Annotated in this window: 53 protein-coding genes (2 of these 53 cut by a window edge); 21 read left to right on the top strand and 32 right to left on the bottom strand. The window is 68.5% G+C overall.

The window, feature by feature from the left end; genetic code table 11:
• Positions 1 to 2,193: the 3' portion of a fumarate reductase/succinate dehydrogenase flavoprotein subunit gene (locus ACWC0C_RS24020; RefSeq protein ID WP_450865768.1), read on the top strand. 573 nt of this gene lie to the left of the window's left edge; only the last 2,193 of its 2,766 coding nucleotides appear in the window; the start codon falls outside the window, past its left edge; its stop codon occupies positions 2,191 to 2,193.
• A 40-nt stretch (positions 2,194 to 2,233) separates the two neighbouring features.
• On the opposite strand, the gene recQ is transcribed toward ACWC0C_RS24020, so the two are convergent.
• Positions 2,234 to 4,216 (bottom strand): DNA helicase RecQ, encoded by a 1,983-nt coding sequence (gene recQ / locus ACWC0C_RS24015; protein ID WP_450865766.1) that lies wholly within the window; start codon positions 4,214 to 4,216, stop codon positions 2,234 to 2,236.
• A gap of 210 nt (positions 4,217 to 4,426) precedes the next feature.
• Here recQ and ACWC0C_RS24010 point away from each other — a divergent pair, with 210 nt between their 5' ends.
• Positions 4,427 to 5,029 (top strand): Uma2 family endonuclease, encoded by a 603-nt coding sequence (locus tag ACWC0C_RS24010; protein ID WP_449196367.1) that lies wholly within the window; start codon positions 4,427 to 4,429, stop codon positions 5,027 to 5,029.
• Positions 5,030 to 5,099: 70 nt separating this feature from the next.
• On the opposite strand, the gene nuoN is transcribed toward ACWC0C_RS24010, so the two are convergent.
• Genes nuoN through ACWC0C_RS23940 form a run of 14 tightly spaced genes read right to left on the bottom strand, consistent with a single transcriptional unit; the run spans position 5,100 to position 21,108 of the window.
• Complete coding sequence (gene nuoN, locus ACWC0C_RS24005) at positions 5,100 to 6,749, bottom strand: NADH-quinone oxidoreductase subunit NuoN (protein ID WP_450865764.1); 1,650 nt, start codon at positions 6,747 to 6,749, stop codon at positions 5,100 to 5,102.
• Positions 6,746 to 8,317 carry an NADH-quinone oxidoreductase subunit M gene (locus ACWC0C_RS24000; RefSeq protein ID WP_450865762.1) on the bottom strand — a complete coding sequence of 524 codons (1,572 nt, stop codon included), beginning with the start codon at positions 8,315 to 8,317 and terminating at the stop codon, positions 6,746 to 6,748. Before ACWC0C_RS24000 ends, nuoN begins: the two co-directional genes overlap by 4 nt.
• Positions 8,318 to 8,322: 5 nt before the next feature.
• Positions 8,323 to 10,269 (bottom strand): NADH-quinone oxidoreductase subunit L, encoded by a 1,947-nt coding sequence (gene nuoL, locus ACWC0C_RS23995; protein ID WP_450865760.1) that lies wholly within the window; start codon positions 10,267 to 10,269, stop codon positions 8,323 to 8,325.
• A gap of 15 nt (positions 10,270 to 10,284) precedes the next feature.
• Complete coding sequence (gene nuoK, locus ACWC0C_RS23990; RefSeq protein WP_069779297.1) at positions 10,285 to 10,584, bottom strand: NADH-quinone oxidoreductase subunit NuoK; 300 nt, start codon at positions 10,582 to 10,584, stop codon at positions 10,285 to 10,287.
• Positions 10,581 to 11,423 (bottom strand): NADH-quinone oxidoreductase subunit J, encoded by an 843-nt coding sequence (locus ACWC0C_RS23985; RefSeq protein ID WP_449196371.1) that lies wholly within the window; start codon positions 11,421 to 11,423, stop codon positions 10,581 to 10,583. The genes nuoK and ACWC0C_RS23985 overlap by 4 nt, the downstream gene beginning before the upstream one ends.
• Positions 11,420 to 12,022, bottom strand: a complete 603-nt coding sequence (gene nuoI, locus ACWC0C_RS23980) for an NADH-quinone oxidoreductase subunit NuoI (RefSeq protein WP_449196372.1) — start codon at positions 12,020 to 12,022, stop codon at positions 11,420 to 11,422. The genes ACWC0C_RS23985 and nuoI overlap by 4 nt, the downstream gene beginning before the upstream one ends.
• Entirely contained in the window at positions 12,015 to 13,379 is a 1,365-nt protein-coding gene (nuoH, locus tag ACWC0C_RS23975) for an NADH-quinone oxidoreductase subunit NuoH (RefSeq protein WP_450865757.1), read from the bottom strand. Before nuoH ends, nuoI begins: the two co-directional genes overlap by 8 nt.
• Positions 13,376 to 15,880, bottom strand: coding sequence for an NADH-quinone oxidoreductase subunit G (locus tag ACWC0C_RS23970; RefSeq protein WP_450865755.1), 2,505 nt, complete (start codon positions 15,878 to 15,880; stop codon positions 13,376 to 13,378). The genes nuoH and ACWC0C_RS23970 overlap by 4 nt, the downstream gene beginning before the upstream one ends.
• A complete protein-coding gene (gene nuoF, locus ACWC0C_RS23965) occupies positions 15,877 to 17,226 on the bottom strand; it encodes an NADH-quinone oxidoreductase subunit NuoF (RefSeq protein ID WP_450865753.1) in 1,350 nt (449 codons plus the stop codon). The genes ACWC0C_RS23970 and nuoF overlap by 4 nt, the downstream gene beginning before the upstream one ends.
• A complete protein-coding gene (nuoE, locus tag ACWC0C_RS23960) occupies positions 17,223 to 18,101 on the bottom strand; it encodes an NADH-quinone oxidoreductase subunit NuoE (protein WP_450865751.1) in 879 nt (292 codons plus the stop codon). The genes nuoF and nuoE overlap by 4 nt, the downstream gene beginning before the upstream one ends.
• Entirely contained in the window at positions 18,098 to 19,420 is a 1,323-nt protein-coding gene (locus tag ACWC0C_RS23955; protein ID WP_449196377.1) for an NADH-quinone oxidoreductase subunit D, read from the bottom strand. The genes nuoE and ACWC0C_RS23955 overlap by 4 nt, the downstream gene beginning before the upstream one ends.
• Positions 19,417 to 20,184: an NADH-quinone oxidoreductase subunit C gene (locus ACWC0C_RS23950; RefSeq protein WP_449196378.1), complete on the bottom strand. Its 768-nt coding sequence runs from the start codon at positions 20,182 to 20,184 to the stop codon at positions 19,417 to 19,419. Before ACWC0C_RS23950 ends, ACWC0C_RS23955 begins: the two co-directional genes overlap by 4 nt.
• Positions 20,181 to 20,735, bottom strand: coding sequence for a NuoB/complex I 20 kDa subunit family protein (locus tag ACWC0C_RS23945; RefSeq protein ID WP_069779306.1), 555 nt, complete (start codon positions 20,733 to 20,735; stop codon positions 20,181 to 20,183). Before ACWC0C_RS23945 ends, ACWC0C_RS23950 begins: the two co-directional genes overlap by 4 nt.
• Before the next feature lie 13 nt (positions 20,736 to 20,748).
• Positions 20,749 to 21,108, bottom strand: a complete 360-nt coding sequence (locus ACWC0C_RS23940) for an NADH-quinone oxidoreductase subunit A (RefSeq protein WP_003992243.1) — start codon at positions 21,106 to 21,108, stop codon at positions 20,749 to 20,751.
• Positions 21,109 to 21,853: 745 nt separating this feature from the next.
• Between ACWC0C_RS23940 and ACWC0C_RS23935 the strand changes: the two genes are divergently transcribed.
• Together ACWC0C_RS23935 and def are read left to right on the top strand one after the other, a co-directional pair.
• On the top strand, positions 21,854 to 22,654 hold the full coding sequence (locus tag ACWC0C_RS23935) for a C40 family peptidase (protein WP_449196379.1): 801 nt from the start codon (positions 21,854 to 21,856) through the stop codon (positions 22,652 to 22,654).
• A 151-nt stretch (positions 22,655 to 22,805) separates the two neighbouring features.
• On the top strand, positions 22,806 to 23,432 hold the full coding sequence (gene def / locus ACWC0C_RS23930) for a peptide deformylase (RefSeq protein ID WP_450865748.1): 627 nt from the start codon (positions 22,806 to 22,808) through the stop codon (positions 23,430 to 23,432).
• A 7-nt stretch (positions 23,433 to 23,439) separates the two neighbouring features.
• Here def and ACWC0C_RS23925 read toward each other — a convergent pair whose 3' ends face one another.
• Entirely contained in the window at positions 23,440 to 24,732 is a 1,293-nt protein-coding gene (locus ACWC0C_RS23925) for a geranylgeranyl reductase family protein (RefSeq protein ID WP_450865746.1), read from the bottom strand.
• A 97-nt stretch (positions 24,733 to 24,829) separates the two neighbouring features.
• On the opposite strand from ACWC0C_RS23925, the gene ACWC0C_RS23920 reads away from it, so the two are divergent.
• A complete protein-coding gene (locus ACWC0C_RS23920; RefSeq protein WP_449196382.1) occupies positions 24,830 to 25,348 on the top strand; it encodes a GNAT family N-acetyltransferase in 519 nt (172 codons plus the stop codon).
• Between the two features lie 109 nt (positions 25,349 to 25,457).
• Positions 25,458 to 25,766, top strand: coding sequence for a PASTA domain-containing protein (locus tag ACWC0C_RS23915; RefSeq protein WP_449196383.1), 309 nt, complete (start codon positions 25,458 to 25,460; stop codon positions 25,764 to 25,766).
• Between the two features lie 31 nt (positions 25,767 to 25,797).
• On the opposite strand, the gene ACWC0C_RS23910 is transcribed toward ACWC0C_RS23915, so the two are convergent.
• The 14 genes from ACWC0C_RS23910 to ACWC0C_RS23845 all read right to left on the bottom strand — a co-directional run bounded on the left by ACWC0C_RS23910 (position 25,798) and on the right by ACWC0C_RS23845 (position 38,883).
• Complete coding sequence (locus ACWC0C_RS23910) at positions 25,798 to 26,493, bottom strand: demethylmenaquinone methyltransferase (RefSeq protein WP_450865745.1); 696 nt, start codon at positions 26,491 to 26,493, stop codon at positions 25,798 to 25,800.
• Positions 26,494 to 26,602: 109 nt separating this feature from the next.
• Positions 26,603 to 27,202 (bottom strand): hypothetical protein, encoded by a 600-nt coding sequence (locus ACWC0C_RS23905; protein ID WP_450865743.1) that lies wholly within the window; start codon positions 27,200 to 27,202, stop codon positions 26,603 to 26,605.
• Between the two features lie 7 nt (positions 27,203 to 27,209).
• Positions 27,210 to 28,409 carry a cyclic dehypoxanthinyl futalosine synthase gene (gene mqnC / locus ACWC0C_RS23900; protein ID WP_450865742.1) on the bottom strand — a complete coding sequence of 400 codons (1,200 nt, stop codon included), beginning with the start codon at positions 28,407 to 28,409 and terminating at the stop codon, positions 27,210 to 27,212.
• Between the two features lie 81 nt (positions 28,410 to 28,490).
• The gene (locus tag ACWC0C_RS23895; protein WP_450865740.1) at positions 28,491 to 29,270 is read right to left on the bottom strand and encodes a prepilin peptidase; all 780 of its coding nucleotides are present in this window, start codon (positions 29,268 to 29,270) and stop codon (positions 28,491 to 28,493) included.
• Complete coding sequence (locus ACWC0C_RS23890) at positions 29,267 to 32,188, bottom strand: BTAD domain-containing putative transcriptional regulator (RefSeq protein ID WP_450865738.1); 2,922 nt, start codon at positions 32,186 to 32,188, stop codon at positions 29,267 to 29,269. Before ACWC0C_RS23890 ends, ACWC0C_RS23895 begins: the two co-directional genes overlap by 4 nt.
• A gap of 124 nt (positions 32,189 to 32,312) precedes the next feature.
• Positions 32,313 to 32,774 carry a TadE/TadG family type IV pilus assembly protein gene (locus ACWC0C_RS23885; protein ID WP_450865736.1) on the bottom strand — a complete coding sequence of 154 codons (462 nt, stop codon included), beginning with the start codon at positions 32,772 to 32,774 and terminating at the stop codon, positions 32,313 to 32,315.
• Complete coding sequence (locus ACWC0C_RS23880; RefSeq protein WP_450865735.1) at positions 32,771 to 33,193, bottom strand: TadE/TadG family type IV pilus assembly protein; 423 nt, start codon at positions 33,191 to 33,193, stop codon at positions 32,771 to 32,773. The genes ACWC0C_RS23885 and ACWC0C_RS23880 overlap by 4 nt, the downstream gene beginning before the upstream one ends.
• The gene (locus ACWC0C_RS23875; protein ID WP_450865733.1) at positions 33,193 to 33,654 is read right to left on the bottom strand and encodes a TadE family protein; all 462 of its coding nucleotides are present in this window, start codon (positions 33,652 to 33,654) and stop codon (positions 33,193 to 33,195) included. The genes ACWC0C_RS23880 and ACWC0C_RS23875 overlap by 1 nt, the downstream gene beginning before the upstream one ends.
• A gap of 21 nt (positions 33,655 to 33,675) precedes the next feature.
• Positions 33,676 to 33,927 carry a hypothetical protein gene (locus ACWC0C_RS23870; protein WP_450865732.1) on the bottom strand — a complete coding sequence of 84 codons (252 nt, stop codon included), beginning with the start codon at positions 33,925 to 33,927 and terminating at the stop codon, positions 33,676 to 33,678.
• Positions 33,928 to 33,997: 70 nt separating this feature from the next.
• Complete coding sequence (locus ACWC0C_RS23865) at positions 33,998 to 34,921, bottom strand: type II secretion system F family protein (protein ID WP_450865730.1); 924 nt, start codon at positions 34,919 to 34,921, stop codon at positions 33,998 to 34,000.
• A complete protein-coding gene (locus ACWC0C_RS23860; protein WP_450865728.1) occupies positions 34,918 to 35,862 on the bottom strand; it encodes a type II secretion system F family protein in 945 nt (314 codons plus the stop codon). Before ACWC0C_RS23860 ends, ACWC0C_RS23865 begins: the two co-directional genes overlap by 4 nt.
• A 2-nt stretch (positions 35,863 to 35,864) precedes the next feature.
• Positions 35,865 to 37,172: a CpaF family protein gene (locus tag ACWC0C_RS23855; RefSeq protein WP_450865726.1), complete on the bottom strand. Its 1,308-nt coding sequence runs from the start codon at positions 37,170 to 37,172 to the stop codon at positions 35,865 to 35,867.
• A complete protein-coding gene (locus tag ACWC0C_RS23850; RefSeq protein ID WP_450865724.1) occupies positions 37,169 to 38,131 on the bottom strand; it encodes a hypothetical protein in 963 nt (320 codons plus the stop codon). The genes ACWC0C_RS23855 and ACWC0C_RS23850 overlap by 4 nt, the downstream gene beginning before the upstream one ends.
• 17 nt (positions 38,132 to 38,148) lie before the next feature.
• Positions 38,149 to 38,883, bottom strand: coding sequence for a hypothetical protein (locus ACWC0C_RS23845; RefSeq protein ID WP_450865722.1), 735 nt, complete (start codon positions 38,881 to 38,883; stop codon positions 38,149 to 38,151).
• A 551-nt stretch (positions 38,884 to 39,434) separates the two neighbouring features.
• Here ACWC0C_RS23845 and ACWC0C_RS23840 point away from each other — a divergent pair.
• From ACWC0C_RS23840 to ACWC0C_RS23815, 6 genes are all read left to right on the top strand, one after another.
• Complete coding sequence (locus tag ACWC0C_RS23840) at positions 39,435 to 40,070, top strand: hypothetical protein (RefSeq protein ID WP_450865721.1); 636 nt, start codon at positions 39,435 to 39,437, stop codon at positions 40,068 to 40,070.
• Between the two features lie 2 nt (positions 40,071 to 40,072).
• A complete protein-coding gene (locus tag ACWC0C_RS23835) occupies positions 40,073 to 41,146 on the top strand; it encodes a hypothetical protein (RefSeq protein ID WP_450865814.1) in 1,074 nt (357 codons plus the stop codon).
• 225 nt (positions 41,147 to 41,371) lie between these two features.
• On the top strand, positions 41,372 to 41,689 hold the full coding sequence (locus ACWC0C_RS23830) for a hypothetical protein (protein ID WP_450865719.1): 318 nt from the start codon (positions 41,372 to 41,374) through the stop codon (positions 41,687 to 41,689).
• A 4-nt stretch (positions 41,690 to 41,693) separates the two neighbouring features.
• Positions 41,694 to 43,205, top strand: a complete 1,512-nt coding sequence (locus tag ACWC0C_RS23825) for a C2 family cysteine protease (protein ID WP_450865718.1) — start codon at positions 41,694 to 41,696, stop codon at positions 43,203 to 43,205.
• Positions 43,202 to 43,915 (top strand): hypothetical protein, encoded by a 714-nt coding sequence (locus ACWC0C_RS23820; protein WP_450865716.1) that lies wholly within the window; start codon positions 43,202 to 43,204, stop codon positions 43,913 to 43,915. Before ACWC0C_RS23825 ends, ACWC0C_RS23820 begins: the two co-directional genes overlap by 4 nt.
• Positions 43,916 to 44,103: 188 nt before the next feature.
• Positions 44,104 to 48,552 carry an FtsK/SpoIIIE domain-containing protein gene (locus ACWC0C_RS23815; protein ID WP_450865714.1) on the top strand — a complete coding sequence of 1,483 codons (4,449 nt, stop codon included), beginning with the start codon at positions 44,104 to 44,106 and terminating at the stop codon, positions 48,550 to 48,552.
• 106 nt (positions 48,553 to 48,658) lie between these two features.
• Here the strand turns inward: ACWC0C_RS23815 and ACWC0C_RS23810 are convergent, their stop codons facing one another.
• Positions 48,659 to 48,931 (bottom strand): WXG100 family type VII secretion target, encoded by a 273-nt coding sequence (locus ACWC0C_RS23810; RefSeq protein WP_450865712.1) that lies wholly within the window; start codon positions 48,929 to 48,931, stop codon positions 48,659 to 48,661.
• Between the two features lie 201 nt (positions 48,932 to 49,132).
• Here ACWC0C_RS23810 and ACWC0C_RS23805 point away from each other — a divergent pair, with 201 nt between their 5' ends.
• The 8 genes from ACWC0C_RS23805 to ACWC0C_RS23770 all read left to right on the top strand — a co-directional run bounded on the left by ACWC0C_RS23805 (position 49,133) and on the right by ACWC0C_RS23770 (position 57,062).
• A complete protein-coding gene (locus ACWC0C_RS23805) occupies positions 49,133 to 49,459 on the top strand; it encodes a hypothetical protein (RefSeq protein WP_450865711.1) in 327 nt (108 codons plus the stop codon).
• 90 nt (positions 49,460 to 49,549) lie between these two features.
• A complete protein-coding gene (locus ACWC0C_RS23800) occupies positions 49,550 to 52,459 on the top strand; it encodes a hypothetical protein (RefSeq protein ID WP_450865710.1) in 2,910 nt (969 codons plus the stop codon).
• A 200-nt stretch (positions 52,460 to 52,659) separates the two neighbouring features.
• Positions 52,660 to 53,637, top strand: a complete 978-nt coding sequence (locus ACWC0C_RS23795) for a hypothetical protein (RefSeq protein WP_450865708.1) — start codon at positions 52,660 to 52,662, stop codon at positions 53,635 to 53,637.
• A 22-nt stretch (positions 53,638 to 53,659) separates the two neighbouring features.
• Positions 53,660 to 54,079, top strand: a complete 420-nt coding sequence (locus ACWC0C_RS23790; protein WP_450865706.1) for a hypothetical protein — start codon at positions 53,660 to 53,662, stop codon at positions 54,077 to 54,079.
• Positions 54,080 to 54,111: 32 nt separating this feature from the next.
• A complete protein-coding gene (locus ACWC0C_RS23785; protein WP_450865704.1) occupies positions 54,112 to 54,549 on the top strand; it encodes a hypothetical protein in 438 nt (145 codons plus the stop codon).
• 72 nt (positions 54,550 to 54,621) lie between these two features.
• Positions 54,622 to 55,161, top strand: coding sequence for a DUF7848 domain-containing protein (locus ACWC0C_RS23780; RefSeq protein WP_450865703.1), 540 nt, complete (start codon positions 54,622 to 54,624; stop codon positions 55,159 to 55,161).
• Between the two features lie 231 nt (positions 55,162 to 55,392).
• On the top strand, positions 55,393 to 56,043 hold the full coding sequence (locus tag ACWC0C_RS23775) for a hypothetical protein (protein ID WP_450865701.1): 651 nt from the start codon (positions 55,393 to 55,395) through the stop codon (positions 56,041 to 56,043).
• On the top strand, positions 56,031 to 57,062 hold the full coding sequence (locus tag ACWC0C_RS23770) for a hypothetical protein (protein ID WP_450865700.1): 1,032 nt from the start codon (positions 56,031 to 56,033) through the stop codon (positions 57,060 to 57,062). Before ACWC0C_RS23775 ends, ACWC0C_RS23770 begins: the two co-directional genes overlap by 13 nt.
• Here ACWC0C_RS23770 and ACWC0C_RS23765 read toward each other — a convergent pair.
• Positions 57,052 to 57,387 (bottom strand): hypothetical protein, encoded by a 336-nt coding sequence (locus tag ACWC0C_RS23765; protein WP_450865698.1) that lies wholly within the window; start codon positions 57,385 to 57,387, stop codon positions 57,052 to 57,054. The genes ACWC0C_RS23770 and ACWC0C_RS23765 overlap by 11 nt on opposite strands.
• A gap of 217 nt (positions 57,388 to 57,604) precedes the next feature.
• Here ACWC0C_RS23765 and ACWC0C_RS23760 point away from each other — a divergent pair, with 217 nt between their 5' ends.
• Positions 57,605 to 57,671, top strand: partial view of a hypothetical protein gene (locus tag ACWC0C_RS23760; protein WP_450865696.1) — the 5' end (the start) only. It continues 590 nt past the right edge of the window; 67 of the gene's 657 nt are visible here — the first part of the coding sequence; its start codon is at positions 57,605 to 57,607; its stop codon lies beyond the right edge, outside the window.

Here is a 57,671-nt window from a genome sequence, read left to right as displayed (position 1 = left end):
ACCCGCACCGGCGCCTTCGTCACCGTCCGCGCGGGCGCGGTCATCCTCGCCACCGGCGCCTGCGGCCGGCTCGGCCTGCCCGCCTCCGGCTACCTCTACGGCACCTACGAGAACCCCACCAACGCCGGTGACGGTTACGCCATGGCCTACCACGCCGGCGCCGAACTGACCGGTATCGAGTGCTTCCAGATCAACCCGCTGATCAAGGACTACAACGGCCCCGCCTGCGCCTACGTCGCCAACCCCTTCGGCGGCTACCAGGTCAACCGGCACGGCGAGCGCTTCGTCGACTCCGACTACTGGTCGGGACAGATGATGGCGGAGTTCGCCGCCGAGGTCGCCAGCGACCGCGGTCCGGTCTACCTCAAGCTCAGCCATCTCCCCGAGGAGTCGGTCTCCGCCCTGGAGTCGATCCTGCACTCCACCGAGCGGCCCACGCGCGGCACCTTCCACGCCGGGCGCGGGCACGACTACCGCACCCACGACGTCGAGATGCACATCTCCGAGATCGGCCTGTGCGGCGGTCACTCCGCCTCCGGCGTCCGCGTCGACGACCATGGCCGTACGACCGTCCCCCGGCTGTACGCCGCCGGGGACCTGGCCTGCGTCCCGCACAACTACATGATCGGCGCGTTCGTCTTCGGGGACCTCGCGGGCGCGGACGCCGCCCAGTACACGGCATACGACGGGGAGCTTCCGGCGGGCCAGGTGCGCGAGGCCCACGAGCTGATCTACCGCCCGCTGCGCAACCCGGACGGCCCGCCGCAGCCCCAGGTCGAATACAAGCTGCGCCGTTTCGTGAACGACTACGTGGCACCGCCGAAGTCCGGTGCGCGGCTCTCCCTCGCCCTGGAGGCCTTCGAGCGGATGCGCGCCGACATCGCCGCCATGGGCGCCCGCACCCCGCACGAGCTGATGCGCTGCGCCGAGGTCACCTTCATCCGGGACTGCGCCGAGATGGCCGCCCGTGCCTCGCTCGCCCGCACCGAGTCCCGCTGGGGCCTCTACCACGACCGTCTCGACCACCCCGGCCGCGACGACGTCTCCTGGTTCCACCATCTCGATCTGCACAAGTCCCCCTCTGGTGCGATGGAGTTCACGGCCCGTCCCGTAGCTCCGTATCTGGTCCCGGTCGAGGAGTTCACGCCGGTCGGCGGTCCCTCCCGCCGGTTGGGCGAGGTCCGTCCCGAGCACGTGGCCACGGCCGGGCCGCGCGAGGTGGCGCCGGTCGCCGCAGGACCGAAGGCCACGCGTGCCACCACCTCCGCCGACCGGGCCGGCGTGGCGGGCACCGCCTCGCCCCGGCTCCTGGAACTGCTGGAGCTTGCCGAGGCCGAACCAGAACTCCCCCTGATCGAGCCCTATTTGGCCGACCCGGACCCTGCCGTCCGCCGCACGGCCGTCTCGGTCCTCACCGAGACCGTGCCGCCCGGCACCGGGCAGGCCCTGGCCGGTGCCCTCGCCGATCCCGACGCCGAGGTCCGCGCGACCGCCGCGGCCTCACTGCGCGAGCTCGTCGAGACGCTGCCGCCCGAACCCGCCCTGGGCACCGCCCTCACCGGCGCCCTCACCGCCGCCGACCCCGTGGTCCGGGCCGCCGCCCTCGATGTGCTGCGCGCCCTGCGGCTCGGCGACACCCGGGTGTTCGCTGCGGCGCTGGACGATCCCGACATCGCCGTCCGCACCGAGGCAGTACGGGCGCTGGTCTCCGTCGACGCGGTCCGGCCGCTGACGGGTGCCGCGGACGATCCGTCCCGGGAGGTCCGGGTCACCGTGGCCAAGGCCCTGGCCTCCGTCGGCGCGGCGCCCCTGACCGCGGGTGACCGCGAGCTGCTGGCCGCCGCGCTGGACCGGCTCACCAAGGACACCGATCCGCTGGTGCGCGGCGCCGCACTCGCCGCGCTGGCCGGCACCGGCTGCCGGGCCCCGCTCGCGGCCCGCGCCGTGGCCGCACTGTCCGATCCGGCCTGGCAGGTGCGCTCCGGCGCCGCCACCGCGCTGTCGGCCGCGTCCTCCGACACGGCCGTCCCCGCCCTTGCCAAGGCTCTGGCAGACCCGAACGCAGACGTGCGCAAGGCGGCGGTGCTGGCCCTGACCCGGCACCGGACCACGGCGGAGGCGCGCGCGGCCCTCGCCACGGCCACGGCCGATTCGGACGCGGACGTCAGGGCCTACGCGGCGCGGGGGCTGTGACAGCCGCTCCGTCTGGCAGGCGGGCGGGCAGGCAGTGGGCTTATATCCAGTTGTCCGGCTCGGGCTCCTCCTGCGGCTCCGGCCAGTCGGCATCCTGCGTGTCGCCTGCGGCCGGGGCCGGCCCGTCCAGGGACGCCAGCACGGCGAGCACGCCCTCCCCGTAAGTCACCAGCTTCTTCTCGCCGACGCCGCTCACGGTGCCCAGCTCATGCACCGAAGCGGGCCGACGGCTGACGATCTCCCGGAGGGTGGCGTCGTGGAAGATGACGTACGCCGGAACGCCCTGCTCGCGGGCCTGCTCGGCACGCCAGGCGCGCAGCGCCTCGAAAGCGGGCAGGAGTTCGTCGGGCAGCTCTGCCGCGGCGGTCTTGGCCTTGCGGTCGCCACCGGAGGCACCGCCCGACCGCGACCGGGAGGCGGCCGGCTTCTTCGGCTCCTTGCGCAGCGGGACCTCCCGCTCCCGCCGCAGTACCGAGCCGCTCGCCTCGGTGAGCACCAGCGTGCCGTACTCCCCCTCGACCGCGAGCAGTCCCTGGGCCAGCAGCTGCCGGACGACGCCCCGCCACTCGGCCTCGGTGAGGTCCTGGCCGATACCGAAGACGGACAGCTGGTCGTGGTCGAACTGGATGACCTTGCCGGTGCGCTTGCCGAGCAGGATGTCGACGATCTGTACGGCGCCGAACTTCTGTCCGCGCTCCCGCTGCAGCCGTACCACCGTCGACAGCACCTTCTGCGCGGCGATCGTGCCGTCCCAGGTCTCCGGCGGGGTGAGGCAGGTGTCGCAGTTGCCGCAGCCGGCCGCATCGGGTTCCTGGCCGAAGTAGGCGAGCAGCTGGCCACGGCGGCACTGGGCCGTCTCGCACAGGGCGAGCATGGCGTCGAGGTGGGCGGTGGCCCGGCGGCGGAACGCCTCGTCGCCCTCGCCGGACTGGATCAGCTTGCGCTGCTGTATGACGTCGTTCAGGCCGTAGGCCATCCACGCCGTGGACGGCAGTCCGTCGCGGCCCGCGCGGCCGGTCTCCTGGTAGTAGCCCTCGATCGACTTGGGCAGGTCCAGGTGGGCGACGAACCGTACGTCCGGCTTGTCGATACCCATGCCGAAGGCGATGGTCGCCACCACGATCAGGCCGTCCTCGCGCAGGAAGCGGGACTGGTGGGCGGCGCGCGTGCCCGCGTCCAGGCCCGCGTGGTACGGCACCGCGTCGATGCCGTTGGCGGTCAGGAACTCCGCCGTACGCTCCACCGAGTTGCGCGACAGGCAGTACACGATGCCGGCGTCGCCCGCGTGCTCCTGGTTGAGGAAGGCGAGCAGCTGCTTTCTGGGGTCGGCCTTGGGCACGATCCGGTACTGGATGTTGGGCCGGTCGAAGCTGGCGACGAAGTGGCGGGCCGTCGGCAGGTTCAGCCGCTGGGTGATCTCCTGGTGGGTGGCATGGGTGGCCGTGGCGGTGAGCGCGATCCGCGGGACGTCCGGCCAGCGCTCGCCGAGGAGGGACAGAGCGAGGTAGTCGGGGCGGAAGTCGTGGCCCCACTGGGACACGCAGTGCGCCTCGTCGATCGCGAAGACGGAGATCTTGCCGCGCGAGAGCAGGTCGAGCGTGGTGTCCAGGCGCAGCCGCTCGGGTGCCAGATACAGCAGGTCCAGCTCGCCGGCCAGGAACTCGGCCTCGACCACGCGCCGCTCGTCGAAGTCCTGCGTGGAATTGATGAAGCCGGCCCGCACGCCGAGAGCGCGCAGGGCGTCCACCTGGTCCTGCATCAGGGCGATCAGCGGTGAGATCACCACGCCCGTACCGGCTCTGACCAGGGCCGGGATCTGGTAGCACAGCGACTTGCCACCGCCGGTCGGCATGAGGACGAGAGCATCGCCGCCCGCCACCACATGCTCGACGATCGCTTCCTGCTCGCCCCGGAAGGCCTCGTACCCGAAGACCCGGTGCAGCGTGGCCAGCGTCTCGCTGTCGGCCGCGCCCGGCCCCTCGGTCACCTGTGGCATCTCGCTGATCCCGCCCGTCGCGCCCATCGTCCTGTCCCCCGTCGGTCCCCCGTGTGTCGTCTCTCGACCGCTGCATCCACGATAGGGGCACGGACCGACAGCCACGGACTTATCCACAGGCTCTCGAGGTATCCCACGTCAAGGACACGATGGTCGTTCACACGTTCGCTGGAGACCTGCCCGTTTCCCGCCGATAGTCTGAGAGGACCGGCGAGACTCCGTCCCATGGGAGCACTGATGAGCGTCGCACCGAAGGCGTCCGCGTCCAGCTGGCCGATGCCGCCGGAGGGCGGCTGGACCGCCGACGACCTGGACCGGCTTCCGAATCTTCCTCCGCACACGGAATTGATCGACGGGAGCCTGGTCTTCGTGAGTCCGCAGACTCTGTTTCACGCCCGCGCTGTGAGCTTCTTCGAATGGCAGCTCCAGTCGCTGGCGCCAGTGGAATTCGAGGTCATCCGCGAGTTCACTGTCGACATCGACCGCCAGAACCGGCCCGAGCCGGACGTGGTCGTCGTGCAGGCGGACGTGGTGGAGGACCCGTACCAGACCCGCTTCCCGGCGGAGTCCGTCGTCCTGGCCATCGAGGTCGTCTCGGAAGACTCGGTCTCCCGCGACCGCGAGACCAAACCCCTGAAGTACGCCCGCGCGAGGATTCCCCACTACTGGCGGGTCGAGAACGAGAAGGGCCGGGCCGCCGTGCACGTCTTCGAGCTGGAGCCGACGACCGGCACCTACACCAGCACCGGCATTTTCCGCGAGCGTATGAAGCTGGACGTGCCGTTCCCGGTGGACCTCGACCTGACACAGATCAAGGCGCGCCGCGACAGGAATCAGTGATCCCGGAAACACCGCTGCCCGGCGCCCTCACGGAGGAGAGTGCCGGGCAGCGGCATGTGCGAGGCGTGCGTCAGCGCACGAACACCCCCGCCTGGCTCGCCAGGTCCAGGAAGTACTGCGGTGCCACACCGAGCACCAGGGTCACCGCGACGCCGATGGCGATGGCCGTCATGGTGAGTGGGGACGGCACGGCCACCGTCGGGCCCTCCGGCTTCGGCTCGCTGAAGAACATCAGCACGATCACGCGGATGTAGAAGAACGCGGCGATCGCCGAGGAGATCACACCGACCACGACCAGCGGGGCCGCGCCGCCGTCCGCCGCCGCCTTGAACACGGCGAACTTCCCCGCGAAACCGGAGGTCAGCGGGATACCGGCGAAGGCCAGGAGGAATACGGCGAAGACCGCGGCCACCAGCGGGGAGCGACGGCCGAGACCCGCCCACTTCGACAGGTGCGTCGCCTCGCCGCCCGCGTCGCGCACCAGCGTGACCACCGCGAAGGCACCGATCGTCACGAAGGAGTAGCCGGCCAGGTAGAAGAGGACCGACGAGACGCCGTCCTTCGAGGTGGCGATGACACCCGCGAGGATGAATCCGGCGTGCGCGATGGACGAGTACGCCAGCAGCCGCTTGATGTCGGTCTGCGTGATCGCGACGATCGCACCGCCCAGCATGGTGATGATCGCCACCGCCCACATGACCGGCCGCCAGTCCCAGCGCATCCCGGGTAGGACGACGTACAGCAGACGGAGCAGCGCGCCGAACGCGGCCACCTTCGTCGCCGCCGCCATGAAACCGGTCACGGGCGTCGGTGCGCCCTGGTAGACGTCCGGTGTCCACATGTGGAACGGCACCGCACCCACCTTGAACAGCAGGCCCATCACGATCAGGGCGCTGCCGAGCAGCAGGAGCGCGTCGTTGCCCATGGTGTTGGCGAGCGCCGGGTCGACGTTGGAGACCGTGCCGTCGACGACCTGGGCGATGCGCGCGTACGACACCGAGCCCGCGTAGCCGTACAGCAGGGCGATGCCGAACAGGGTGAACGCCGAGGCGAACGCGCCGAGCAGGAAGTACTTGACCGCGGCTTCCTGAGACATCAGCCGCTTACGGCGGGCCAGCGCGCACAGCAGGTACAGCGGCAGGGAGAAGACCTCAAGGGCCACGAACAGCGTCAGCAGGTCGTTGGCCGAGGGGAACACGAGCATGCCCGCGATCGCGAAGAGGAGCAGCGGGAAGGCCTCGGTGGTGGTGAATCCGGCCTTCACTGCGGCTTTCTCGCTGTCGCTGCCCGGTACGGAGGCGGCTTGCGCGGCGAAGGAGTCGACGCGGTTGCCGTGTGCTGCCGGGTCCAGGCGCCGCTCGGCGAAGGTGAACAGGCCGACGAGACCGGCCAGCAGGATCGTGCCTTGCAGGAAGAGGGAGGGGCCGTCGACCGCGATCGCCCCCATGGCCGCGATGTGCGCCTTGGTGGTGCCGTAGCCGTCGGCCGCCAGCGCGACCACCGCGGCGAACGCGGCGCACAGCGCTACGACGGACACGAACACCTGCGCGTAGTAGCGGGTCTTGCGCGGGAGGAACGCCTCGATGAGCACCCCGACCAGCGCCGCACCGACGACGATCAGCGTCGGCGACAATTGTCCGTATTCGATCTTCGGTGCCGGGATCTTCGAGATCGGGTCGGCCGCGGTTGTCCACAGGCTGTGGACGGCTGTTGTGCTCACTTGGCCGCCTCCACCGAGGGCTTGGGGTCTGACTTGTGTACGTCGGACATGGTCTGCTTGACCGCCGGGTTGACGATGTCCGTGACGGGCTTCGGGTAGACACCCAGGAAGATCAGCAGCACGATCAGCGGGGCGACGACCACGAGTTCACGCGCGCGGAGGTCGGGCATCGCGGAGACCTCGGGCTTCACCGGGCCCGTCATCGTCCGCTGGTACAGGACGAGGGTGTAGAGCGCGGCGAGGACGATGCCGAAGGTGGCGATGACACCGATCACCGGATAGCGCGTGAACGTGCCGACCAGGACCAGGAACTCGCTCACGAACGGGGCGAGGCCCGGCAGCGAGAGGGTGGCGAGACCGCCGATCAGGAAGGTGCCGGCGAGCACCGGGGCGACCTTCTGCACACCGCCGTAGTCCGCGATGAGCCGCGAGCCGCGCCGGGAGATCAGGAAGCCGGCGACCAGCATCAGCGCGGCCGTGGAGATGCCGTGGTTGACCATGTAGAGCGTCGCTCCGGACTGGCCCTGGCTGGTCATCGCGAAGATGCCCATGATGATGAAGCCGAAGTGCGAGATCGACGCGTAGGCGACCAGGCGCTTGATGTCCCGCTGGCCGACGGCGAGCAGTGCGCCGTAGACGATGCTGATGAGCGCCAGTACGAGAATGGCGGGCGTCGCCCACTTGCTGGCCTCCGGGAACAGCTGGAGGCAGAAGCGGAGCATTGCGAAGGTGCCCACCTTGTCGACCACCGCGGTGATGAGGACGGCGACCGGGGCGGTGGCCTCCTGCATGGCGTTGGGCAGCCAGGTGTGCAGCGGCCACAGCGGGGCCTTCACCGCGAAGGCGAAGAAGAAGCCCAGGAACAGCCAGCGTTCGGTGCTCGTCGCCATGTGCAGCGAGCCGTTCGCGCGGGCCTGCACGATCTCCTGGAGGCTGAAGTTTCCGGCCACTACGTAGACGCCGATCACCGCGGCCAGCATGATCAGGCCACCGACCAGGTTGTAGAGCAGGAACTTCACCGCCGCGTACGACCGCTGTGTCGATGCCGCTTTCTCGCCCTGCGCGTGGGCGCGGTCTCCGAAGCCGCCGATGAGGAAGTACATCGGGATGAGCATGGCTTCGAAGAAGATGTAGAAGACGAAGACGTCGGTGGCCTCGAAGGAGATGAGCACCATCGCCTCGACGGTCAGGATCAGCGCGAAGAAGCCCTGGGTGGGCCGCCAGCGGCGGCTGCCCGTCTCCAGCGGGTCGGCGTCGTGCCAGCCGGCGAGGATGATGAACGGGATCAGTACGGCGGTCAGGGCGACCAGTGCCACCCCGATGCCGTCGACGCCCAGCTCGTACCGCACCCCGAAGTTCTTGATCCAGGCGTGCGACTCGGTGAGCTGGTAGCGGGCGCCGTCCGGGTCGAAGCGGACCAGGACGGTGATCGCCAGGGCGAGCGTGGCGAGCGAGACGAGCAGCGCCAGCCACTTCGCGGCGGTGCGCTGCGCGGCCGGTACGGCGGCCGTGGCGACGGCCCCTACGGCCGGGAGCGCCGCCGTCGCTGTCAGCAGAGGAAAGGACATCGGTATCAGACCGCCCTCATCAGCAGGGTCGCGGCGACCAGGAGTGCCGCACCGCCGAACATCGAGACCGCGTAGGAGCGGGCGAAGCCGTTCTGGAGCCGGCGGAGCCGTCCGGACAGGCCGCCGAAGCCGGCCGCCGTGCCGTTGACGACGCCGTCGACCAGGGTGTGGTCGACGTACACCAGGGAGCGCGTCAGATGCTCGCCGCCGCGCACCAGGACCACGTGGTTGAAGTCGTCCTGGAGCAGGTCGCGGCGGGCCGCGCGGGTGAGCAGCGAGCCACGCGGGGCGACGACGGGAACGGGTTTGCGGCCGTACTGGGCCCAGGCGATGCCGACGCCGATGGCCAGGCAGACCATGGTCGCGCCGGTGACCGTCCAGGCGCCGACGGGAGAGTTGCCCTCGCTGTGCCCGGTGACCGGCTCGAGCCAGTGCAGGAAGCGGTCGCCGATGCTGAAGAAGCCACCGCCGAAGACCGAGCCGACGGCCAGCACGATCATCGGGATCGTCATGACCCGCGGGGACTCGTGCGGGTGGGGCTCGGCGTGCTCGCCGTGGTGCTCCGCTGCGGGTTCCGCGCTCGGTGCCTCCGGGGAGCGAGTGGGTTGGTTCTTCCAACGCTCCTCTCCGAAGAACGTCATCAGCATCACGCGCGTCATGTAGAAGGCGGTGATGGCCGCGCCCAGCAGGGCCGCGCCGCCGAGGATCCAGCCCTCGGTGCCGCCCTTGGCGAAGGCCGCCTCGATGATCTTATCCTTGGAGAAGAAGCCGGACAGGCCCGGGAAGCCGATGATGGCGAGGTAGCCGAGGCCGAAGGTGACGAAGGTGACCGGCATGTACTTCCTGAGGCCGCCGTACTTGCGCATGTCGACCTCGTCGTTCATGCCGTGCATGACGGAGCCGGCACCGAGGAAGAGCCCGGCCTTGAAGAAGCCGTGCGTCACCAGGTGCATGATCGCGAAGACATAGCCGATGGGGCCGAGGCCCGCGGCCAGGACCATGTAGCCGATCTGCGACATGGTCGAGCCGGCCAGCGCCTTCTTGATGTCGTCCTTCGCGCAACCGACGATCGCACCGAAGAGGAGCGTCACCGCGCCGACCACCGTGACGGCCAACTGGGCGTCGGGCGCCGCGTTGAAGATGGCTCCGGAGCGGACGATGAGATACACGCCCGCGGTCACCATCGTCGCCGCGTGGATCAGGGCCGAGACCGGGGTCGGGCCCTCCATGGCGTCCCCGAGCCAGGACTGCAGTGGCACCTGGGCCGACTTGCCGCAGGCGGCGAGGAGCAGCATCAGGCCGATCGCGGTGAGCTTGCCCTCGGAGGTGTCACCGGTGTGGCCGAGGACGGGGCCGAAGGCGAAGCTGCCGAAGGTGGCGAACATCAGCATGACCGCGATCGACAGACCCATGTCGCCGACGCGGTTGACCAGGAATGCCTTCTTCGCGGCCGTCGCGGCACTGGGCTTGTGCTGCCAGAAGCCGATCAGCAGGTACGAGGCGAGGCCGACGCCCTCCCAGCCGACGTACAGCAGGAGGTAGTTGTCGGCGAGGACGAGCAGCAGCATTGCCGCGAGGAACAGGTTCAGGTAGCCGAAGAAGCGGCGGCGACGCTCGTCCTGCTCCATGTACCCGACCGAGTACAGGTGGATCAGCGAGCCGACGCCGGTGATGAGCAGGACGAACGTCATCGACAGCTGGTCCAGGCGGAAGGTGACGTCCGCTTGGAAGCCGGCCACCGGGACCCAGCTGAACAGGTGTTGCATCAGCGTCCGGTGGTCCGCGCCCTTGCCCAGCAGATCGGCGAAGAGGACGAGACCGATGACGAAGGAGACGAACGAGAGCAGCGTGCCGATCCAGTGGCCGACGCGGTCCAGGCGCCGGCCGCCGACCAGGAGGACGGCCGCTCCGAGCAGGGGCGCCGCGATGAGCAGCGCGATCAGGTTCTCCACGATTCTTCCGACCCCTTACAGCTTCATCAGGCTGGCGTCGTCGACCGAGGCCGAGTGGCGGGTACGGAACAGCGACACGATGATCGCGAGGCCCACCACGACCTCCGCGGCGGCGACGACCATCGTGAAGAAGGCGATGATCTGGCCGTCGAGGTTGTCGTGCATCCGGGAGAAGGTGACGAACGCGAGGTTGCAGGCGTTCAGCATCAGCTCGATGCACATGAAGACCACGATGGCGTTGCGCCGGATGAGTACGCCGGTCGCGCCGATCGTGAACAACAGGGCCGCGAGGTAGAGGTAGTTGACCGGGTTCACTTCGACGCCTCCTCGGGCCGCTTGAACGTCGACGGTTCGACCGCCGTGCGCTCCAGGCGTTCCTTCGCGCGCTGCTCCAGCGCCCGCAGGTCGTTGAGCGCCGCCGCGGACACGTCGCGGATCTGGCCGCGCTCACGCAACGTCTTGTTGACGGTCAGCTCGGACGGGGTGCTGTCGGGGAGCAGGCCCGCGATGTCCACCGCGTTGTGCCGGGCGTAGACACCGGGGGCGGGCAGCGGCGGTACGTGCGTGCCCTCGCGGACGCGCTGCTCGGACAGCTCGCGCTGGGTCTTGGCACGCTCGGTGCGTTCGCGGTGGGTGAGCACCATGGCGCCGACGGCGGCCGTGATCAGCAGGGCGCCGGTGATTTCGAAGGCGAAGACGTACTTGGTGAAGATGAGGGAGGCGAGGCCCTGCACATTGCCGTTCGCGTTCGCCCGGCCGGTGCCGGCGAACTCCTTCAGGGCGGCGTTCCCGAGGCCCGTGAGCAGCAGGACGCCGAAACCGACCCCGCACAGAAGGGCCAGCCAGCGCTGGCCCTTGATGGTCTCCTTCAGGGAGTCCGCGGCCGTGACGCCGACGAGCATCACCACGAACAGGAACAGCATCATGATCGCGCCGGTGTAGACGACGATCTGCACGATGCCCAGGAAGTAGGCGCCGTTGGCGAGGTAGAACACCGCAAGGACGATCATGGTCCCGGCGAGGCAGAGCGCGCTGTGCACGGCCTTCTTCATGAAGACGGTGCACAGGGCGCCGATCACCGCGACGGTGCCGAGGACCCAGAACTGGAAGGCCTCACCGGTGGAGGTGGCGTAGGCCGCGAGCTGCGGGCTCATGCTTCCACCTCCTGGTCCTCCGGCTGCTCGCCCTTGGAGACGGCGACCTGGCGGACCGTGCCGGGCGCGGCCTGGGTCACCAGGCCGCGGTAGTAGTCCTGCTCGTCCGCCCCCGGGAAGATCGCGTGAGGCGTGTCGACCATGCCCTCTTCGAGGCCGGCGAGGAGCTGTTCCTTGGTGTAGATCAGGTTGGCGCGGCTGGAGTCGGCCAGTTCGAACTCGTTGGTCATCGTCAGCGCGCGTGTGGGGCACGCCTCGATGCACAGTCCGCACAGGATGCAGCGGGCGTAGTTGATCTGGTAGACGCGGCCGTACCGCTCGCCCGGCGAGTAGCGCTCCTCGTCGGTGTTGTCGGCGCCTTCCACGTAGATGGCGTCGGCGGGGCAGGCCCAGGCGCACAGCTCGCAGCCGACGCACTTCTCCAGGCCGTCCGGATGGCGGTTGAGCTGGTGCCGTCCGTGGAACCGCGGAGCCGTGGTCTTCTTCTGCTCCGGGTACTGCTCGGTCAGCCGCTTCTTGAACATGGCCTTGAAGGTCACGCCGAAGCCGGCTACGGGGTTCAGGAAACCGGGCTTGGTCTCCTTGGGCTCCTCAGCCATCGGACGCCTCCTTTCCATCCGAAGATCCGTCACTGACAGTGTCCGACCCACCACTGACAATCAGTTCCCGTTCCCGGCGCGGGCGGCGCCTCGGCACCGGCGGCAGCTCCTGTCCAGGCAGCGGCGGTACGGGGAATCCGCCCGCCATCGGGTCGAATCCGGGCTGCTGGGACGCGGTCTGCTCGGCCGTCTTCGCCCTCTCGCGGAACATGTCGGCGACGAAGGAGATCAGCAGCAGGGCGAGGACCCCGCCGCCCACGTAGAGGGCGATGTCGGCGAAGTCGTAGTGCTCGTTGCGCAGGGCCCGTACGGTCGCCACCAGCATCAGCCAGGTCACGGAGACCGGGATGAGGACCTTCCAGCCGAGCTTCATCAGCTGGTCGTAGCGGACGCGCGGGAGTGTGCCGCGCAGCCAGACGAAGACGAACAGCAGCAGCACGACCTTGGCCACGAACCAGAGCATCGGCCACCAGCCGTGGTTGGCGCCCGCCCAGGCGGTGCTGATCGGCCAGGGGGCTCGCCAGCCGCCCAGGAAGAGCGTGGTCGACACGGCCGAGACCGTCACCATGTTCACGTATTCGGCGAGCATGAACATCGCGAACTTGATGGACGAGTACTCGGTGTTGAAGCCGCCGACCAGGTCGCCCTCGGACTCCGGCATGTCGAAGGGGGCGCGGTTGGTCTCGCCGACCATCGTGACGATGTAGAGGATGAACGAGACCGGCAGCAGCAGGATGTACCAGCGGTCGTGCTGCTGCGCGACGATCGTCGACGTCGACATCGACCCCGAGTACAGGAACACGGAGGCGAACGCGGCGCCCATGGCGATCTCGTAGGAGATCATCTGCGCACAGGAGCGCAGGCCGCCGAGGAGCGGGTACGTCGATCCGGAACTCCAACCCGCCAGGACGATGCCGTAGATGCCGACGGAGGCGATCGCGAGGACGTAGAGCATCGCGATCGGCAGGTCGGTCAGCTGCATCGTGGTGCGGTGGCCGAAGATCGAGATCTCGTTGTCGGCCGGCCCGAAGGGGATCACCGCGATCGCCATGAAGGCCGGGATGGCCGCGACGATCGGCGCGAGGATGTACACCACGGTGTCCGCGCGCTTGACGATGATGTCTTCCTTGAGCATCAGCTTCACGCCGTCGGCGAGCGACTGGAGCATGCCCCAGGGGCCGTGCCGGTTGGGACCGATGCGCAGCTGCATCCAGGCGATGACCTTGCGCTCCATGACGATGGAGATGAGCACGGTCACCATCAGGAAGGCGAAGCAGAACACCGCCTTGATGAGGACCAGCCACCAGGGGTCGCGGCCGAACATCGAGAGGTCTTCAGCGGCGAGGTACGGGCTCATGCCTCCACCTCCTTGGGGGCCTCTTCGGCGAGTGCCGCCGGGCCGATGCGGACGAGGGAGCCGGGCTGTGCCCCGGTGTCGGAGGCGACGCCGGCGCCGGCGGAGTTCAGCGGGAGCCAGACCACCCGGTCGGGCATCTCGGTGATCTGGAGCGGGAGTTCGACCGTGCCGGACGGTCCGGTGACGGCGAGAGGGTCACCGTCCTTGACGCCTGCCTCGGCGGCCGTCGCCGCCGACACGCGCGCGCGTGCGGCGTGCCGGGTTCCAGCGAGCGCCTCGTCGCCCTCTTGCAGGACGCCCTGGTCGAGCAGCAGCCGGTGCCCGGCGAGCACGGCCTCGCCGGCGGCCGGGCGCGGCAGCGCGCCCGCGGACTCCTGGGGCTCGGTGGCGCGCGGGCCGTCCCAGGAGCCGAGCCGGTCGATCTCCGCGCGCGTGGTGCGCAGATCCGGCAGGCCCAGGTGGACGTCCATGGCGTCGGCGAGCATCTGGAGCACGCGCGCGTCCGTCGGTGCGAGGCGGCGGGTCATCTGGTCGGGTTTGAGGGCGGCGTCGAAGAAACGCACCCTGCCTTCCCAGTTGAGGAAGGTGCCCGCCTTCTCGGCGACGGCGGCGACCGGCAGGACGACGTCGGCGTGCGCGGTGACCTCGCTGGGCCGCAGTTCCAGCGACACCAGGAAGCCGACGCTGTCGAGTGCTTCACGCGCGCGTGCCGGGTCGGGCAGGTCGGCGACCTCGACACCGGCGACCACGAGTGCCGACAGTTCGCCGGTGGCGGCGGCCTCGACGATGTGGTGGGTGTCGCGGCCGTAACGCAACGGGAGTTCGGCGAGCCCCCATACGGCGGCGACCTCCTCCCGTGCGCGCGGGTCGGTCGCAGGGCGGCCGCCCGGCAGCAGCGACGGCAGTGCACCCGCCTCGACGGCGCCGCGCTCACCGGCCCGGCGCGGGATCCACACCAGCTGGGCGCCGGTCGCGGTGGCGGCCCGTACGGCGGCGGCGAGGCCGCCGGCGACCGAGGCGAGCCGCTCGCCGACGACGATGACCGCGCCCTCGGTGCGCAGGGCTTCGGCGGCGTCTGCGCCGGCCTCCTCCAGGCCTACGCCGCTCGCGAGGGCGTCCAGCCACTCGGTCTCGGTGCCCGGCGCGGCCGGCAGCAGGGTGCCGCCCGCCTTCTGAAGGCCCCGGGTCTCGTGCGTGGCCAGCGCGAACACCTTCTGCTTGCGCTTGCGCCAGGCCTTGCGCAGCCGCAGGAAGACGCCGGGTGCCTCCTCCTCCGACTCGAAGCCGGCCAGCAGGACCGCGGGCGCCTTCTCCAGGGAGGTGTACGTGACGCCCGTACCGTCGAGGTCGCGGCCGCGGCCTGCGACCCGGGAGGCAAGGAAGTCGGCCTCCTCGCCGCTGTGCACGCGCGCGCGGAAGTCGATGTCGTTGGTGTCGAGGGCCACGCGCGCGAACTTGCTGTATGCGTAGGCGTCCTCGACGGTCAGCCGGCCGCCGATGAGAACACCGGCCCGGGAGCGGGCGGCGGTGAGCCCGCGCGCGGCAGCGTCCAGCGCCTCCGGCCAGGAGGCGGGCTCCAGGACGCCATCGGCATTGCGGACGAGCGGGGTGTCGAGGCGGTCCTTGAGCTGCGCGTACCGGAAAGCGAAGCGTCCCTTGTCGCAGATCCACTCCTCGTTGACCTCGGGGTCGTTGGCGGCGAGCCGCCGCATGACCTTGCCGCGCCGGTGGTCGGTGCGGGTGGCGCAGCCGCCGGAGCAGTGCTCGCAGACCGACGGCGAGGAGACCAGGTCGAAGGGGCGGCTACGGAAGCGGTAGGCCGCCGAGGTGAGCGCGCCGACCGGGCAGATCTGGATGGTGTTGCCGGAGAAGTACGACTCGAACGGGTCGCCCTCGCCGGTGCCGACCTGCTGGAGCGCGCCGCGTTCGAGTAGCTCGATCATCGGGTCGCCCGCGATCTGGTTGGAGAAGCGGGTGCAGCGGGCGCACAGCACGCACCGCTCGCGGTCGAGCAGCACCTGCGTGGAGATCGGTACGGGCTTTTCGTAGGTGCGCTTCTTGCCGTCGAAGCGGGACTCGGCGTTGCCGTGCGACATGGCCTGGTTCTGCAGCGGGCACTCGCCGCCCTTGTCGCAGACCGGGCAGTCCAGCGGGTGGTTGATGAGCAGCAGCTCCATCACACCGTGCTGGGCCTTCTCGGCGACCGGCGACGTGAGCTGGGTCTTCACCACCATGCCGTCGGTGCAGGTGATGGTGCAGGACGCCATGGGCTTGCGCTGGCCCTCGACCTCGACGATGCACTGACGGCAGGCGCCGACGGGGTCGAGCAGGGGGTGGTCGCAGAACCGGGGGACCTCGATGCCGAGCTGCTCGGCGGCCCGGATGACCAGGGTGCCCTTGGGCACGCTGATCTCGATGCCGTCGATCGTCAGCGTGACGAGGTCCTCCGGCGGGACCGCCGCCTCTCCCCCACCCGCGGGAGCACTGGTGGTCACGGTCATGCGTTCACCTCCGGGCGGTCCGCCCAGGCCGTCGACTTGGCCGGGTCGAAGGGGCAGCCCCGGCCCGTGATGTGCTGCTCGTACTCCTCGCGGAAGTACTTCAGCGAGGAGAAGATCGGGGACGCGGCGCCGTCGCCGAGGGCGCAGAAGGACTTGCCGTTGATGTTGTCGGCGATGTCGGCGAGCTTGTCGAGGTCGGACATGGTGCCCTTGCCGGCCTCCATGTCCCGCAGCAACTGCACCAGCCAGTACGTCCCTTCGCGGCAGGGGGTGCACTTGCCGCAGGACTCGTGGGCGTAGAACTCGGTCCAGCGGGTCACCGCCCGCACCACGCAGGTCGTCTCGTCGAAGCACTGCAGGGCTTTGGTGCCGAGCATGGAACCGGCGGCGCCCACTCCCTCGTAATCGAGAGGGACGTCGAGGTGCTCGTCGGTGAACATCGGCGTCGAGGAGCCGCCCGGCGTCCAGAACTTCAGGCGGTGGCCGGGCCGCATGCCGCCGCTCATGTCGAGGAGCTGGCGCAGGGTGATGCCGAGCGGGGCCTCGTACTGGCCGGGGCTCGCGACGTGGCCGCTGAGCGAGTAGAGCGTGAAGCCCGGGGACTTCTCGCTGCCCATCGACCTGAACCAATCTTTCCCGTTTTGCAGGATGGCGGGAACCGATGCGATCGACTCGACGTTGTTCACAACAGTCGGGCAGGCATAGAGCCCTTCGACAGCAGGGAAGGGGGGACGGAGCCGCGGTTGACCACGGCGGCCTTCGAGCGAGTCGAGCAGTGCGGTCTCCTCACCGCAGATGTACGCGCCGGCACCCGCGTGCACGGTGAGCTGGAGGTCGAGCCCGCTGCCCAGGATGTTCTCGCCGAGGTAGCCCGCCGCGTAGGCCTCGCGCACGGCCTCGTGCAACCGCCGCAGAACGGGAACGACTTCACCACGCAGATAGATGAAGGCATGCGACGACCTGATGGCATAACACGCGATCACAATGCCCTCGATGAGGCTATGCGGGTTCGCGAAGAGGAGCGGGATGTCCTTGCAGGTCCCGGGCTCCGACTCGTCGGCGTTGACAACTAGATAGTGCGGCTTTCCATCACCCTGCGGAATGAACTGCCACTTCATTCCGGTCGGGAACCCCGCGCCGCCGCGGCCGCGCAGCCCCGAGTCCTTGACGTACGCGATCACGTCGTCGGGTGACATGGCGAGCGCCTTGCGGAGCCCCTCGTACCCCTCGTGCCTCCGGTAGACGTCCAGAGTCCAGGACCGGTCCTCGTCCCAGAAGGCCGACAGCACGGGTGCGAGCAGCTTCTCGGGGCTCGTGTCCTTGAGTTCGGCTGCCACGGTCATCACTCCCCCTCCTCGGCGGTAGGCCCTGCCGGGTGGGCAGGGTCGGAGGCTGATGTCTCCTGCGGCGCGTCATGGGAACTGAGGTGCTCGGCCGGCGACGGCTCGTGCACCCGGTCACGCGGTTCCCCATGCGGTTGCTCATGCGGACCTCCGCGCGGATGGACCACGCGCGCGGGTGCGGCCTCTCCCCTTGCCAGGCGAAGGCCCACCAGCGACGCCGGTCCCGCACTGCCGCCCTCCTCGACGGCCCCGGGCCGCTCGTCGGGGAAGCCGGCCAGCATCCGCGCGGTCTCCTTGAACGTGCACAGCCGCGCCCCGCGCGTGGGCTCTACGGGCCGCCCCGCGCGCAGATCGTCGACCAGGCGCTTGGCGCTGCCGGGCGTCTGGTTGTCGAAGAACTCCCAGTTGACCATCACGACCGGCGCGTAGTCGCAGGCCGCGTTGCACTCGATGTGCTCCAGGGTGACCTTGCCGTCGTCGGTGGTCTCGCCGTTGCCGACGCCCAGGTGCTCCTGGAGGGTCTCGAAGATCGCGTCTCCGCCCATCACGGCGCACAGCGTGTTGGTGCACACGCCGACCTGGTAGTCACCGGACGGCTTGCGCCGGTACATGGTGTAGAAGGTGGCCACGGCGGTGACCTCGGCCGTGGTCAGGTCCAGCATGTCCGCGCAGAACCGCATTCCGGTGCGCGTGACATGGCCCTCCTGCGACTGCACGAGGTGGAGCAGCGGGAGCAGGGCGGACCGGGAGTCCGGGTAGCGCGCGATGATCTCGCGCGCGTCCGCCTCCAGCCGGGCCCGGACGTCGTCCGGGTAGGCGGGCGCGGGCAGCTCGGGCATGCCCAGGCTGACGCCCCGCTCCGAAGAAGAGGTGTTCACCGGTCGACGCCTCCCAAAACGGGGTCGATGGACGCGATGACGACGATGACGTCGGCCACCTGGCCGCCCTCACACATCGCCGCGATGGCCTGCAGGTTGGCGAAGGACGGGTCGCGGAAGTGGACCCGGTAGGGGCGGGTGCCGCCGTCGGAGACGGCGTGCACCCCGAGTTCGCCCTTGGGTGACTCGACGGCCGTGTACACCTGTCCCGCCGGGACGCGGAAGCCCTCGGTGACCAGCTTGAAGTGGTGGATCAGGGCCTCCATGGAGGTGCCCATGATCTTCTTGATGTGGTCGAGGGAATTGCCGAGTCCGTCCGGTCCCAGGGCGAGCTGGGCGGGCCAGGCGATCTTCTTGTCGGCGACCATGACCGGTCCGGGCTGGAGCCGGTCCAGACACTGCTCGATGATCCTGAGCGACTGGCGCATCTCCTCCAGGCGGATCAGGAAGCGGCCGTAGGCGTCGCAGGTGTCGGCGGTCGGGACGTCGAAGTCGTAGGTCTCGTAACCGCAGTACGGCTGCGTCTTGCGCAGGTCATGGGGCAGGCCGGCGGAGCGCAGGATGGGGCCGGTCGCGCCGAGGGCCATGCAGCCGGCCAGGTCGAGGTAGGCGACGTCCTGCATGCGGCCCTTGAAGACGGGGTTCCCGGTGGCGAGCTTGTCGTACTCCGGGAGGTTCTTCCTCATCTTCTTGACGAACTCGCGGATCTGGTCGACCGCGCCGGGCGGCAGGTCCTGGGCGAGGCCGCCGGGGCGGATGTACGCGTGGTTCATCCGCAGGCCCGTGATCAGTTCGTAGAGGTCGAGAATCATTTCACGATCACGGAAGCCGTAGATCATGATCGTGGTGGCGCCCAGCTCCATGCCGCCGGTGGCGATGGCGACCAGATGGGAGGACATCCGGTTCAGCTCCATCAGAAGGACCCGGATGATCGTGGCGCGGTCGGTGACCTGGTCCTCGATGCCGAGGAGCCTTTCGACGGCGAGACAGTAGGCGGTCTCGTTGAAGAAGGAGGTCAGGTAGTCCATGCGCGTGACGAAGGTGCTGCCCTGCGTCCACGTGCGGTACTCGATGTTCTTCTCGATGCCGGTGTGGAGGTAGCCGATGCCGCAGCGGGTTTCGGTGACGGTCTCGCCCTCGATCTCCAGGATCAGGCGGAGCACCCCGTGGGTGGAGGGGTGCTGGGGACCCATGTTGACCACGATGCGTTCGTCGTCGGCGCGGGCCGCGGACTGGACGACCTCGTCCCAGTCGCCACCGGTGACCGTGTAGACGGTGCCCTCGGTGGTCTCGCGCGGGGATGCCTGCGATGTGCTCACGAGTACGACCTCCGCTGGTCCGGAGCCGGGATCTGGGCGCCCTTGTACTCGACGGGGATGCCGCCGAGTGGGTAGTCCTTGCGCTGCGGGTGGCCCTGCCAGTCGTCCGGCATGATGATCCGGGTCAGGGCCGGGTGACCGTCGAAGACGATGCCGAAGAAGTCGTAGGTCTCGCGCTCGTGCCAGTCGTTCGTCGGGTAGACGGGGACCAGCGACGGGATGTGCGGGTCGCTGTCGGGGGCGCTGACTTCGAGGCGGATCAGCCGGTTATGGGTGATCGAGCGCAGGTGGTAGACGGCGTGCAGCTCGCGGCCCTTGTCGTTCGGGTAGTGGACGCCGCTGACGCCGGTGCACAGCTCGAAGCGCAGGGCCGGGTCGTCGCGCAGGGTGCGGGCGACACGGGCCAGGTACTCGCGTTCGATGTGGAAGGTGATCTCGCCGCGGTCGACGACCGTCTTCTCGATGGCGTTCTCCGGGAGGAGCCCCTGTTCCTCCAGGGCGCCTTCGAGTTCGTCGGCGACCTCGTCGAACCAGCCGCCGTAGGGCCTGCTCGCAGGTCCCGGGAGCCGGACCGAGCGGACCAGTCCGCCGTAGCCGGAGGTGTCACCGCCGTTGTTGGCACCGAACATGCCGCGCTGGACGCGGATCTCCTCGCCGCCCTGGCCGCGCTGGCCGGGGAGGTTGGAGGCGGAGAGGTCCTTCTCGGGGTTCACCCCGTTCGCGGGCCCGTTGACGCCGCCTGCGTTGCCGTTCGCGTCGCTCACCGCAGCAGCCCCTTCATCTCGATCGTGGGCAGGGCCTTGAGCGCCGCCTCCTCCGCCTCGCGGGCGGCTTCCTCGGCGTTCACGCCGAGCTTGGAGGACTGGATCTTCTGGTGGAGCTTGAGGATCGCGTCCATCAGCATCTCGGGGCGGGGCGGGCAGCCCGGGAGGTAGATGTCGACCGGGACGATGTGGTCGACGCCCTGGACGATGGCGTAGTTGTTGAACATGCCGCCCGAGGAGGCGCAGACGCCCATGGAGATCACCCATTTCGGGTTGGGCATCTGGTCGTAGACCTGCCGGAGCACCGGGGCCATCTTCTGGCTGACCCGGCCGGCGACGATCATCAGGTCCGCCTGGCGCGGTGAGCCCCGGAAGACCTCCATGCCGAAGCGCGCCAGGTCGTAACGGCCGGCGCCGGTGGTCATCATCTCGAAGGCGCAGCAGGCAAGGCCGAAGGTGGCCGGGAAGACGGACGCCTTGCGCACCCAGCCCGCGGCCTGCTCGACGGTGGTCAGCAGGAAGCCGCTCGGCAGCTTTTCTTCGAGTCCCATGTCGTTAGGCTCCTCAGTCCCATTCCAGGCCGCCGCGCCGCCATACATACGCGTACGCGACGAAGACGGTGAGCACGAAGAGCAGCATCTCCACGAGCCCGAAGATCCCCAGGGCGTCGAAGGTGACGGCCCAGGGGTAGAGGAAGACGATCTCGATGTCGAAGACGATGAAGAGCATCGCCGTCAGGTAGTACTTGATCGGGAAGCGCCCGCCTCCGGCCGGCGTGGGGGTCGGCTCGATACCGCACTCGTAGGCCTCGAGCTTGGCGCGGTTGTACCGCTTCGGACCGATCAGCGTGGCCATGACCACGGAGAAGATCGCAAAGCCTGCCCCGAGGGCTCCCAGTACGAGGATGGGCGCATACGCGTTCACCGCTCCTCGCTCCTCTCAGTCGGCGCTGACTGCTGGCGGGTTGCACTGGGCTCACAGCCGCCTCACCGGTCCCACGAATCCCGCTCGTCCCGGCGAAGATCGAGAACATGTGAAGCAGGTCACAAGCCCAACTGCCACGCATCTTATGCCCGCCGCTCTGTGATCTGCGACACGGCGTATTACTCGACCTTTGTGATCTCCACCACCTGACGAAGGATCATGAAGTCGGATGATGAGTGATCTTCATACGCGAAGCGTTCAGTTGATCACCAGAAGTGACATTTTTGCGTGTCATTGCAGGCCGGAGGGGGCGTCTCAATATCAAGAGAGTTCCGCTGCATGCAAATTGGTGATGGACGCGGCCGCCTGATAGAGGAGCGCGTTCACACATCAGTGGTAGGGGCGGGACGCGGTGTGGACGCCGGTCCGGATGCGTGCACGCGTTCACGAGGCCCGCGCGCACAGGACGCCATGCTTCCGGTAATCGTTCCGTGACCTCCGCCACATCCATGAGAGGCCCCTGAGAACCGGGCTTGGCCAACGACCCCAAGCAGTGGTAAGCGTGGGGCAATTCGGACGTAATGATCAAAGACCGTGATCAAGGGCTTGATCACGTGCGTCCGCTATGTCCGTTACGGCGTCAATAAAGAGCGACACGCCCGGGATTCTCGGTCTCGATTGAGCAACTGTGGCGCAGCACACGTTTCTTGAAGATATGAAGGAGCCCCTGGTACCCGTTATCCCCATGTCCCACACCGCTCACATACGCAGCCACCGGAAGCCCCGCCGCAGCGCGTCGACCCTCGCGATGCGGGCCGGAGTTGCCGGTGGCGTCCTCAGCACCCTGGCAGTCGCCGGGGCGTCCGGCTCGGCGAACGCTGCCGAGCCGGTGACGCAGACCCTCGAACTGCCCACCCTGACGGCCGACCTGGCCGCTCAGGCGGCGAAGTCCGCGGACGCCACCCAGCAGGCAGCCGCGAACTACCAGCTGCAGGCCGAGCGTGACGCGGCCGCCGCAAAGGCCGCGAAGCAGGCCAAGTCGGACCTCGCGGAGGCCAAGCAGAAGGCCGCCGAGGCGAAGAAGAAGGCCGAGGAGGCCGCCCGCAAGGAGGCCGCCGCCCGCGCCTCGCGCAATGCGGAGCGGACGACGCTCTCCGCCACTTCGGACTCCGGCAGCACCTCCACGGCCACCGGTTCGGCCGCGGAGATCCTCGCTTTCGCCAAGGCGCAGATCGGCAAGAGCTACGTCCTGGGTGCCTCCGGCCCCAACGCGTGGGACTGCTCCAGCCTCGTCCAGGCCGCCTTCAGGCAGGTGGGCGTCAGCCTGCCGCGCGTCTCCCAGGACCAGTCGACCCAGGGCACCCAGGTCTCGCTGAGCAACCTGCAGCCGGGCGACATCCTGTACTGGGGCAGCGCGGGCAGCGCCTACCACGTGGCGATCTACGCCGGTGACGGCATGTTCGTCGGCGCGCAGAACCCGTCCACTGGCATCGTCGAGAAGCCGCTGTCGTACGACCCACCGACCGGTGCCGTGCGGGTGCTCTGAGCGCACCCACGCACCTCTCACGCGCGTAGGGCCGCAGCCGCTCGGGGGCAGCGGCCCTTGCGTCGTTCCCGGCACGTCGCAGCGGTGCCCCTGACATGCTCTGCTCGGGCCGCCGGCCGGCGGCCCGTCCAGGAGCGAAGGAGACAGCGCGATGCCACGCGTGTTCGTCCAGGGAAGGCCCGCCGACTACTACCCCCGCCACGCCCCCGAGGCCGGGCGCGGCGCGGTGCGCCGGATCACCGAGGTCGGCGAGGAGGTCCTACACAAGCCGTGCCGGGACGTCACGGAGTTCGGGCCCGACCTCGCCGCACTCGTCGACGACATGTTCCGCACCCTGTATGTCGCCGAAGGGGCGGGACTGGCGGCGAATCAGGTGGGGGTCGATCTGCGGCTGTTCGTGTATGACTGCCCCGATGACCATGGTGTCCGACATGTCGGACACATCGCCAATCCGGTGCTCGAAACGCCCACGAGCGGGCGGCGGTTGCTGGACGAGGGCGAGGGCTGCCTATCGGTGCCGGGTGCCGTGATGGCCGTACCGCGACCGGACCGGGCCGTCGTGCGCGGGCAGGACAAGGACGGCGAGCCGGTCGTCGTCGAGGGCACGGGGTACTTCGCCCGCTGCCTCATCCACGAGACCGACCACACCAACGGGTACATCTACCTGGATCGACTCTCCAAGCGGGAGAAAAAGGACGCGCTGCGGCAGATGGCGGACCGGCGGGACGAGGTGTTCGCCCGCCGGGCCACCAGGGCCGAGGAGCTGAGCCGGGGCTAGCGGCCGCTCACGCCTTCGGGGCCACCTTGCTCAGGCCGTTGATGATGCGGTCCATCGCGTCGCCGCCCGTGGGGTCGGTGAGGTTCGCGAGGAGCTTGAGGGTGAACTTCATCAGCAGTGGGTGTGTGAGGCCGCGCTGGGCGGCGATCTGCATGACCTTCGGGTTGCCGATGAGCTTCACGAAGGCGCGGCCGAGGGTGTAGTAGCCGCCGTAGGTGTCCTTGAGGACGCGCGGGTAGCGCTGCAGGGCGATCTCGCGCTGTGCGGGCGTGGCACGCGCGTGTGCCTGGACGATGACGTCGGCGACGATCTGGCCGGACTCCATGGCGTAGGCGATGCCCTCGCCGTTGAAGGGGTTCACCAGGCCGCCGGCGTCGCCGACCAGCAGCAGGCCGCGCGTGTAGTGCGGCTGGCGGTTGAAGGCCATGGGCAGGGCGGCGCCGCGGATGGGGCCGGTCATGTTCTCGGGGGTGTAGCCCCAGTCCTCGGGCATCGAGGCGCACCAGGCCTTGAGGACCTCGCGCCAGTCCAGCTCCTTGAAGGAGGCGGAGGTGTTCAGCACGCCGAGGCCCACGTTCGACGTGCCGTCGCCCATGCCGAAGATCCAGCCGTAGCCGGGCAGCAGACGGTCCTGGGCGCCGCGGCGGTCCCACAGTTCCAGCCAGGACTCCAGGTAGTCGTCCTCGTGGCGGGGCGAGGTGAAGTAGGTGCGCACCGCGACGCCCATGGGGCGGTCCTCACGGCGGTGCAGGCCCATCGCGAGGGACAGGCGGGTGGAGTTGCCGTCGGCGGCCACCACCAGGGGCGCGTGGAAGGTCACCTCGCGCTTCTCCTCGCCGAGCTTGGCGGTGACGCCGGTGATGCGGCCGGTGCGGTCGTCGATGACGGGCCCGCCCACGTTGCAGCGCTCGTACAGCCGCGCCCCCGCCTTCTGGGCGTTGCGGGCCAGTTGCTCGTCGAAGTCGTCGCGCTTGCGGACCAGGCCGTAGTTCGGGAAGGAGGCGAGATCCGGCCAGTCCAGCTGGAGTCGGGAGCCGCCGCCGATGATGCGCAGGCCCTTGTTGCGCAGCCAGCCGGCCTCCTCGGAGATGTCGATGCCCATGGCGACGAGTTGCTTGACCGCGCGCGGGGTGAGGCCGTCGCCGCACACCTTCTCCCGCGGGAACTCGGTCTTCTCCAGGAGCAGAACGTCGAGACCGGCCTTGGCGAGGTGGTACGCGGTCGTCGAGCCCGCCGGCCCCGCGCCCACGACGATCACATCTGCGGTGTTCTCGGAGAGGGGTTCGGTCACGACGGTCACGGCGGGATCTCCCCAAGTTCGAAATCAATGTGCCGACCGGCACTGAACATGGGCAGTCTATTCAGCAGAATTGATCACCCGGCTGAAGGGCTGCCCTGTGAACCGTCCTCTCCCCGCGGTACGGCTGCGCGTCCCCACCCACGAGGACGCGTTCGCCTGGCACCGGGTCTTCGGCGACCCCGAGGTCATGGAGTTCTACGGCGGCAAACCGGCCGCACTGTCGGTCTACGAGGAACTCACCGCGCGCCAGCGGCGGCACGACGCCGAACTCGGCTTCTGCCTGTGGACCATGCTGGACGAGTCCGGCGAGGTCATCGGCTTCACCGGAGCGCAACCCTGGCAGCCCGGCTGGGGTCCGACCGGGGAGATAGAGATCGGCTGGCGGCTCGGCCGCGCACACTGGGGCAAGGGGTATGTCACCGCGGCCGCGCGCGAGACGCTTCAGCGGGTGCGGGCGGCCGGGGTGCCGCAGGTGGTGGCGATGGTCCGGCCGGGCAACGAGCGGTCGATCGCGGTGACCCGGCGGCTCGGCATGGAGCCGGCGGAGACCTATCCGCACCCCACACTGGACGAGCGCGCCCTCTGTTTCCGACTCAGCCTCGATCACGTAGAGTAGTCATCTGTCACAGACAGGCACCGTCTCCTTCCGGCCGGGGCGCGCGGGAGTTACCCTTCCAGTACCGCTGGGGGTGACATCTGTGCGCATAACACCCAAAACACCCGAAGTGCGCGTGCCACGGCTGGTCGGACTGATGGCCGTGGACGCGCGCGAAACGGCCCGGGCGCAGGGCCTGTTCCTCAATGCGCCGGACCGCCCGGACTTCCACCTCGCGGTCGTCGACTACGTCGTACGCCAGTACCCGCAGCCCGGGGTCGAGGTGCCGCGGGACTCGATGGTGTACGTGTGGTTCGACTTCGGTGAGGGAGAGGGCGGCGGGGGCGTGCGCGAGCCGCGCATCCCACGGCCGCCGAGGGGTGGGATGCAACGCGAACTCGGCGAGCCCGGTGACGCCTTCGAGATGATCAACCGCTGAGGCCTCGCCCAAAGGGCCTCGGATATGAGGCTCAGCTCTCCTTGAAGCCCCGGTGCAGCGCGACCACACCCCCGGTGAGGTTGCGCCAGGCCACCTTCGACCAGCCCGCCTTGCGCAGCCGTTCGGCGAGGGCGGGCTGGTCGGGCCAGGCGCGGATGGACTCGGCGAGATAGACGTAGGCGTCCGGGTTCGAGGAGACCGCGCGCGCGACCGGCGGCAGGGCCCGCATCAGGTACTCGGTGTAGACGGTGCGGAAGGGCGCCCAGGTCGGGTGCGAGAACTCGCAGATCACCACGCGCCCGCCGGGCCGGGTCACCCGGTACATCTCGCGCAGGGCCGAGTCCGTGTCCTGTACGTTGCGCAGCCCGAAGGAGATCGTCACCGCGTCGAAGGTGTCGTCCTTGAACGGCAGCCGCGTCGCGTCACCGGCCGTGAACGGCAACCAGGTGTGCTTCCTCTTGCCGACCTGGAGCATCCCGAGGGAGAAGTCGCAGGGGACGACGTACGCACCCGTGCGTGCGAAGGGCAGCGAGGACGTGGCCGTACCGGCGGCCAGGTCGAGGACCTTCTGCGCGGGGCGCGCGTCGACCGCCTTCGCCACCTCCTTGCGCCAGCGCCGGTCCTGGCCGAGCGACAGTACGTCGTTCGTCAGGTCGTACCGTTCCGCCACGTCGTCGAACATCGAGGCGACTTCGTGCGGCTGCTTGTTCAGGGAAGCGCGGGTCACCCGCCCATTGTGGCAGCAGGGGGTACGGCGCCCCGGAAGCGCCCTCGCCTACGCCCGCGCGGCGCACGCCCGGCCGACGAAGGTCCCGGGTCCGCCCGGTGCCCCGGGATCAGCGGCCCCGGTACACCAACCGCCCGCCGATCACGGTCGCCACGCAGGTGCCGGCGCCGCGGCGGACCAGTTCGGCGCGGTCGGCGACGTCGAACACGGCGAAGCGGGCGGGTCCGCCCGGGACGAGCCGCGGCAGCAGGATCAGCGGAGTCGGGGACAGCGCCGCCGGGCCCGGAAGGCGGTCGGGCCGCTGCCCCACCGCGAGCCCGGCCCTGCGCACCGCGTCGACCACGGCCCGCGACCGCAGTTCCCCGGCCACCGCCACCGTGCCGTGTGCCAGCATCCGCTGCACCCCGCGTCGCGCGCTCGCGCCGAGGCGTGCGGGATCACGGCGGAAGATCTCCCGGGCGCGCTCCCCGCCGATGGGTTCAGTACCGAGGGCGTCGGCCTCGCGGGGGTCGGGGTGGTAGGTGGCCTCCAGCAACTCCGGACCGTACGGGTTCAGCAGCCCAGGGGTGAGGATGCCGGGCCAACGCCGCACCTTGGCCCGGGGCTCGGCGGCGGCCAGTTCCTCGTACGGGCCGACGGCGGCGACGGACGCCCCGTCGACCAGAACCGCCGTCTCGGGAGAGCGCTCGGCGAAGTGAAGTGTCAGCACAGCGCGCCTAGTTGGACGCCAGCAGCTTCAGTTCGGGGTGGGCCGTGCCGCCCTCGATGGCCGTGGAGGAGATGTGGGAGACCACGCGGTCGTCGACGGGGTCGTTCGCCGGGTCGTCGTGGACGACGAGGTGCTCGTACGTCGTGGCGCGCTGGGCCGGGACACGGCCGGCCTTGCGGATGAGGTCGATGATCTCCAGGCGGTTGGAGCGGTGCTTGGCGCCGGCCGAGGAGACCACGTTCTCCTCCAGCATGATCGAGCCGAGGTCGTCCGCGCCGTAGTGCAGCGACAGCTGGCCGACCTCCTTGCCCGTGGTGAGCCACGAGCCCTGGATGTGCTGGACGTTGTCGAGGAAGAGGCGAGCGATCGCGATCATCCGCAGGTACTCGAAGAGGGTGGCCTGGGTGCGGCCCTTCAAGTGGTTGTTCTCGGGCTGGTAGGTGTACGGGATGAACGCGCGGAAGCCGCCCGTACGGTCCTGTACGTCCCGGATCATGCGCAGGTGCTCGATGCGCTCGGCGTTCGTCTCGCCGGTGCCCATCAGCATGGTCGAGGTGGACTCCACGCCCAGCCGGTGCGCGGTCTCCATGATCTCCAGCCAGCGCTCGCCGGACTCCTTGAGGGGCGCAATGGCCTTGCGGGGGCGCTCGGGGAGCAGCTCCGCGCCGGCGCCCGCGAAGGAGTCGAGGCCCGCCTCGTGGATGCGGGTGATGGCCTCCTCGACCGAGACCCCGGAGATACGGGCCATGTGCTCGACCTCGGACGCGCCCAGGCTGTGGATCACCAGCTGGGGGAAGGCCTCCTTGATGGCCCGGAAGTGCTTCTCGTAGTACTCGACGCCGTAGTCCGGGTGGTGGCCGCCCTGGAACATGATCTGGGTGCCGCCCAGTTCGACGGTCTCCGCGCAGCGGCGCAGGATGTCGTCGAGGTCGCGGGTCCAGCCCTTGTCCTTGTCCTTGGGGGCCGCGTAGAAGGCGCAGAACTTGCACGCCGTGACGCACACGTTCGTGTAGTTGATGTTCCGCTCGATGATGTACGTCGCGATGTGCTCGATACCGGCGTACTTGCGGCGGCGTACGGCGTCGGCGGCGGCGCCCAGCGCGTGCAGCGGGGCGTCCCGGTAGAGGTCGAGGGCTTCCTCGGGCGTGATGCGTCCGCCCGCTGCGGCTCGGTCGAGCACGGACTGGAGGTCGGCCTTCTCGGTCACCGGGCGTCCCTTTCGTCAAGGTTCGTCAAGGGGTGTGAACGGACCGAACCAGCCTACGCCAGCGCTTTCCCCGTAAAGACGTCAGGCCGCGTACGCGCCGATCAGCAGCCCGGCGAAGGCGCCGGCCAGCAGGAACGGGCCGAAGGAGATCGCCGTCTTGCGTCCCGCCCGCCGTACGACGACGAGCGCACCGCCGTACAGCGCGCCCAGCAGGAAGCCGGCGAAGGCGCCGAGCAGGACCGTGGACCAGCCGTACCAGCCGAGCACGGCGCCCATGCCGACGGCCAGTTTCACGTCGCCGAAGCCCATGCCGGAGGGGTTGATGAGGAACAGCACGAAATAGCCGGCGCCGAGAGCAAGAGCACCGTACAGCGCGGTGAGCCAGTGGCCGGCGTGTTCGGGCAGCAAGGCGGCGAGGCCCAGCAGGCCGAGCGCCGCGCCCGCGAGGGGCAGGGTCAGCGGGTCGGGCAGCCGCTGCACTCGGAGGTCGATCACGGCCAGCAGCACCCCGGCCGGTGCGAGCAGCAGCCAGACACCCAGCTCCGGGCGAGTCCCGGTGGCGGCGGCGAGAGCGGCGCACAGGAGTGCGGTCGCCGCGGACAGCAGGAGGACGGAGGGCGCGTACGGCGGCCCGGCCACATCGCCCGACTCGGCCGGCGGCTCCGGGGAACCCGCGCCGCCCCGCGTGCACTGCCCGCAGCGCGTCGGTCCGAGCCAGCCCCCGAGCGGGTGTCCCCACGGACACCGATCGCGCCACCCCTCCCCCGCCTGGACGGCGAAGCGGTAGGCGGCCCTGGGCAGCAGGGCTCCCGCCGCCGCGCCCCACAGCGCGGCGGCGGCCCACAGCAGCACGTCGCTCATCCGGCTGCGGCGATGCCCTCGCGCCAGGTGGGCACGAGTTCGTCGAGGAGGGCCTCGGTGCGCGGCGGAAGGCCGCGGGCGCCGCTGCGGGAGAGGAAATCGGCGGCACGTACGCGCAGGCGGTCCGAGTCACCGGTGGCATGAATGACCCGCAGGAGCTCGTTCCACAAGCGCTCGTCCGCCGGAGCGGTCTTCAGGGCCGCTTCGAGCGCCTCGATCGCCTTCTCCGTGCGGTTCTTCTCCATATGGAACGCCGAGAGCGCAAGACCGATGTCCGCGACGAGCAACGGGAGCTGAGCATCGATGATCTCGTGGGTGAGCCAGCCGTAGCGGCCCTCGGGGCGGTCCGCGAGCAGCGGGCCGCGCACGAGAACCAGCGCATCGGTCAGGAGGCGACCGCGTACCGCACGGCTGTTGACGCCCTTGCCCTGGGTGGCCTCGTGGTAGAGCGAGCGCAGCACGTCCAGGTCCGAGACGACGGCCTTGGCGAGGATGAGCCGGCCGGCCCCGTCCACGCTCAGGCGAGGGCCGCCGTCAGGGTCGTTCCCGAGCCAGGCGCGCAGTCGCTCGATGAGCGCGTCACGCACGTCCTCGGTCACACCGCGCGGCCACAGCGCGGAGGCCAGGACACGCGGGTGGACGCCCTCGCGGTGCATGAGCAGGAGCGCGAGCGCCTCGTGCAGCAGGGCGCTGCGGTCGCCGTCCGGGGTGTCGAGGCCGATGATCTCGTACGGCCCGACCAGGCGCGCGTACACCGCGGGCCGGCCCTGTTCGCTGATGTCGACGAGGAAGGGCGGACTGCTGGACGGGCCGTCCGGGTCGTGTTCCGGGTCTGCCTGAGCGAACAGCTCCACGACCGCGCGCTGCTGTGCGGCCGGCAGCAACTGGGCGTCCAGTTCCAGCCCGAGGAGCGGTGCGAGCAGCTTGCCTTCATGCGTGATCTGCATCTCCCAGGCAGCACCAGGCAGGCCGTCCGTCTCCGTGCCGACGAGGTAGCCGATGCCGAGGCGGCTGGCGTCAGCGGCGAGTTCGGCGAGCTTGCGCGCGTCCTCGGCGGAGGGCTGAGCGGCCAGCAGCACCAGATGCGGGGCCCAACGGGTGTGCTGGGCCGGGCCGGTGCGGCCGGTGAGCACGGAGTCGTGCCCGGCCGCACCGAGTGCGCCGCGCCGCTGCCGGGTCTCGGCCTCCATGGCTTCGATCAACGCCTCGATGTCATCGAGGTGGCGCAGGCGGTTGGGCGCGAGCGCGGTGAGGTCCTGGCCGAAACCCACGAGAGTGATGGTCATACGGTCCGACCAGCCGTTGGTGGCGAGTTCGGCGGCGACCGAGGCGAACACCGCGGCCCGGTCGGACTCACGGCCGCTCAGCGACACGATGCCGGGTACCGCCTCGAGGTTGAGCAGCAGCCGGGAGCCGTCCATGGTGCCGAGGCTGACCAGGCCGGGGTAGGGAGCGGCGGTGTCGGTGTCGTCGTAGCGCTCGGCGTCCGCGCGCGACAGCGTCCAGAAGGTCTGGTCCTGCCCCGGCCTCCAGGGCGCCGGCGGCTTTCCGGACGGCTGGGCGAGCTGCAGGTGCAGGTCGCCGCGGCTGAGCCAGACGGCGTAGACGACGGGCAACGGGCGGGACTCGGCGGCGAGGGCGGCGGCGAGCCCGCGCAGCGACCGGTTCAGAAGCCGTACGGCCTCGGGGTCGGCGCCGACGAGCAGCGCCTCCTGGGCGTTCTGGGCGTCGCCGGTCGGCGTGGGCGGTTCCATGCCGCGCCGGCCGCCGACGGCGGCGAGCGCGGACTGCCACAGCGCCTGCCGACGCCGGTGGCCGAGGGCGGCGAGCAGACCGGCGGCGAGCAGTGGAGCACCGACGAGGGCTTCGGACAAGCCGAAGGAATGGTCCTGGGAAGCGGTGGCGTGCTGCCGCGACTGCTGTCCGGCACCGTCGGCGCCCGTGCCCGTGGCCGGCCCGCGTTGCTCGGGCCGGGCCACGTGGCCGCCACCCTGGGCGTGCTGCCGCTGTCCGTGGGCGTGGTGGCCGGTCTTGTCGTACTGCTGTATCTGGTGCTGCGCGGCCGGGGAGATGTGCTCGTCGGGCATCTCGACGAGTTCGCCACCGTGGGCGTCGCCGGGCATCTCCATGATCCAGCCGGGACGGATCAGGCTGGCCTCGGTGAGGCGCGAACCGTCTGCCTGGAGGCGGTCCTTGTTGAGCTCGTAGATCTCCTTGTACCGGCGGCCGTCGCCGAGGTGGCGCTGGGCTATCTCCCACAGGGAGTCGTGGTGGCGCCCCTCGGGTGGCTGGATCCGGTAGAACTTGGTGGCTCCGTGCTTGCCGCTGTCGGACTTGGCCCGCGCCGCGACGTGGTCCACGTGTTCGGCGACGGCCGCGGCGCCCTTGGCCTGCTGCCCCGGGGTCTTCTGGGCGGACGCGATCGTGCCCTTGTGGTTTCCCTCCAGGCCGGAGTTGTGCCCGAGCTGCGACAGCCCGGGGGTGAGGCTGGCGGCGGTGGCGCCGACCAGGAGCAGCGCGGTGACGAGCTGCCGGGCGAGCAACTGGCTGGGGCCGGCGCCCGGGACGCGGCCCGGCAGACCGACACCGGAGAGGGCGGCCTTGACCTCCACGAGCACGCAGGCGGTGAACTGGGCCCAGGCGAGCCAGACGACGACGGTGAGCACGTGCAGGAAGGTCTGCACGGTGATCTGCTGCGTCAGCCAGTCCTGCGACGGCATCCCGTGCGGCAGCGGCCAGCCCACCTCTACGGCGAGTGCGCCTGGCACGCCCACGACCAGCGCCAGCAGGGCGACGAACGCGAGGAACGCCTTGACGAAGTCCCCCAACGTACGCCGCTGCACGCGCACCGGCTGAGGTGTCCGATTCCGCGGGCCCGTCGGGCTTCCCGTCGAGCCTGATGTGCTGCGTCGCGCCATGGCGGGTGTCCTGGGTCGTGTGAGTGGGAGGAGTGGGGCGGAGGGACTGGGGGGTACAGAGATCCTATTGACTGGGACTGACAGCGTCGAAGGTCGCGCGTTCCACCATGTGGGGGCCCCGGCCTCAGCCGACCTCGTTCTTCGCGACCGAGCGGCCGTGTACGACCACGTCGCCACCGTAGAACAGGCCGGTGAACACCGGCTGGTAGGTCAGCTGGACCTCGACCTCCACATGCTCGGCGTCGGCCGCGACGCAGTGGGTCGCACCGATGTCCGCGGAGCTCATGCCCATCTCGCGGGCGAACGCCTTCACCCGGGCGTCGCAGTCCTGGTACTTGATCGGCGCCGCACCGCCGTCGTTCTCGTACAGGGCGTTCTTGTCGATGTCCTGGGCGGCGTACCGGGCGGCCTGTTCCGCGATGTCGGCCGCGCGTTCCCGCTTGGAGATGGACAGGCCACCGTCGATGACGAAGGCCGCCAGAGCGAGGAAGACCAGGGCGAAGATGATGACCGCTCCCGCGCCGGAACCCCGGTCGTCCAGGCGGCTCCGGCGCGAGGACCACCAGGTGGGGACGATGTCTCTCACGCCGACCTCCGGAACGGGTCCAGCGGGGAGGAGAAGCGCGCAGAGAGGTGGGTGGGGATGTTCAGGCCCAGCATGGCCAGGCCGCGCACCTGGCAGCTCACCTCGACCGTGAAGATGGTGTCGGGCGCGAAGCCCTGGCTGGTCTGGACGACCGAGACCGGGCCGGAGCAGACGTCCGACAGGTCCGCCTCGGCGGCCTTGCGGGCCTCTGCCAGCGCCGTCGCGTGGTCCTTCTGGATCGAGCCGGCGCGGGCCGCGTCCCGGGCGGCACCGTCGACCGCGCCCCGGCCGTCGACGAGTTGACCGAAGGCGACCAGCACGAGGATGAAGAGGATCAGCACGGGGGCGAGGATGACCACCTCGACGGTGGACAGGCCCCGGTCTGCGCCGGCGCACCGCTTTCCCAGCCAGGAGAGCACTAGTTCTCGCCGTCCTTCACGAACCGCTCCACCGGCCCCGCCGACTGGGCGTGGACGGTGAGGTCGAGGCCCGGGAACACCGTCGGGACCCGTGCCGTGATCACCACGCCGACCGTGTGCGCCTCCGGCTGCACCGTCTGCACGTCCGGTGAGAGCACCAGTTGTGGGCCGAGCTGGCGGATGTAGGAATCGGCCACGTCCTTTGCCTCGCCGCGCCAGGCACCGGGTTCGGCGTCGGCGGTGGCGCGCGCCTTGCGGGCGCCCGCCTGGGCCGCCGCCTGGGCCACGTGATCCGCGAAGAAGTACAGGGCGAACTGGACGGTCGCGAAGATCATGAAGAAGAGGACCGGCGTGAGCAGCACGAACTCGATCGCGGTCATGCCGGAGTCGGCGGTCCGGCCGCGCGCGGCCGTCATCCGCCGTCGCACCCATCTGCCGACGTTCACCAGCAACCCCGTCATCCCGTTGTGCAGTACGCGTGGTCAGCAGGTCTTGGACGCGCTCGCGCCCTTGATGCAGTCGCCGACCTTGTTGGCGCCATCGCTCAGCGCGCTGTTGATGATGGCGGCCACCACGCCGACGATCGCCACGACGACCGCGGAGATGATGACCCACTCCACCGCCGAGGCACCGCGGTCCAGTTCGCCGGAGCGGGCGCGCTCGACGCGGCCGCGCAGGAAGGTGACCAGGAAGTCCATCGCCGGAATCCCGGTACTGAAGTCCCGTCCGTTCATTGTGGGTCGTCCCCTTTGTCTTCTTGGTACAGCAGCTCGAAACAGCAGTTGGAGAAGGTCTTCTGATCGCTCACACCTGGAACACCCGCATGGCCGCCGGGAAGATCAGGAACACCAGGAATCCGGCGCAGAGCAGCAGCTGGGCCACGAGCATCGACTGCGACTTCTCTCCCGCACTGCCCTCGATCTCGGCAAGTTCGCGGTGCCGCATGGTCTCGGCGCGGGAGGCGAGGGACTCACGCACCTTGGCTCCGTCGTCCGCTACGAGGGCCAACGACGCCGACAGATCCTTCAGCTCCTCCACGCCCAGTTCCTCGCCGAGCATGCCGAGTGCCTGCCACTGGCTGTGCCCGGTGATCCGGGCATCGGCCAGGGCGTTGCGGATGCGCTGGTTGGCCCAGCCGTCGGAGACCTCGGCCGCCGCCATCAGTGCCTCCGGCAGACCACGGCCGCCGGCCAGACTCATCGACACCAGGTCCAGATACGCCCCGATGACCCGGCGCAGATCCCGGCGCTTGTCGGCCGCGTCCCGCCGTACCTCCAGGTCGGGCAGGAAGAAGAACAGGGCTGCACACAGCAGGGCCAGCCAGACCGGGATGACGGGGCTGGAGCCGAAGCCCATCGTCCAGACCACCGCGAAGAGGAACGGCCCGAAGATCAGGCCGACCACCGCCAGCAGAACCTTGGTCGCGAGGAAGTTCTCCCAACTCCGCTCCAGGACGGCCAGGTCCGCGCGGAGCGAACGCTGTTCCCAGCCCTGCTGGAGATAGAACTCCGAGACGCGGACACCGATGCGGGCACGCACAGTGCCGAACCGGCCCTGGGCCTCCTTCGTCTGGCGCACGGACTCGTACGCCGATCCGCGCGCCCGCAGTGCGTCGATGCGCGCGACCTGGGCGACCGCGCTGCGTCTGGTCGGCATCAGGGCGCGGATCAGGGCGTAGACGCCCAGACCGAGGACGACACCGACGACGATCGGCAGGGTAAGACTCATCCCCGTACCCCCTCTTCCTGCGCCGCCGGGGTACGCGGCCGTACGAGCAGGACCGACGACTCGTCCCGGACCAGGAACCGTTCGGGCGTCTCGATGGTGGACAGTTTGCGCAGCCACCAGAAACCAAGCGCGAACAGGGCGCAGACGACGGCGAGGACGAGCTGTCCCACGGGGCTGCCGTACGGCGCGACGAAGTCCCGGTTGAAGACGGCGAGTCCGAGGACGAACGCGACCGACACCGCCACGACGATCTGCACCGAGCGCCGGGTGGAGGCGCGCTGGGCCATCACGCGCTGGCGCATGTCGACCTCCTCGCGTGCGGACTTGGCGAGCGCGCCGAGCACCTGCCGCAGACCGGGCCCGCGCAGCCGGGCGTTGAGGATCAGCGCGGCGACGATGATGTCGGCCGAGGCGTCATCGATCTCGTCCGCGAGCAGCTGCAGCGCGTCGGGCAGCGGGGTACGGGCGCGGAGCCGGTCGACGAGCGCATCGAGGTGGGGCCGCAGCACGGGGGCGGCCGCTCTCGCGGACGCTGGGATGGCCTGCTCCAGGCCGACGGCACCCGCGATGGTGTCGCGCAGGGACTCGGTCCACGACGCGAGGGCCTCCACACGGCGCATGGCGGCACGTTCCTCGGCGGCACCGCCGAAGAGCCGGTTCCAGAAGAAGACGAGGATGCCCGCGGCGATGCCGGCAACCGCCCAACGGGTCAGCAGCAGCACCACGAGCCCGATGACGACGGCGAGCGAGCCGCGGCGCCCCGCGAACCGGGCGAGTTCGGCGGCGCGTTCGTTGGCCCGTTGCTTTTCGTGCTCGGGCTTCGCGGGCAGGCCACGGATCGCGATCAGCAACAGCGCGAGTCCGCCGCCGACGGCGACGCCGCTGCCGATGGAGTACAGGACCGTGGTCGAGAACAGGGCGCCGAGTACACCGAAGTCCATGCTCACCCCCAGTTTCCGTGGGGCCGGTAGCCGTGGACCATCAGGTCCTCCAGGCAAGCGACGGGCGCGTGCGGTACGACCCGTCCGTCAGGGGCCTCGGCGAAGACCTCACTGGACAGCACGCGGCCGTCGACGCCGTTGACCTCGCGTACCGAGGTGACCATGCGCTGGAGGCGTCCGCCGGTCTGGTAGTTGTTGCGCCGCTGGATGAAGACGACGAAGTTGACCGCGCCCGCGATCAGCATCTGGCTGGCCTCGATGGGCAACCGCTCGGCAGCCTGCAACGCGTACGTGGAGATACGGTTGAAGACCTCGCTGGAGCTGTTGGCGTGGATCGTGGACAGCGAGCCGTCGTTGCCCTGTGACATCGCGTTCAGCATGGTGACGATCTCGTCGCCGAGGACCTCACCGACGATGACACGGGAGGGGTTCATACGCAGCGACCGCCGCACCAGCTCGGCCATGCCGATCGCCCCCTGCCCCTCGGAGTTGGGCAGCCGCTCCTCGAAGGCGACGACGTTCGGGTGCAGGTCGGGGAAGGTGTCGAGGCCCAGCTCCAGGGCACGCTCGACGGTGATGAGCCGCTCGTGCGGCGGGATCTCGTTGGCGAGCGCCCGCAGCAGGGTGGTCTTACCGGCGTTGGTGGCACCGGCGATCATGATGTTCTTGCGGGCCCGGACCGCGCAGGCCATGAAATGGGCGACCTCCGGCGTCAGCGTGCCGTTGCCGACGAGGTCGGATATGAACACCTTGCCCATGCGGGCACGCCGGATGGACAGCGCGGGCCGCCGGGCGACGTCCATGACGGCGGAGAGCCGGGAGCCGTCGGGCAGCCGCAGGTCCAGCTGCGGGTTGGCCGAGTCGAAGGGCCGGGAGGACAGGCCGGAGTAGGCGCCGAGCACCTGGATCAGCTCGATGAGCTCCTCGTCGGATTCGGCGACGGGCTCACCCGTCACCTCGCGCCCGTCGGCGTAGCCGACGAAGACCTGATCGCAGCCGTTGATGTCGATGTTCTCGACCTCGGGGTCGTCCAGCAGCGGCTGAAGCCGTCCCACGCCGAACAGTGCCGCGTGCACGGCGGCCGCGTACTGCTCCTCGGTCTCGGCGTCCAGCGGCGTACGGCCGGCGTTGATCTCGGCGCGGGCGTACTCCTCCAGGATCTGCGCGATCACCGCGCGGGCGTACTGCCGCTCGTCCTCCGGGGACATCGGCGCGACGCCGCTGACCTGGTCCAGCCGCCGCTGTTCGGCGATACGGTCACCGGCATCCTGCCGGAACCGCTTGACCAGCTGGTGGTCGACAGCGGTCATCGGCCAGCCCCCGCGTGGCCCTGCTGAGGCTGGTACGGCGGCTGCTGTCCGCCCTGCTGAGGCTGGTGCTGTCCGCCCTGCTGAGGCTGTCCGCCCTGCTGGGGCTGGCGGTACCGGGCTTGCTGAGCCTGGTGGGCCTGCTGGGCCTGGACGGAGACGGCCCAGGCGGCGCCGTACTGCTGGTTCAGATCGGCGGCGATCTTGCGGGCCGAGCGGACCAGCAGCGACTTGTCGAGGCGGCCACGCTTGCGGCCGGCCAGCATGTCGGCGCCGGCCGGGTCGTCGGCGAGGGTGCCCATGACCCGGGCGCCGGTCTGCGCGTGCACCAGCATGTCGTTGACCTGGTGGACGAGCTTGCCGGAGCCGGCCGGGTCGGCGATCAGGACGACCCCGATGAGGGGGGTGGCAAGCGCGGCGGCACCGCGGGACCCACCGTGCAGCCGCGTGGACAGGTGGGCGGCCCGGTCCCGGACCCGGGCCAGCGCCTCCGGCTCGGTACGGGAGAGGAGCAGCACCAGCGCCGCGTGTGGGAACAACTCGACGGCCGGGGTGTCCCCGCTGACGCGCCCGCAGTCGGCGATGACGTCGGCGGGCGCATGGGGCGAGTCGGCAAGGGTGGCGAAGGAGTGTCCGAGGGTCGGCCACAGGCTGGCCAGCCCGCCCGCCTGCTCGGCGATGCCGAGCCCCACGAGTACCTCCAATCCCCCACTCAACGGCTGGACGTGGTCCCACAGTTGATCGGGAACCAGCCCGCGCCGGGCGGTCGCGGCTATCGACAGCAGCCCGGTGTTGGGGTTGAGCGGCCCGCCGTGCGCGGCGGTACTGCGGTAGACGAGGTCGCCGCCCGCCGGGTCGGTCTCGGCAAGCAGGACGCGGCGCGGCCAGACCGCCGCGAGGGCGACGGCCGCCGTGGTGACGCCGGGTGAACCCTTGTCGGCGGCGAGAGCGATGAGCGCCATGGGGTGGAGGCCGCCTTCTAGTTGCCGGAGCCGGAGACGTGTACGACGGCGACCGAGCCGTCCGAAGCGGCGCGTGCCACGGCGGCGGCGTCGGCCTGGTCGACGATCAGGGTCAGCGAGAGATTGCCGGAGCTGATAGTGGCGTCTCCGCCGTCCTTCTTGTAACCGACCTTGGCGGTGGTGATGGGATCGCCGGAGGAACCGGTGGCGCTTGCGGACCCGGTACCGGTCTTGCTCGAACCGGCCGAACCGGAGCTGCCCGTGCCGACGTTGTAGACGGCGACCGTGTCACCGGCCTGGATGTCCGCCGGGTACTGGCCGTCCTTCAAGGAGACCCCGACGACGGCCTTGCCGGCCGGCAGCACATTCCCCTTCGTGAACATCTGGCCCACGACGATCGTGCCCGGGTAGATCGTGGTCCGCGCCTTGTAGTCCTTCAGGGCGCCCAGCTGGTCCCAGCGGACGTAGTCGACGCTGTCATCGGCGGCGACCATCACGGACGTGGAGTTGCTGCTGTTCACGGACTGCCCGACCTGGATCGCCTGCGTCACCTTGACGACCTCGATCCGGTTCCCGGCCCGCAGCACGAGCGTGGTCGCCCCCAGCGCACCGAGCAGGATCAGCAGCACCGCGAGCGCGGCCAAAGCGGGCTTGCGCTCGCGAGGTGGGGTGGGGAGCCGGTCGCCGACCGGAGGTTGAGCCTGCCCGGCAGAACGACCGGCGCCCGCCCCCGCACGCTCTTGGATCTTCACGCAGCCGCTCCCCCGTACACCCAAGAAAGTCTTGCCTATCAAAGTCCGCTCGGCACCGGGCCGTTCACGGCATCCGGGACACTCCACCGACTCGGCGTGTCCTGATCTGATCCCCAAGGCCTGAGCAAGTGTCAAGCCATCGCACCGTATCAGTCGCACATAAGCCCCTCAAGGCGCGTCCCGACTCTCCGTCCCCATCGATCCGAAGGAGACCACCCCTTTACACGCTACTCACAAGGTCTGCACAATTCATTCGCGAGAGTCGGCCACGTCGGGCAGGCGCACACGTGACGCAGGCAGCAGCAACCTGGTCCCCGCTGCCAGTTCACACTGGCGCGACATCAACCGCATCGCCGCCACTGAGCCCGGTCCCACATGCGTATCCCGCAGATGGCACCTCTGATCCATGGATCATTCAAGGCGGTTGGCTCGAACACCGCCCGGTTGGCCACACCCTCCCCCCGAAGCGAATGAACGCCCTGGCAAAGCCATGAACCTCACCGATACCGTCTGTGCTCTAGGCCGACGTTCTGTCTCACGGGGAGTCCATTGTGAAGCGCCCAACTTTGCCCGTTACTACAACGTTCGCCGCACTCGCAGCCGTTCTACTGACTGCCTGCGGCTCGGGTAGCGACGACAAGTCGCCTGACGGCATCAAGGGAGCGTCCACGGGGTCCAGCAGTCCGTCAGCCTCGGCTTCGGCTGCATCCAATGCGAATCGGCCGCTCATAAAGCTTCCCAGCAGCTTCCAGGCGCACTTCGAAGGCTGGACGAACAGCGATCCGGAACTCCAGACCGCCCTGAACGACGGAAGCGAACGGCTCAAGGCGTCGTACGCAGCCATCATCGCGGGCGACCCCGAGTACAAGGCACTGGCTTTCTACAGCGGCACATCGGCGATGAGCACCGGCTCCACTTGGATCAAGGGATACAAGGGCATGACAATCACAGGGATGGTCACTGTCTACAACCCCCAGATTGCCTACGTCGGCGGGGCAAAGAAGCGCGCCACCCTCTTCTACTGCGTGGACGAGAGCAAGGGCTACAGCAAGGACCTCAAGACGGGCGAAACCGACGGCACTCCAAAGGGCGAATCCCCCAAGGTCCAGTACCGGACGAGCCTCAGCAGGCAGCCGAACGGTGTCTGGAAGACCATGACGGTGGAGACGCAGCCGGGGGCATGCTGACCATGAACCCCATCCGCATGACCTGTGCCGGACTCTTGGCCTCGGTGACACTCGGCGCCGCACTGTTCCCTTCGCCCGCAGTTGCCCTCGGCAAGCCTGGACATGAAGGCCAGGCACCGAGTCCCTCCGGCGGAGCCAATGGCAACGAACTCTATGCCTCGGCCACTTACTCCCAGATCAAGGTCCGTCAGGTGAGCGGCCCTACCGGCGGCAAGCGGGGAAACGTCGCCTCGGTGGACGTGAATTGGAAGCCTCCGGCCTGCTGGTACGAGCCCGTCTTCACCGGCAAGGAGCTAAAGGCATTCGTGGACAAAACAGACGGCAACGGCGACGTCGGCATCCACGAATCCTGGTACGGCAAGAAGCTCTGGACCGATCACTACCGGGATAGCAAGCCGGAGACCAACTTCGACAACGCAAATACCACCGCCGAGGGCTACAAGAACTACAACATCGGCAAGGACGGTTACTTCTGGCGCAGCGTCGCACCGGACGACAGTGACCCCGGCTCGTGGGACTGCGGCAGGATCATGTTCTGGCAGGACGCCGGGCAGATCCCGAAGATCCCGCACGCCCCCACCCCCAAGATGCTGGCCGAGTACGCCTACAACAAGATCAAGGTTCCCGACACCGAGATCAAGCTGAAGCCAGCCGCCAAGGCCACGGTGAACCTTCCCACTTGGGTCTGGTTGGACAAGGGAATATTCAGGGAGATCAAGGTCCGCGCGGAACTTCCCAGAACCAACTTGTGGGCGGAGACGACCGCCAAGCCGGTCGCCCTCCACCTCACTCCGGGCACGGACGACGCGAGCACCTCCCCCGCCTCCGGCGACTGCACGATCAACGCGGACGGCTCGATCGGCACCCCGTACGAGAACGGTGACGCAGACAAGACTCCTGCCTGCGGCATCACCTACCTCCGCGCCACAAACGGCACCCCCTACCACCTCAAGGCCTCCCTCACCTGGCAGATCACCTGGCAGGGATCCGACGGCACCGGCGGCGACCTCCCCAACGGCACCTTCGACACGACGCAGGACGTCAACGTCCAGGAGGTCCAGTCAGTCAACCGCTGACGCCGCGGGGGCAGAACCGACCACGCACGGGCGCCGCGGGCGCCAGTTCGTAGGAGCCTGCACGACTCTTGCGTCTTGCGCGTCCGTGTTGCGTGCTGTGCCTCCTCGATAGACATCTTCTGGAATCACTCTGCATGACAATCGAACACGACCTCACTTGATCGGTTCGTTCGTTTGTTAGCATCTGCCCTCGGTGCCTGGCGGCCGATCAACTACGGGGTTGACATGGGAAGACCGGACGAACGAGGCGAGACACCCGCGCAGTTGAAGAAGCGGGCCGATGACCTGCGCGAGTGTGCCCGCAAGGCACGGACTCTTGCTGGGGGGCTGGGGCCGTATCTCGACAACGCGGTGACGCAGGCGACACCCGCCATATGGAAGGGCCCGTTCGCAGAGGCTTCCACCGCCGCACTCAGCAACCGCAAGGGCTCACTGCACTCGATGGCCAGTGATCTGATGGCCGACGCCCGGCGTTGGGAGACCGAGGCACGCAACCTCGATGAGGAAGCCGCCAAGGCCAAGAACGACAAGCCGGGCGGGTGAGCTGATGCCATTCGCCGGGTTCGACATCCCGAAGATCCGCAGCCTCGGGGGCAACCTGAAGACTCTGGGCGACAGCGCGGGCAAACTGCACAGCGACATCTCCGCAGTGCTGACCCAGGCCCAAAGCCTGCTCGGCGGGAAACCCGCCACGACGAGCCCGGCCCTCGAACCACTGGTCGGCAACCCCTTCTCCTTCTGGCCTTTCGGCGGCGGCACCCTACCTGGGTCGCTCAGCCACGAGCTGCACGACATGTCCGACTCGATCACGCGCCGCTGCAACCAGCTGGAGAAGTGCAACGAACTCCTCGCCAAGGGGTACGCCATCGACCCGGCGCTCGCCTTCGCCGACGAGAACGCCCCGGACGAGAAGAAGATCACCGCCGCACTGGCGGACATCGCCGCATTGGACGGCAAGGATTTCGGCGACGACGGCAACCGTGACGATCTGGACAAGGTCAAGGACGAACTCAACGCCCTGACCCCCGCCGAACTCGACGCCTTCCTCGCCAAGGTCCCGGCCGAGGACCTCCGCCGCTACGGCGACCTGGCGAAGAAGACTGACGACAGCGGCATGTGGTGGTGGGAGTCCCACGACGGCATACCCGACGGCCAGTTCCGCGACCACTTGAGCACATTGCTGAAGAAGGCTGGGCCGTCGCACTGGGCCAAGTTGGAGGCGGCCTTCCCGGGAATCCAGCCGGGATTCGACACGACCGACGCATGGCTCCAGGGATACAACTCGCAGCTGAACGAAGGTGTGAAGGGCATGCAGTACGGCATGCCCACCGAGCCGCTGTTCGCCACCCCGGGCAAAGTCGACCCGTCGGGCATCTCGCAAGGCCAGTTCGCGGACTGCTGGTACATCGCGTCCCTCACCGCCACCGCCCAGGCGAATCCGAGGTTCATCGCCGAAGGGATCAAACAGAACCCCAACGGCACGGTGGATGTCCGAATCTGGGACAAGGACGGCAACCAGCACTGGGTCACGGTGACGCCGGACCTTCCCATGGACGCCAACGGCAACCTGGTCTCCGCTCACGGCCAGGGCGAGACCTGGCCCGCATACTACGAGAAGGCGTTCGCCCTGATGTACGGCGGGGACAAGGGCGGAACCCCAGACAACCATGTGGGGGACAAGCTCTACGACCGCCCCGAGAAGGGCGACTACGGCGCCACCGAGTGGGACCAGACCAACATGGCCCCGCCGTACGTGACTGGTCACGACTCCAAGTCGCTCGACAACAACTTCGACGACATCAAGCAGTCCTTCGAGTCGCACCATCCGGTGATCGTCGCCACTCCGTCCGGCGACGAGCTGAAGAACAACGGCCTCGATCCGAACTGGCAGCCGGGGTACGTCACCCGGCATGTCTTCTACGTCAAGGGATTCGACAGTGACGGGAAAATGATCCTGGGCAACCCGTGGGGCCCCCCGAACGGCCAGGACATCCACGTCTCACCCGCGGATTACCAGAAGTACTTCAACAGCCCGCAGGAACTCCAGGGGACCCAATGAGCAAGGTGCGAATCGCCACAGCCCTTCCCTGCCTGCTGCTGCTGGCCGCCTGCGGCACATCGGGAAGCCCGACGGCCGACCCGTCGTCGTCCACGACGCGATACACGCCACCGCCGGCCGACAAGGGGCCGGAGTGCGAGGGTGACAAGGCCGCCAAAGGTCTTCATGTACTGCGCGCCGCGTCGGCCTCTCTGCCCGGCGGCACCAAGGTGCAGTACGCGGACGCGAAGGCGGACGGCAAGCATCGCACCGCCGAGCTCGCCGTGGGTAATGCGCGGCAGACCGTGCGCCCGGCCCAGAAGGTCACGCTCGGCGGGCACACGTACACCGTCTCTCAGATCTGCACGTACCGCGTGGTTCTCACCGCGCCGGGACTGCCCGCTCCGACGCACAAGGGGAAGCACATGCCCGTCTGGCCGACCACGTATGAAGGTCACTGGCGCCTGCGCTGGCACGTTCCGGACAACGGACCGCAGGGCATGGGTGCCGTGGTCACGGACATCGAGAGCGACCCGCTGAGTGCCACGATCAGTGCCGCCGACTCCGGGTCTCATGCCTTTTACAACAACCTCCGCCCCGGTGCCACCGTCGAGATCGCAGGCAAGCTCTGGAAGGTCGCGACCATCGACGCCGGACACATGAACGTCGAGATGAACTCGCCGGACTTCAAGGCGGGGTACGTGGACTTGCAGCAGCTCGGAGACGCGTAGCAGGGCTTTGGCTGAACGGGCGGAAGCTTCCCAACGGAACCTTCGGCAACCGAACGGTGATGTGAAGGTCCAGGAACTCCAGACCGTGAACCACTGAGGTGCACGGATGCGCCGTCGGCCGAGCCGGATAGCCTTTGCGGGCATGTCAACGTGGCAGTGCCATGGGTCCCCAGGAAGGAACACGGCCTATGCGGGTGTCCGTGACGGTGGTCCGGCAGGGCGCGGATCCACAGGACGTCATCCTCGACTTCGGTGAGGACGCGAGCATCACCGAGGTGGCCAGGGCATTGGCCCCCACGGCCGCTGCCGCCCGCCTCCCCACCACCGTCACCGCGCTCCCGCACAGCCCGTACGACCCGCGGTTCGGCGGTGAGCCGACACCCACCACAACCGGTCTGTGGGCCGACGGACGGTACTGCGAACCCGACGTCCGGGTGGGCGACGTACTCCGCGACGGTATGCGGATATCCGTCGACGACGCCATCGGCCCGTTTCTGCGGGCCGGTGAACCCTCCGGGCGGTACGAACTGCGGGTCACCGGAGGGCCCGGCGCCGGCCGGGTCGCCCGGCTGGCCGCGGGTGTGACCACGATCGGATCGGCGCGCGGCTGCACCATCGCCGTCCCCGATGCCCGCCTCCCCCCGGAGGCGCTGCGCGTGAGCGTCGCCGTCGATGGCAACGTCACCGTGGCACCAGGAGCTGCGGGTGCGGAAGTGCTGCTCGACGGCGAGGCCGTCACCGGGGAGCGCGCGTGGCCACTGGGCGCACTCGTCGCCTGCGGCAGTTCCCTGCTGGTCCTCGACGACCCGGTGGAACCCGACGCGCACCTGGCGCCGATGGGAGAGGGCGGCCTCGCCTACAACCGTCCGCCGCGGCTCTCGTCGCTGCCGCCGAGGGCACGGCTGGTGGTGCCGGACCCTCCCGGCAAGGCCGAACGCCACCGCTTCCAACTGATCGCCTCCGTCACGCCGTTGATCTTCGGCGTGGTCATGTACCTCATGACCAAGCAGGCGTACACGCTGCTGTTCTGCCTGATGAGCCCGGTGATGATGGCCGGCGAGTGGGTCAGCCAGAACCGCGAAGGCAAGAAGAAGCACCGCACCACGGTGAAGGAGTACAAGGCCCAGAAGGCCAAGTACGACGAGGACTTGGCTCGCTTGTGCGCTGCGGATCAGCGCGCCCGACGCGATGCCTATCCGGACGCCGCTTCCCTTCTGCTGTTCGCGACCGGCCCACGGCGCCGTCTGTGGGAGCGCAGGCTCACCGATCCGGATGCCCTGGTGCTGCGCGTCGGTGTCGCCGATCTGCCCGCGAACATCGAGCTCGTCGCCACTCCGGCGAAGGGCGAACAGGGGCCGCCCACACCACCGCTCGTGCTCGACGTACCGGTCCCGCTGCCGTTCACCGAACTGGGTGTGGTGGGCCTGGCCGGCGCACGCCCCCAGGTCCTGGCCGGTGCCCGCTGGCTCGCGCTTCAGTCGGCCGTCCTGCACAGCCCGCGCGATCTGTCGGTCGTGGTGTTCTCTTCCGCGCCGGACGCCGGGGACGCCTGGAGCTGGGCGCACTGGCTGCCCCACACCGCGCCGCGCAACGGACAGGACTGCGTCTCCCTCGTCGGCGCGGACTCCGAGACGATCGGACGACGTGTCACCGAATTGCTGAACGAGCTGAACCGGCGCAAGGAGGCCGCCGCCCCGGCGGGCGGAGCGGGCCGACTGCGACCCGACCCGCATGTCCTGATCGTTCTGGACGGGGCGCGGCTGCTCCGCCGGGTGCCGGGCGTCCCCCAACTGCTGCAGGAGGGGCCGCTGTACGGCATGTTCGCGCTGTGCGTGGACGAGGACGAGCGGCTGCTGCCCGAGGAGTGCCGGGCCGCGATCTGCTGGCCGCTGGGCTCCTCCGACCGCGTGGTACTGCGCGGCGCGGGACTCGACGCACTGGGTGAGGTGCTCGCCGACCAGGTGTCCCGCGAATGGTGCGAGCTGGTGGCCCGCTCACTGGCCCCCGTACGTGACGTCAGCCGCGACGACGCGGACAGCGCACTGCCCTCGTCGGCGCGCCTGCTGAACCTTCTGGAGATGCCGGATCCGACGGGTGCCGCCATCGAGCAGATCTGGCGGTTCGGGGGTGCTACCACCCGCTTCCCGGTCGGTGTCGGAGCCGAGGGGACCTTCTTCCTCGACCTCCGGCTGGACGGGCCGCACGGCCTCGTCGCCGGCACCACGGGTGCCGGAAAGTCGGAGCTGCTGCAGACCCTCATCACCTCGCTGGCCGTCCACAACCGGCCCGACGCCCTGAACTTCGTCCTGATCGACTACAAGGGCGGTGCCGCGTTCCAGGACTGCGCACGGCTCCCGCACACCGTCGGTATGGTCAGCGACCTCGACGCACACCTCACAGAACGCGCCCTGGCCTCGCTCGCAGCCGAGCTGAGACGGCGCGAGGAGCTGCTGCTTCGCGCCGCGCCCGCGAAGGACATCGAGGACTACACCGACGCCCGGCAGCTTCGGCCCGAACTGGAGCCGATGCCCCGCCTGGTCATCATTATCGACGAATTCGCCGCACTGGTCGCCGAGCTGCCCGACTTCGTCGCCGGTCTGGTCGACATCGCACGCCGAGGACGTTCTCTCGGCGTCCACCTCATTCTCGCCACGCAGCGTCCCGCAGGTGTCGTCAGCCAGGACATCCGCGCCAACACGAACCTGCGCATCGCGCTGCGCGTGACCAACCGGGACGAGTCCGCGGACGTCATCGACGCCCCGGACGCCGGTAGCATCGCGAAGTCCACCCCGGGCCGGATGTACGTACGATCGGGTGCGAACGCGCTGGTGGCGGTGCAGTCGGCCCGCATCGGTGGCCGGCGGCCCGGACAGTCGTCGCGGCCCTCCGTCGGTCTGCTCCCGCTGCCCTGGAACTCAGTCGGCCGCCCCTTGCCGAAGCCGGCCGATGACAGCGACGACGGCACTCTGGTGACGGATCTCGCGGTGCTGGTGGACGCCATCGCCGACGGTTCACGGCGCATGGGCTTCGACGCGCCGCACAGGCCGTGGCTGCCTCCGCTGCCCGAGCACGTCACGGTCGCCGACCTGAGTCAGGAAGCCGGTCCCGCGCAGGGCGACCTGACGCCGGCGGTCTTCGGCGTCATCGACGTCCCGGCACGCCAGGCCCGCTCCGCGCTGCACCTGGACTTGGTGAACGGCGAGCACTTGCTGATCGTCGGCGGTCCCCGCTCCGGTCGCTCCACCGCGTTGCGTACGATCGCCGCCTCGCTGGCCACGACCACGTCCCCGTCCGACGCACACCTGTACGGCATCGACTGTGGAGCCAACATCCTCCTGCCGCTGACCCGGCTGCCGCACTGCGGCGGAATCGTCACCCGCGACGAGACCGAACGCCTCGTACGGCTGCTGGGCCGCCTCCAGGGCGAGGTGACCCGACGTCAGCAGCTCCTCGCCCACCTCGGTGTCTCCAGTGTGGCCGAGCAGCGGGCATCGGCCCAGGGCGAGGACAGGCTGCCGTACATGGTCCTGCTCCTCGACGGCTGGGAGGGCTACGTCCAGACCTTCGAGGGCTACGACTACGGCAAGCTGATCGAAGCCATCACGCGGCTCTTCCGCGAGGGACCCGCCGTAGGCCTCCGCGTGGTGATGACCACCGACCGCAGCGGCACCACCGGCTCCGTGACCAGCTCTTTCGGCGAGCGGCTGATCCTGCGGCTCACCGATCCCAACGACTACGGCATGGTCGGCATCTCCCCGCGTTCCGTGCCCAAGGACATGCCGCCCGGGCGCGCCCTGCGTCTCACGGACGACGGCGTCCAGGAGTGCCAACTGGCCCTGCTGGCCGCCGACCCGGCCGGCAAGGCCCAGGTGGAGGCACTGCAGCAGATCGCCACCGAGACCGCCCGCATCCACCCACGGCCGCCACGTCGGCTCCGGCCGATGCGGGTCGACGCCCTGCCCATCCGGTGCACGGCCGAGGAAGCCCTCGCCCTCGACCCGGAGTTCGCCCCGACCTCGGACCTGTGGGCCCTGGTGGGCGTCGGCGGCGACGAACTGGCTCCGCTGGGCGCCGACCTGTCGGAGGCCGGTCCCGGCTTCGTCATCGCCGGCCCGCCGAAGTCGGGCCGGTCGAGCACGCTGATCACGATGGCACGCTCGCTGACCCGGGGCGGACTGCCCGTGGTACTGGTCACCCCGAAGCGCTCGCCGCTGAAGAACCTGGAGGGCGAGCCCGGCATCCTCGGCGTCCTGAGCGGTGACGCCTCGCAGCACGACCTCACCGAGCTTCTGTCGCCGGTGCAGAGCGCGCGGTACGCGGTCCTCGTGGACGACGCGGAACTGCTCTACGACTCCGCGCTGGCCGAAGGGCTGGAAGAGGTTGTCAGAAGCGGCCTGGACGGCGACCACGCCGTCATCGCGGCGGGTTCGGCCGAGTCCCTGGGATCCCAGTACCGCGGATTCATGGTCGAGGCCCGGCGCAACCGCCACGGCCTTCTCCTCGCCCCCACCCCGGACGCCGGCGAGCAACTCTTCGGCGTCCGCCTGCCCCGCACGAGCGCGGCGGGTCCTGCGGGCCGGGGCATTCTGGTCCAGGGTGGCTCGATGACTCAGGTGCAGGCGGTCGTCGACGCCTGAGAAGCCCTGAGAGGCTCATGGTACGGAAACGGCCCGGGGTGGGTCGTCCGATGCTTCGGACGACCCACCCCGGGCCGTAACTACCGGCTCAGTGCGGCTGCTTGAATCAGTGACCCGCGGTGGCCCGGCGGATGTTCTCGTGGTGGGTGTGCGAGGCCTGGTGGGCCTCGTGCAGCAGGTCCACGATCTTCTGGAGGTGCGGCTTCATCGAGGCCCACTCGTGGCGGAACTTGTCAGCAAGCGGACCGGTCCAGTACGCCTGGCTCTCGTCAGAAGCGGAGTTCAGACCGGAGAACACCGACTCCAGGTTCACCTTCTGGCTCTTGAAGTGATTGACCAGCTTGTTCAGAGCTTCGAGATCGGCACCACTGATAGCCATGGCTAGCCGCTCCTCCCCGTATCAAAAAACTCTTGTCACGGACCCGTCGCCCGCGAGTGGCACCGTACTCTACGCCACTCTCGGAACAACCGTGCCGTTGCATTCTCGGACAACAGACGTCATCCGTAGGCCCGTTGGTTCCCGTGTCATCATGTTGCTCCAACGCGAGCCATGTGCGAGTGACGGAAGCGGGGAGAACTCATGGGGGATCCGGCAGCCCAGCAGAAGGTCGACAATCCGTGGCGAGCAGCCCTGGTGACACTGAGGAACGACCTCAAGTCGGAAACCGAGCGGCTGAAGGGCCTGCTGGCAAAGGCTGACGCCGACATGCAGGGCAAGAAAGTCTGGACCAGTGAAGCCGGCGGAGTCGCCGCGAACTTCCGGGACGACCTCCACGGAAAAAGGCAGCGGATCGGGACATTGGTAGGCAATCTGATTCCGGCCGTGGAGGCCGAAATTGCCAAGTGCCCCGAGAAGGTCTCGCCCGGCGAGGCCAAGATGATGCATATGGAGATGCAGGGCTACTGAGCCCGGCGGACAAGTTCCCGGAAAGCGACTCCAACGGGGGAGTAAAGAGTGGGTGAGTTTTCGTCAATAGACCCGACAGCCATGAAGGGTATGATCACGTCCTACAGCAAGGACAAGGACGATCTACGCAGCAGCGTGTCGGCGCTCAAGTCCCGCTTCGACCGGTACGGCATCAACTCCGGCGATTTGACCCAGATCTTGGGCATCTGCAACTGGCTCGACGACCAACTGTCCACTCTCACCCGCCACCAGGTCCTCGGAGCCGCCCTCGAAAGGGAGCACCCCGGCCTCACGATGGTCCAGGTGCCCGAGCCGGTCGTGAGCACCGCCCAAGCCCGCAAGGACGGCAAGGATCTCGCCGACCGGATGAACAAGATCGACGGGACCGGCGATACCGCCCAGCAGTACCACGAGATCGCCCAGCAGCTGGCGGCCCACAAGGACGACCCCGACTACTGCTCGTCCTTCTACGCCGCACTCAACCCCAATCTCGCACAGAATCTCCCCACCTTCCTCACCTCCACGGGCAGTTCCACCGCCGGCGAGGACCTGCAGGCGTACAGCCAGGCACTCGGCACCGCCTGCAGCGACGACTACCCCGCACCCGGCTTCGACAAGGTCAAGAAGCTCTACCTGACCGCACCGCCCAAGGGCGACAACGTCCTCGCCTGGAACCGCGGAGCCATGCTCCAGTACGGCCAGTTCCCCACCGACTTCCTGGCGAAGGCGGCCCGGGTCAACGTCCTGGACTCCTTCGCCAAGGACCACGACCAGAACTTCTCCGTGCTCTCCCAGGGCAAAGGCCTGGGGCTCCCGGACAACACCATGGCGCTGTACCTCAAGGCGCTCGGCGCCAACGGTGATGCGACCCGCGACGCCCTGGGCCACATGGGTGGGTCCGGCTGCGGAACGGATCTGCAGGGCAACTTGAAGTCGCTCATCACCTACGCGAACCAGAGCCACGACCCGGATATGACCGACGCCTTGAAGTCGGCCCTGACTGCCGGATCCGGCGACCAGGTCACCCGCGGTGCCGACGGCAGCCTCCATGTCGTACCCACGATGCACGGCGGCTTCGAGGCGGACTTCGCGGCGACGGCCATGTCCTCACTCGCGCAATCGCACGCGGACTACAAGACCTACAAGGACTACATCGACACGACGTTCACCGCGTACGGGACTCCGCCCGGTGCCAACAGCGACCAGAAGGGCGCTCAAGACGCCTTCCTGCTCCGCCTCGCCACCGCCGGCGACGCAAAGTGGCCGCCGATCCGCCCCGCCATCACCGCGGTCGGCAAGGACGCTGACGCTCTCAAGGGCGACGTCGACTTCATGTCGGGGTTCTACTCACAGGGCGGCGACCGCTTCGAGGCCCAGGTCGCCATGACCCTGCACAACGAGGACGGCACGCACAACGGCCAGGTCCTCAACAAGGACTCCCAGAAGATCCTCGCCGAGTTCGGCGCCAACCTCGCAGCCGCGTCCAAGCTGGAAGCATCGGGCAAGATCCCGACCGGCCTCACCCAGACGTTCACCAACCCAGCGGACATGTGGTCGGCGACGATGCTGCTGAAGTACGGGCCGAAAGGCCGCGAGTGGGATCCCAGCTTCCTGTCCGCGATGGGCGACGCGGTCCTTCACTGGCGCGCGACGCGTGACATGCGCCCTGTTTACGTCGATGGCATGAAGACTGCGGCCGGCTACGCCTCCGGAGGCTTCGGCGACCCCAGCAACGCCTGGTACTCCGAACTGGGTTTGAGGGAAGACTCCTTCCACATGAACACGGACGCTCAGTTCGCAGTCTTCCGCGGCATCACCGACAACGACCCCAGCCTTGCCGTCCTGTCCAAGCTCGCCGACAACGCAGCAGGGTCACGAGACCTGCTCTCCGGCAAGGACGGTCTCTTCGCTGCACGACAGTTGGTGAACGACCACTGGCAGAACCCGGGTCTGGACGACGACGAGTCGGCTTTCCCTGCCAAGGTCATCACTCTTGCTACCTTGAAGACACCGGACCTCTCAGCGAACAAACAGGCTGCCACGGCCGCCCAGAACGTGTTCCAGGGTGCCATGGAGGACTACTACAGGTCGCAACACGCCAGCGGCAACGAAAACGAACTGTATCCGCATATGCCCCCGGAGCTGGCGCAGGCGCTGGCCAACATAGCGGGCGCCTACACCCCAGATCTCGCACAGAGCGTCAACAACCCGGCGCCAAAGAACCCAAAGTGGAACGATCCACGATTCGACGTCACGATCGACGCGAAGACCCACCAGCCCAGAGTGGTGACGGACGTAAATGCTCTCGACCATCTCATCCACGAAATTTTGCGCGACCCGAAAGCGGGTGGCGCTTACTCAGGGTATACCCGCGCCTATATCACAACGGTTGCCAGGACTGCTCAAAGCGACCCGGATGGCGCCCAGAAGCTCCTCCGTAAACTGGGAAACCTCGACGGTCACATCGAATTGGCCAGATCCGATGCTCCTTACTCGGCTGCCGAAAGGCAAGATGCGGCGGACGTTGAGAAACAAAAGTACACATGGGTCGTCGGCGGCGTACTGAGCGCCGTGCCGGTACCCCTTGGAGCCGAGGCACCGGCAGCTTTGGAGACCACGGTCGGCCTGGTGCAGACAGCCATCGCAGGTGAGACCGCGAACAAGTCCTATGACTTCGGTGGTGGACACGCCGCAGCTGTGGCGAGCGCGGAGCAGGCCAAGTCAAATACAGAGATGCTGAGCCTTCAGTTCCCGATCATCCAGGGACTCATCAGCGCCCACAAGCTTCCCAGGCCGGAGGACTCCAGATGGTTCCACAACGGCCAACTCGATGCTGACGAGATCTTGAAGAACCCGACTCCCTTCAACGACTGGAAGGAGAGGTACGGCATCACCGACAATCGCACCTACCAGGATCTATTCAATGCCGCGAAGGACGGCTACGGAGAGAGCACGCCCGTGCGGGGGGCGAACAGCGACCCGTACAAGGATGGGAACTAATCCCTTCCCGGTCGGGCTGTGGATGACAAGCCACCGGACCACACCCCCTATGAACCTGCTGGAAGGACTGCGGAATGCCCGTGCTTAGGAGACGGCAACTCCTGTCTCGTGCCGCCGTGGCAATGTGCTGTGGTGTGGCTTTGCTGGGTGCCTGCACGGGCTCTGACGGTTCATCCGGGGCCAAAGGTCCCCAGGCGAGCGTGTTGTCCAAGATCACCGGCAGCAGCCAGGTGGAGCAGGCCGTGGCCATGCGGCCGGGAGACGAACCCAACGGCATCTCCTCGGGACCAGACGGCACCGTGTATCTGGCGGTCCCCCCGTTTGTCGCCCGTATCTCGCCGCAAGGCAAGATCGACGCAACGGCCAGTGGCCTGGGCTCCGGTCCCGTGGACGGCGCACCGCGCGGTGCTACCGCCTTGTCAAGCGATACCGTCGCGACCGCGAGCGCTGGGCAATTGCTGCGCATTTCACCGGACAAGGAGCCCGCGGTGCTCGCTGGCATCCAACACGCGCTCCGCTCCTTCACCGACCCGGTTCCCGCCACGCAGCAGGCGGCCACCGCTCATTTTAGCCGCTACCTTGCTCCTATCGGGACCTTGCATGACGGTTCCCTCATCCTGGCCGACGGCGATGCGATCTGGTCCTTGCGCTCGGGCAAATTGACGCGGCTGTACCAGCATCCTCCGATCAAGGTTGCAGGGACCGAGCGGCCGAGCGTGACGGCTGCCGGTTCCACGGTCTCCTCCGATGGCCGGATTTACCTGCTTCCTGCCGCGCCCAAGGCGACCCTCAAGGACACTGTCGTCATCTCTACGACAGGGCGCGCAGGCCGGTTGGATCTTCCTGGCACCATCAAGGGAATTCCTGGCAACACAGGGGATCTGACACCGCTCTGGCTGACCACTGACGGCGGCAATGGCGTCTACGTGCACGCTTATCGCGCTGCCGGTAACGGAAATACAAATGGAGAATTCCTCCTCCATGTACACGCCGGACAAGGGGACTTGGTGGCCGCTTCGCACACCCAGGGTTCACCGGACACGTGCAACGCCACCAAAGCAACAGACGCCAAGCACTTCCCCTGCCCGCTCCCCTGGGCGGTCACCTACCAACCCGGCCAGCTCGTCATGGCCGGCGGCGAGCCCTATGTGGTCAAAGTGACACTTCCAAGGCGCTGAGAGCAGAAAAGGCGACGCGACGGTGAGCTACGCGCAAGTTGTTCTTGCCTGCAACATTGGCGGCTGCACGGGCGTCAAGACGGACGACAGGCCCGTTGACGTATCCGTTGCCGTTGTCGCGGGCATCATCGTGTTGTTCTTGTTCTACAAAGCCATCCAGGCCGCCAGGCAGCGCCGACTGCTGCAGAACGGGACAGCGGCCACAGCGGTCATCCTCGAGATCGAGGCCCGTGCAGTGCGCGGAGGCACGGTCGATACCGACGTGCAGCTCTCCATCACCAAGCCAGACGGTGCCGTGTTCGAAAGCCATACGACGGCCTCCTTCCCACTCACCGACCTACCCAAAGCCGGTTGGGCCGTCCCGGTCCGCTATTCAGAGAAGGACCACTCGCGCGTGGCCGTTTCCGGGCCGCCAAAGCCGCCCGCACCACCGGAACCATGAGTGCGCTCCCATAAAGGAAACTGTAGAAATACGTGAGCATTCAATCGGCCTACAACTGCCATATGGAGAACTGCACAGGATTCAAACCCGACAACACACCTTTCTATATCCTGTTCGGCTCCGTGTTCTTCGTCGTCCTTGTCGTAGCTGCAGCGGAGGCTGCAACCACTCGTCAAAGATCGAGGCTGTTGCAGCACGGCATCGCAGCGAGCGCGGGGATCAAGAAGATCACCTCACGGAAGGTCTACAAAAACGGAACAGTCAAGGTAGACCTGACGCTCGAAGTCACAACACCTGATGGTGAGGTGTTCGAAGCGCAGACCGATGGTGAGTTCCTGATCACCGAACTCCCACGGGCCGACTGGGCGATAGACGTCCGCTACTCGGCAAAGGACCGACACAGGGTGGCCGTCGACGCCGCTGCCGCACCACCCGGCGGCAAGGACAGCGGCGGCAGCGGTCGTCCTTGACATTGCGCCTCATGGTCGCACCTTCCGCTCATCGGCCTGCCCGAAACGGGCGACGCTGCCGACGAGTTGTGCATGTGTCACACCGGCACGCCCGGCCGATACACCCGTGGCGGCTGTGGTGAGCAGGCGGGGCCGGCGGGTCACGGCTGGCTCCTGGTGGGGCACTCGAGGTCAGAGAAGATGCGGGCAGCCTGTTCCAGGCTTCGTGGCGCCGATGATGGGCTGCCGTCGACGAGCTCGGCCTTGCGCCCTCAGCAGGCCGATCTCCGGGGTAGCGCTACCCGTGGTTGCCATCTGCAGGCTCGTCGCCGTCAGCGGGGTACGCGACGAAGGTGCCCTTTTGCCGGCAGCGTGACCACAAGACCCCGCTCTCGGAGCTCGCGGACGGCTCGACGAGTGGTCAGGCAAGCAACGCCATACTCCGCGCCGAGATCCCGCTCATGCCCCGGAAGGGGCGGGGTGGTCTACGAGGCGTACTGCACCACTCCCCACCACGGCGAGTGCTCGGGACCGTGGGACGCGCAGGAAGCCGCCCAGGACTGGACTCTGCGTCACACCGGGCGTACCGGTCACCCTCTCCTCCGCCGGGTGGTGATCGGCCACGCCGGGTGACCCGCGACGAGTAGCCCAGCCCGTCCGTCGACGGCCCCGGACACCTCACGAGCACCTTGCGCGACCGGGGTCGTCATCGGCACGCGCAGGATCAGGACACATCGCACACCGACGGGCCCAATACGCCCAGAAACCCCCCCATTTACAAGGAAGTTCGCTCTGGCCAAACCGAGAAGCACACCGATACCGTCTGTGCTCATAACTTGACGTCTGTCTCACGGGGAGCCCACTGTGAAGCGCCGTTCTTTGCCCGTTGCTGCCGCGCTCACCGCGTCCGCAGCCCTGCTGCTGACGGCTTGCGGTGGAGGCGGCGGTGATTCAAAGAACAGCAAGATCGCTGGCGCGGACACGGGCAGCCCGACAGCGGCTTCGCCCAGTGTCTCGGCCTCCAGCACGGCCGGCCGTCCGGCGATCATCTTCCCGTCCTATGCCAAGAACGTCTTTGAAGACCAAAAGACGGGCGACCCCACGAAGGACGCCGTCCTCGCGGACAGCGCGCTGAGCGTCAATTCCGTGGACGAGGCCATCTTCAAGGGGAACACGAGCACCAAGGCTCTCGGGTTCTACAATGCCGGCAAGGCCCTGGACGCAGCGATCACGTACGTACAGGGGTACATCGACAAGAACCACACCTGGATCGGCGAGACCCGGTACTTCGACCGCAAGGTGAATCTCTCTGGGGCCGGGGCGGCATACGTCACTTACTGCTCCGACGAGAGCAAGTCGTTCCTCAAGAACAAGAAGACCGGAAAGGTCGAAAACACTCCGACCTCCGCAGACAGTTACGTGCTCTATCACACCAAGCTCACCAAGAACTCCCAGGGCGTTTGGCAGACCACGAACATCGTCTCGAACCGGGGAGCCAAGACATGCCAGCCGTAAGGAAGTTGGCCAGGATCACGACGGTCTTCTCGCTTGCCTGTGTTCCCGTGCTCATCTCCCAGGCGGCCTACGCCGGCGGACGCGGCGGCGACGGCAACGAGGGCCAGACCGAACAGCACGGCAATGCCAGTGACGATGGGACTCTCTCGGCCACAGCCGGCGGAGTCGTCTTCGACCGCTCCAAGAACGGCACCGGCAGCTCCGTCGGCCCCGTCACCTCCACCACCTCCTGGACACCGCCCGCCTGTTGGTACGGCCCGAAATACACCCCCGCAAGCCTCAAGGCGTACCTGGAGCCGATCTGGGAGGCGGACTCGACCGGTTCCGAGTGGGACGCCAAGCAGCGCGACCGTTACGTCAACGGCCACCCCTACAAGGACTTCAACAAGGACAGGGCCGGCAAGGGCTACTGGTGGGACTCTTACGTCAACGAGGACTTCCCAGCCGGCTGGGACAAGTGCGACGAACCCATCTTCTGGGTCGACAAGGGTGATCCCCCACCGGCTGACATCGAGAACGCTGTCACCCCGAAGGTCCTTGCCGAACTCGCCTACGCCCAGATCCGCGTCCCCGGCACCAAGGTGACCCTGGCCCCTGACGGCAGGACCAAGGTCAACCTGCCCACCTGGGCATGGCTGGACGGCGCCGAGTTCAAGCCTGTCTCGGTCACCGCGACCGTCCCCGTACTGGGCATCTCCGCAACCACCACAGCCGAACCCGTCTCCCTCAAGATCGACCCCGGTACGGCGGACGCCGAGACCTACCCGACCTCCGGCGTGTGCGACATCAACAACGGCCGGATCGGTGAGCCCTATACCAAAGGCAAGGCGAACGAAACGCCACCCTGCGGCGTAAAGTACCTGCGTTCCTCGGGTGACAGCTCGTACCAGCTCAGGGCCACGATCACGTGGAAGATCCACTGGACGGGAAGCGGCGGCGCGGGTGGAGACCTGCCCGACGGCACCTTCGGGTCCACTCAGAATGTCACCGTCCAGGAAATCCAGGCAGTCAACCAGTGATCGGTCGTGGCAGCCGCACCGCGACCTTCGCCCTCCTCGTCAGCCTCGACGGCGCCGCACCGTCAGCACCGATACCTACGCCGTAGTCCTCGCGGGTGTCACCGTGACCGCCGCCGCGTTCGACGTGATCCGCGTGTACCGGCAACTGCCGGAGAAGACCACTGCTGAGGAGTACACCGCTGCTGAACGGAACATCGGCCTCGTGGTGGCGTCCCGTCCCATGCTCGTCACCTTCGCCTTTGTCCTCGCCGGCATGCCCGGCCGACATGGAGAGCGGCGGGGATGCGCCGACCGATGCCGGCAGCTTCAAGTTCCTGGTGGACAAGGAAGTACAAGGCGTGCAGGGCAATGGTCTCGGCCTGACGGACGACGGCCACGGCGCCGGCGGACGCCGTGGAGAGCTACGTCATCACCGGGACCGAGTACGACATACACGACTACGCGATGCCGACCAAGGTCACGGCAGGCGGATGCTGAACGGCAATGGACAGCCATAGGCACGCCATCCGCTGGTCTCGTCCGAAGGCAGGAGAAGACAAACCATGGAGATCGCTGCCCCGCGTCGACCGCGCAAGCACTGGGCGTGGCGGCTGGTCGCTGCAGGAACCG

The sequence above is a fragment of the Streptomyces sp. NPDC001709 genome (assembly GCF_053596375.1).
Note: the sequence above shows the minus strand (reverse complement) of the source record. Positions and strands in the feature narration are given on the sequence as shown.

Excerpts from the sequence above, each read along its gene's own strand:
- ACWC0C_RS23850 (WP_450865724.1), bottom strand. The coding sequence starts at position 38,131 with ATGGCGCTCATCGCTCTCGCCGCCGACAAGGGTTCACCCGGCGTCACC.
- ACWC0C_RS23800 (WP_450865710.1), top strand. The coding sequence starts at position 49,550 with ATGATCACGTCCTACAGCAAGGACAAGGACGATCTACGCAGCAGCGTG.
- ACWC0C_RS23890 (WP_450865738.1), bottom strand. The coding sequence starts at position 32,188 with ATGGCGCGACGCAGCACATCAGGCTCGACGGGAAGCCCGACGGGCCCG.
- ACWC0C_RS23810 (WP_450865712.1), bottom strand. The coding sequence starts at position 48,931 with ATGGCTATCAGTGGTGCCGATCTCGAAGCTCTGAACAAGCTGGTCAAT.
- ACWC0C_RS23935 (WP_449196379.1), top strand. The coding sequence starts at position 21,854 with ATGTCCCACACCGCTCACATACGCAGCCACCGGAAGCCCCGCCGCAGC.
- ACWC0C_RS23865 (WP_450865730.1), bottom strand. The coding sequence starts at position 34,921 with ATGAGTCTTACCCTGCCGATCGTCGTCGGTGTCGTCCTCGGTCTGGGC.
- ACWC0C_RS23985 (WP_449196371.1), bottom strand. The coding sequence starts at position 11,423 with ATGAGCCCGCAGCTCGCGGCCTACGCCACCTCCACCGGTGAGGCCTTC.
- nuoI (WP_449196372.1), bottom strand. The coding sequence starts at position 12,022 with ATGGCTGAGGAGCCCAAGGAGACCAAGCCCGGTTTCCTGAACCCCGTA.
- ACWC0C_RS24000 (WP_450865762.1), bottom strand. The coding sequence starts at position 8,317 with ATGTCCTTTCCTCTGCTGACAGCGACGGCGGCGCTCCCGGCCGTAGGG.
- ACWC0C_RS23825 (WP_450865718.1), top strand. The coding sequence starts at position 41,694 with ATGCCATTCGCCGGGTTCGACATCCCGAAGATCCGCAGCCTCGGGGGC.
- ACWC0C_RS23830 (WP_450865719.1), top strand. The coding sequence starts at position 41,372 with ATGGGAAGACCGGACGAACGAGGCGAGACACCCGCGCAGTTGAAGAAG.
- ACWC0C_RS23855 (WP_450865726.1), bottom strand. The coding sequence starts at position 37,172 with ATGACCGCTGTCGACCACCAGCTGGTCAAGCGGTTCCGGCAGGATGCC.
- ACWC0C_RS24010 (WP_449196367.1), top strand. The coding sequence starts at position 4,427 with ATGAGCGTCGCACCGAAGGCGTCCGCGTCCAGCTGGCCGATGCCGCCG.
- ACWC0C_RS23970 (WP_450865755.1), bottom strand. The coding sequence starts at position 15,880 with ATGACCGTGACCACCAGTGCTCCCGCGGGTGGGGGAGAGGCGGCGGTC.
- ACWC0C_RS23805 (WP_450865711.1), top strand. The coding sequence starts at position 49,133 with ATGGGGGATCCGGCAGCCCAGCAGAAGGTCGACAATCCGTGGCGAGCA.
- ACWC0C_RS23875 (WP_450865733.1), bottom strand. The coding sequence starts at position 33,654 with ATGACGGGGTTGCTGGTGAACGTCGGCAGATGGGTGCGACGGCGGATG.
- ACWC0C_RS23815 (WP_450865714.1), top strand. The coding sequence starts at position 44,104 with ATGCGGGTGTCCGTGACGGTGGTCCGGCAGGGCGCGGATCCACAGGAC.
- nuoH (WP_450865757.1), bottom strand. The coding sequence starts at position 13,379 with ATGAGCCCGTACCTCGCCGCTGAAGACCTCTCGATGTTCGGCCGCGAC.
- def (WP_450865748.1), top strand. The coding sequence starts at position 22,806 with ATGCCACGCGTGTTCGTCCAGGGAAGGCCCGCCGACTACTACCCCCGC.
- ACWC0C_RS23895 (WP_450865740.1), bottom strand. The coding sequence starts at position 29,270 with ATGAGCGACGTGCTGCTGTGGGCCGCCGCCGCGCTGTGGGGCGCGGCG.
- ACWC0C_RS23770 (WP_450865700.1), top strand. The coding sequence starts at position 56,031 with ATGCCAGCCGTAAGGAAGTTGGCCAGGATCACGACGGTCTTCTCGCTT.
- recQ (WP_450865766.1), bottom strand. The coding sequence starts at position 4,216 with ATGGGCGCGACGGGCGGGATCAGCGAGATGCCACAGGTGACCGAGGGG.
- ACWC0C_RS23780 (WP_450865703.1), top strand. The coding sequence starts at position 54,622 with ATGTGTCACACCGGCACGCCCGGCCGATACACCCGTGGCGGCTGTGGT.
- ACWC0C_RS23945 (WP_069779306.1), bottom strand. The coding sequence starts at position 20,735 with ATGGGACTCGAAGAAAAGCTGCCGAGCGGCTTCCTGCTGACCACCGTC.
- ACWC0C_RS23870 (WP_450865732.1), bottom strand. The coding sequence starts at position 33,927 with ATGAACGGACGGGACTTCAGTACCGGGATTCCGGCGATGGACTTCCTG.
- ACWC0C_RS23820 (WP_450865716.1), top strand. The coding sequence starts at position 43,202 with ATGAGCAAGGTGCGAATCGCCACAGCCCTTCCCTGCCTGCTGCTGCTG.
- ACWC0C_RS23860 (WP_450865728.1), bottom strand. The coding sequence starts at position 35,862 with ATGGACTTCGGTGTACTCGGCGCCCTGTTCTCGACCACGGTCCTGTAC.
- ACWC0C_RS23835 (WP_450865814.1), top strand. The coding sequence starts at position 40,073 with ATGAACCCCATCCGCATGACCTGTGCCGGACTCTTGGCCTCGGTGACA.